This is a genomic window from Methylobacterium sp. Leaf94 (genome assembly GCF_001426045.1).
Lineage (GTDB): Bacteria > Pseudomonadota > Alphaproteobacteria > Rhizobiales > Beijerinckiaceae > Methylobacterium.
Genome location: NZ_LMRM01000045.1, coordinates 1 through 54,712 on the forward strand (window position 1 = coordinate 1; position 54,712 = coordinate 54,712).

Genomic DNA, 54,712 nt, shown 5'->3' on the forward strand with positions numbered 1-54,712 from the left:
GAGCCGGAGGCACACGCTGCGTCGCCGCGCTTCCGCCCGGTCGCAGGAAAGAGACGATGGCCAAAGAGAAATTCGCGCGTACGAAGCCGCACTGCAACATTGGCACGATCGGTCACGTGGATCACGGCAAGACGTCGTTGACGGCGGCGATCACGAAGGTTCTGGCCGAGACGGGCGGAGCGACGTTCACGGCCTACGACCAGATCGACAAGGCGCCGGAGGAGAAGGCGCGCGGGATCACGATCTCGACGGCGCACGTGGAGTACGAGACCACGAACCGGCACTACGCGCACGTGGATTGCCCCGGTCACGCCGACTACGTGAAGAACATGATCACGGGCGCGGCGCAGATGGACGGCGCGATCCTGGTGGTGTCGGCGGCCGACGGCCCGATGCCGCAGACGCGCGAGCACATCCTTCTGGCCCGCCAGGTCGGCGTTCCGGCGCTGGTGGTGTTCCTGAACAAGGTCGACCTCGTCGACGACGCCGAGCTCCTCGAGCTCGTCGAGATGGAGGTGCGCGAGCTCCTCTCCAAGTACGACTTCCCCGGCGACGACATCCCGATCACCAAGGGTTCGGCCAAGGTGGCGCTGGACAACGGCGACAAGGCGATCGGCCACGACGCCGTGCTGGCGCTGATGGCGAGCGTGGACGCCTACATCCCGCAGCCGGAGCGTCCGATCGACAAGCCGTTCCTGATGCCCATCGAGGACGTGTTCTCGATCTCGGGCCGCGGCACGGTGGTGACGGGTCGCGTGGAGCGCGGCATCGTCAAGGTCGGCGAGACGGTGGAGATCGTGGGCATCCGCGACACCCAGACCACGACGGTCACGGGCGTCGAGATGTTCCGCAAGCTGCTCGACCAGGGCCAGGCGGGCGACAACGTCGGCGTGCTGCTGCGCGGCACCAAGCGCGAGGACGTGGAGCGCGGCCAGGTCGTGTGCAAGCCCGGCTCGGTCAAGCCCCACACCAAGTTCAAGGCCGAGGCCTACATCCTCACCAAGGAGGAGGGCGGCCGCCACACGCCGTTCTTCACCAACTACCGCCCGCAGTTCTACTTCCGCACCACGGACGTGACCGGCGTGTGCGTGCTGCCCGAGGGCACCGAGATGGTGATGCCCGGCGACAGCGTGACCATGGACGTCACCCTGATCGTGCCGGTGGCCATGGAAGAGAAGCTGCGCTTCGCCATCCGTGAAGGCGGACGCACCGTCGGCGCAGGCGTCGTCGCCGCCATCAACGAGTANGAGGACCGCTTCCAGATCCATCTGCGGCGAGACCTTGGCACCCTGATCGTGCCGGTGGCCATGGAAGAGAAGCTGCGCTTCGCCATCCGTGAAGGCGGACGCACCGTCGGCGCAGGCGTCGTCGCCGCCATCAACGAGTAATCGTCCGTCCTCACGGTCACGTCTGCAGGGAACGATTGAGGGGCGGGTCCTCGCGCCCGCCCCCCATCGCCCCGCCAAGGTTTCAGGTCATGAACGGTCAGAATATTCGTATCCGCCTCAAGGCGTTCGACCATCGCATCCTCGATGCGTCGACCCGCGAGATCGTCTCGACGGCCAAGCGCACCGGCGCCACGATCCGTGGCCCCATCCCGCTTCCGACGCATATCGAGAAGTTCACCGTCAACCGCTCGCCCCACATCGACAAGAAGTCGCGCGAGCAGTTCGAGATGCGCACCCACAAGCGCGTCCTCGATATCGTCGATCCGACGCCCCAGACCGTGGACGCGCTGATGAAGCTCGACCTCGCCGCCGGCGTGGACGTGGAGATCAAGCTCTAAGTCCCGCGGGGATTTAGAGCTTACCGTAGAATCGCGCGAGGGAGACACCTATGCGCTCAGGCGTCATCGCACAGAAGGTCGGCATGACCCGCATCTTTACGGATGCAGGCGAACATGTCCCCGTCACCGTGCTTAAAATCGATCAATGTCAGGTGGTTGCCCACCGTACCGTCGAGAAGAACGGCTACGTCGCCCTTCAGGTCGGCGTCGGCAAGGCCAAGGTGAAGAACGTGTCGGCTGCCGAGCGCGGCCGGTTCGCAGTCGCCAAGGTCGAGCCCAAGCAGAAGCTCGCCGAGTTCCGCGTGTCCGAGGACAAGCTGATCCCGGTCGGCGCGGAGATCACGGCCGATCACTTCATCCCGGGCCAGTTCGTCGACGTGACGGGCACCACCACGGGTAAGGGGTTCGCCGGCGGCATGAAGCGCTGGAACTTCGGCGGTCTGCGCGCCACCCACGGCGTGTCCATCTCGCACCGTTCGATCGGTTCGACCGGTGGCCGCCAGGACCCGGGCAAGACCTTCAAGAACAAGAAGATGCCCGGCCATATGGGCGTCGACCGGGTCACGACCCAGAACCTGCGCGTCGTGCGTACGGATCCTGAGCGCGGCCTCATCCTCGTCGAAGGCGCCGTTCCCGGCGTCGCCGGCGGCTGGATCCAGATCCGCGACGCGGTGAAGCGCAAGCTCCCCGCGGACGTTCCGCAGCCTGGCAAGTTCCGTGAGCAGGGCGCATCCGCTCCCGCCACCGAAGCGCCGGCTCCCGAGGCTCCCGCTTCCGAGGAGAACGCGTGATGAAGCTCGATATCACCACGCTCGATGGCGCCGGTGCCGGTTCCGTCGACCTGGATGAGACCATCTTCGGTCTCGAGCCCCGCGTCGACCTGCTCCAGCGCATGGTTCGCTGGCAGCTCGCCAAGCGCCAGGCCGGCACCCATGCGGTCAAGAACCGCTCGGATGTGAACCGGACGCGCAAGAAGCTGTACAAGCAGAAGGGCACGGGTAACGCTCGCCACGGCGCCGCTTCCGCTCCGCAGTTCCGCGGCGGTGGACGCGCCTTCGGTCCGGTCGTGCGCAGCCATGCCCACGATCTGCCCAAGAAGGTCCGCGCGCTCGCCCTGAAGCACGCATTGTCCGCGAAGGTGAAGGATTCCACCCTCATCATCGTCGACGACGTGAAGCTCGCCGAGGGCAAGACGAAGTCGCTCGTCGAGCGGTTCGAGAAGATGGGCCTGTCCAGCGCCCTGATCATCGCCGGTGCGGAAGTGGACGTGAACTTCGCACGTGCCGCTCGCAACATCCCGCAGATCGACGTGCTGCCGATCCAGGGCATCAACGTGTACGATATCCTGCGTCGCGAGAAGCTCGTGCTGACCCGCGCAGCGATCGATGCGCTGGAGGCGCGTTTCCAATGAGTGCCGATCCGCGCCACTACGACATCATCGTCTCCCCGGTCATCACCGAGAAGGCGACGAACCTCACCGAGCAGAACAAGGTCGTGTTCCGGGTTTCCCCGAAGGCGACCAAGCCGCAGATCAAGGAAGCGGTTGAGAAGCTGTTCGACGTCAAGGTCACGGGCGTGAACACGCTTGTCACCAAGGGCAAGAAGAAGATCTTCCGCGGGCTTCGCGGACAGCGCTCGGACGTGAAGAAAGCGATCGTGACCCTCGCCGAGGGTGAGACGATCGACGTCACGACCGGCCTCTGAGACAAGTCGGGTTAAGGATTACCACCGATGGCCTTGAAGACATTCAAACCGGTCACGCCGAGCCTTCGCCAGCTCGTGCTCGTCGACCGCCGTGAGCTCTACAAGGGCAAGCCGGTCAAGAAGCTCACCGAGGGCAAGTCGTCGTCCGGCGGCCGCAACAACCTCGGCCGCATCACGGTCCGCTTCCGCGGCGGCGGTCACAAGCGTACGCTCCGCAACGTGGACTTCAAGCGTCGCGAGCAGATGGGCGTGTCCGCCACGGTCGAGCGGATCGAGTACGATCCCAACCGCACTGCGTTCATCGCCTTGATCGCCTTCCCCGACGGCACGCAGAGCTACATCCTGGCTCCGCAGCGCCTGTCGCCCGGCGACAAGGTCGTGGCTGCCGAGCAGGTCGACATCAAGCCCGGCAATGCCGGTCCGGTCGGCAACATGCCGGTGGGCACGATCGTTCACAACGTTGAGCTCAAGATCGGCAAGGGCGGCGCGATCGCCCGCTCTGCGGGCAACTACGCCCAGATCGTCGGCCGCGATCAGGGCTACGTGACGCTCCGCCTGAATTCCGGTGAGCAGCGTCTGGTCCACGGCCAGTGCTTCGCCAGCGTCGGCGCGGTGTCGAACCCGGACCACATGAACATCTCGCTCGGCAAGGCCGGCCGCAATCGCTGGCTCGGCAAGCGCCCGCACGTTCGCGGCGTTGCCATGAATCCGGTCGACCACCCGCACGGCGGCGGCGAGGGACGCACTTCGGGCGGCCGTAACCCGGTCACGCCCTGGGGCGTTCCCACGAAGGGGAAGAAGACCCGCTCGAACAAGCGGACCGACGTCTTCATCCTGTCCAGCCGTCATAACCGTAAGAAGTAACGCCCATGGCACGCTCGCTCTGGAAGGGGCCGTTCATCGACGGCTACCTCCTCAAGAAGGCTGAAGCCGCTCGCGGTTCCAGCCGTAACGAAGTCATCAAGATCTGGAGCCGCCGCTCCACGATCCTGCCGCAGTTCGTTGGCCTCACCTTCGGTGTGCACAACGGGCAGAAGCACATCCCGGTCTACGTCTCCGAGGAAATGGTCGGCCACAAGTTCGGCGAGTTCTCGCCGACCCGCACCTTCCACGGTCACGCAGCCGACAAGAAGTCGAAGAGGCGCTGATCATGGGCAAGCCCGCCACTCCCCGCGCGCTCCCCGAGAACGAGGCTCAGGCCGTCGCGCGCATGCTGCGCGTCAGCCCGCAGAAGCTCAATCTCGTCGCGCAGCTCATTCGCGGTAAGAAGGTCGACTCGGCTCTGGCCGATCTCGAATTCTCCCGCAAGCGGATCGCCCGCGAGGTCAAGAAGTGCCTCGAGAGCGCCATCGCCAATGCCGAGAACAACCACAACCTGGACGTCGACGATCTCGTCGTCTCCCAGGCCTTCGTCGGCAAGGCTCTCGTGCTCAAGCGTTTCCACGCTCGTGCCCGTGGCCGCGGCGCCCGTATCCTGAAGCCCTTCGCGAACCTCACCATCGTGGTGCGCGAAGTCCCGACCGCCGAAGCGGCGTGAGGAGGACCTGATGGGCCAGAAAGTCAATCCGATCGGTCTGCGGCTCGGTATCAACCGGACCTGGGACTCCCGCTGGTTCGCCCAGAAGGGTGAATACGCCAAGCTCATGCACGAGGACGTCGCGATCCGCGCCGCCCTCATGAAGCAGCTCAAGCAGGCTGCCGTCTCGAAGATCGTCATCGAGCGTCCGCACCGGAAGTGCCGCGTCACCATCCACTCGGGCCGTCCGGGCGTGGTCATCGGCAAGAAGGGCGCCGACATCGAGAAGCTGCGCAAGCTGGTGGGCACGCTCACCAAGGCCGACGTGACGATCAACATCGTCGAGGTGCGCAAGCCCGAGATCGACGCCACCTTGGTGGCCGACTCGATCGCCCAGCAGCTCGAGCGCCGCGTCGCCTTCCGTCGCGCCATGAAGCGCGCCGTTCAGTCGGCGATGCGTCTCGGTGCCGAGGGCATCCGGATCAACTGCTCGGGCCGGCTCGGCGGCGCCGAGATCGCGCGCCAGGAGTGGTACCGTGAGGGCCGCGTGCCCCTGCATACCCTCCGCGCCGACGTCGATTACGGCGTCGCCACCGCCTTCACGACCTATGGGACGTGCGGCATCAAGGTGTGGGTGTTCAAGGGCGAGATCCTCGAGCACGACCCGATGGCACAGGATAAGAAGGCGCAGGAAGAGGGTGGCCGTTCGGGCGGCCGTCGCGAGCGCGATGGTGAGGGTGGCCGCGAGCGCGGCCGGCGCGAACACGCCTGACGGCGCGTTCGTGACCCCGTCACCCAGAAAGGTGTTGAGAGGCTGCCATGTTGCAACCCAAGAAGACCAGGTTTCGTAAGCAGTTCAAGGGTCGCATCCACGGTGCGGCCAAGGGCGGCTTCGACCTCAACTTCGGGACCTTCGGCCTGAAGGCCGTCGAGCCCGAGCGCATTACCGCGCGCCAGATCGAAGCGGCCCGCCGCGCGATCACCCGTGAGATGAAGCGCCAGGGCCGTGTCTGGATCCGGATCTTTCCGGATGTCCCTGTCACGGCCAAGCCCACCGAAGTCCGCATGGGCTCCGGTAAGGGTGCACCCGAGTTCTGGGCTGCCCGCGTGCATCCCGGACGTATCATGTTCGAAGTCGACGGCGTGGCCGAGGACGTTGCGAAGGAGGCCCTGCGCCTCGGCGCGGCGAAGCTCCCGATCCGCACGCGCGTCGTTCAGCGCATCGCTGATTGAGGGAGGGGATCATGAAGTCGTCGCAGAGACAGTCGGATCTGGCCGCCCTGTCACCCGATCAGCTGACCGATGAGCTGTTGAACCTGAAGAAGGAGCAGTTCAACCTGCGCTTCCAAGGCGCCACCGGCCAGCTTGAGAACGTCGCGCGCGTCCGCGAAGTCCGCCGCGATATCGCCCGCGTTCGTACACTCCAGCGTCAGAAGACGCTGAAGTCGGCGCAGGCCTGAGGAGTACACCATGCCGAAGCGCGTATTGCAGGGCGTCGTCGTCAGCGACAAGGCCGAGAAGACCATCGTCGTGAAGGTGGAGCGTCGCTTCACCCATCCGGTGATGAAGAAGACCGTCCGTCGCTCGAAGAATTACCACGCCCATGACGAAGCCAACGTCGCCAAGGTCGGCCAGACCGTGTCGATCGAGGAGTGCCGTCCGTTCTCGAAGACCAAGACCTGGCAGCTGGTGTCCGGCGCCACGTCGGAGACTCCCGCCGCCGAGGCGTGAACCGACAGCACCGGAACTCTAAATACGGGCGCAGTCTTCTGCGCCCGTTTTTTCGTGCCGTATTGCTCGGGGGAGCGCATGATTGCGGTCCCGTCCGGCATCACCCGCATCGCTTAAGGATAGCGGTGGAAATCCTCGTGGCTCTTTTCGGAGCGGAGCAGCTCGACGGGATCGTCAGCGCGCGCCGGCAATTCGGCATCCCTCTCCGGCCGGACCTGCAGACCGCGATCGTCGCCGAGGTCGCATTGCCAGCCCAGGACTGCTGGGGGTGCACCAGGTCTCCGATCAGCTGCCCCTGACGAATTCCGAGCCACCTTGTTTGGTAGCACGGCCAAGCCTTCTCCATGCTTCCGCTGCAGGGTCGCGACACGGATGTCGGTGAAGCCGAGCTGTTCGCGGCCCTCGACAATGGGCTCCGGCTCGTCAAGGTCGCGGATCGACCCGTGGTGGTGCTGTTTTCGCAATACAGCATCCTTCGAGAGATCGAGCTCTCGCAGGTCGAGATCGTGAACCTGCCTGACGTCGAATCGTTCGAATTTGCGCGGGCTTTCCCTGCGTGATTCGGGCCGCGGGGGCAACCGTCCCGACGAGTTTAAGGACGCCCTCGTGTCGCGTCCGGGGCGCGCAGACAAGGCCATCGAGATCGTAGATCCGGATACGTCTCGCAGGGGCCGGCTCGTCGCACTCTATGGGGTGTCCCTGGAGTGCGAGGAAGGCGCGATCGACGAGGCGCTCGCATTGTCGGGCGGCCGGAGCGCCGCCTTCGTGAAGGAGACGGCCCGGCTCCTGGCCCAGAGTTTCTCCTTTGCGGGGCGGGACGATATGGTGGACCGAGCGACTATCTCGGATGTCCTCGGCGAAGCCGCCGGCAGCGCAAACCGGATCGGCCGCCGGATCACTGGCCCGTCGAATACCTTCAAGCTCACCGAACGCGCCAGAGTGCCTGTCCCGGACGGGTGCGGGGAAGATCTCTGAGCCCCCGGCACGGTTTGGGTCCGCGCGTGTTCGGCCTTGCGTCCTGCAGTTCGCTGGTGTAGTGGGCATGCCTTCGCGACAGTTGAGAAGGGTGTTCGCGCCTTTCGAACGCGGTGACCGCGCCGGTGTCCAAAAACACCGATTGCGCGGTGCTTCATATGAGCCGGGGACATCAGATCCCCCTCAGGCGTCGTCCGCCGGGCAATACCGTCCGCGTGCGGAAACCCGCCTGAAACAAAGAAAGGTCACTGCCCGTGATCCAGATGCAGACGAATCTGGACGTCGCCGACAACTCGGGTGCACGCCGTGTGATGTGCATCAAGGTTCTGGGCGGGTCGAAGCGTAAGTATGCCGGCGTCGGCGACATCATCGTGGTCTCGGTCAAGGAAGCGATTCCACGGGGTCGCGTGAAGAAGGGCGACGTCATGAAGGCGGTCGTCGTGCGCACCGCCAAGGAAGTGAAGCGTGCCGACGGTTCGGTGATCCGCTTCGACAAGAACGCCGCCGTTCTGATCAACAATCAGAAGGAGCCGATCGGGACCCGTATCTTCGGACCGGTGCCCCGCGAGCTGCGCGCCCGCAATCACATGAAGATCATCTCGCTCGCGCCGGAGGTGCTGTGATGGCCGCTAAGGTCAAGAAAGGCGACAAGGTCGTCGTCCTCACCGGTCGCGACAAGGGTCGCTCCGGCGAGGTCATCCAGGTTCTCCCGAAGGAAGATCGCGCGTTCGTACGCGGCATCAACCTCGTGAAGAAGCACCAGAAGCAGACGCAGAACCAGGAAGGCGGCATCGTCTCCAAGGAAGCTGCGATCCAGCTCTCGAATCTCGCGTTGCAGGACGCGAACGGCAAGCCGACTCGCGTGGGTTTCCGCATCCTCGAAGACGGCCGCAAGGTCCGCTTCGCCAAGACCACGGGGGACCAGATCGATGGCTGAGAAGAATGCTGACGGGTACACCCCGCGCCTGCGCAAGCACTACGACGAAGTGGTGCGCCAGAAGCTGATCGAAGAGTTCGGCTATAAGAACCCCATGCAGGTTCCGGTCATCGAGAAGATCGTGATCAACATGGGCGTCGGCGAGTCGACGGCCGATTCGAAGAAGGCGTCCGTCGCCGCCGGCGACCTGGCCCTCATCGCCGGCCAGAAGCCGGTCATCACCAAGGCCCGCAAGGCCATCGCGACCTTCAAGGTGCGCGAGGGCATGCCGATCGGCTGCAAGGTCACGCTACGCAAGCAGCGCATGTACGAGTTCATGGATCGCCTGATCACGATCGCGCTCCCGCGCGTCCGCGATTTCCGCGGCCTGAACCCGCGCTCCTTCGACGGCAACGGCAACTACGCGCTGGGCCTCAAGGAGCACCTCGTGTTCCCGGAGATCTCGTACGACAAGGCCGAGGCCACCTGGGGCATGGACATCGTCATCCAGACGACGGCCCGCACCGATGCTGAGGCGCGCGCGCTCCTCACGCAGTTCCGATTCCCGTTCCGGCAGTGAGCCCCCGTTAGGGTCTCAGACGCGGACACCGGAGAGAGAAATGGCAAAGAAAAGCTCGATCGAGAAGAACAAGCACCGCGAAGCGCTGGTGAAGCTCTACGCCCCCAAGCGCAAGGCGCTGCTTGCCACGGCGAATGACGAGTCCCTCGAGATGGAGGAGCGCTTCGAGGCGCGCCTCAAGCTCGCGGAGCTGCCCCGCAATTCGTCCCCCACCCGCATCCGCAACCGCTGCGGCATGACCGGCCGTCCGCGCGCTTTCTATCGCAAGATGGGCATCTCGCGCATCGCGCTGCGCGAACTCGGCAACCAGGGTCTGATCCCCGGTCTCGTCAAGTCGAGCTGGTAAGGAGCAACCACCATGGTCAACGATCCCGTGGGTGATATGCTCACCCGCATCCGCAATGGTCAGCAGCGCCGCCGCAACGTCGTCCAGACGCCCGGCTCCCGCCTGCGTGCCAGCGTGCTCGACGTCCTCAAATCCGAGGGCTACATCCGCGACTACGCGACCACGGATTACGGCAACGGCCGCACCGAGTTCGCCATCGAGCTGAAGTACTACGACGGCCAGCCCGTCATCCGCTCGATCCAGCGCGTGTCGAAGCCCGGCCGCCGCGTCTACTCGTCGGTCGGCGAGTTGCCGCGCGTCGCCGACGGTCTCGGCGTCACCATCGTGTCCACCCCGCAGGGCGTCATGGCCGACCACGAGGCGCGCGAGCGCAACGTCGGCGGCGAAGTGCTCTGCAAGGTGTTCTGATCTCGGACTTGGAGGAATAAGGCGATGTCTCGCGTAGGCAAGAAGCCCGTTCCCGTCCCGTCCGGTGTGACGGCCACGGTGACCGGTCAAACGGTGAAGATGAAGGGCTCCAAGGGCGAGCTCCAGTACGTCGTTCCTAATGTGGTCGACGTGAAGTTCGAGGACGGCGCCGTCTCGGTGCAGCCTAAGAACCAGACCAAGGAGGCGCGCTCGCTCTGGGGCACCTCCCGCGCTCAGGTGGCGAACCTCGTCGAGGGCGTCTCCAAGGGCTTCGAGAAGAAGCTCGAGATCACCGGCGTGGGTTACCGCGCCGCGATGGCCGGCAAGGCTCTGAAGCTCTCGCTCGGCTACAGCCACGACATCGAGTACGAGATCCCCGCGGGGATCACGATCGCGGTGCCGAAGCCCACCGAGATCGTCATCTCCGGCATCGACCGGCAGGTGGTCGGCCAGGTGGCCGCCGAGATCCGCGACTATCGCGGTCCCGAGCCCTACAAGGGCAAGGGCGTGAAGTACGCGGGCGAGTTCATCTTCCGCAAGGAAGGCAAGAAGAAGTAAGGGCCGCCGAACATGTCACGCAAAATCGATGCACTCGACCGCCGCAAGGCGCGTGTGCGCCGCGCGCTGCGGGCGGCGGCCAATGGACGGCCCCGGCTCTCGGTGTTCCGTTCCTCGAAGCAGATCTACGTCCAGGTGATCGACGACGCCGCGGGTAAGACCCTCGCGTCGGCCTCGAGCCTCGACAAGGATCTCCGCACCGGCCTCAAGACCGGTGCCGACGTCTCGGCCGCCCAGGCCGTTGGTAAGCTCGTCGCCGAGCGCGCCAAGGCTGCGGGCGTCACCCAGGTGATCTTCGATCGCTCGGGTTATCTCTACCACGGGCGCGTCAAAGCTCTTGCCGACGCCGCCCGCGAGGGTGGCCTCGAGTTCTAAGAATGGCGGAGGAGGGCGGCGCCCGCCGCTCTCCGTTCCGGACGATTCAAGCGAGCGGGTCCGCCACCCGCGTCAGTGAGATGGATATTCAGTATGGCACGTGAACGTGAAGGCGGTGGCCGCGGCCGCCGCGATGAGCGCGAGGAGCGCGACAGCGAGTTCGTGGACAAGCTCGTCCACATCAACCGCGTCGCCAAGGTGGTGAAGGGCGGACGTCGCTTCGGCTTCGCCGCGCTCGTCGTCGTGGGCGACCAGAAGGGCCGCGTCGGCTTCGGCCACGGCAAGGCCCGTGAGGTTCCCGAGGCGATCCGCAAGGCGACCGAAGCCGCCAAGCGTGGCCTCGTCCGCGTCGCGCTCCGCGAAGGTCGTACCCTGCACCACGACGTCTACGGTCGTCACGGCGCCGGCAAGGTCATCCTCCGCGCCGCCCCCCAGGGAACCGGCATCATCGCCGGCGGCCCGATGCGCGCCGTCTTCGAGACGCTGGGTATGCAGGACGTGGTGGCCAAGAGCCTCGGCTCCTCGAACCCCTACAACCTCGTGCGCGCCACGTTCGAGGCGCTCAAGAACGAAGACAGCCCGCGCTCCGTCGCGGCCCGTCGCGGACTCAAGGTGTCGGCCCTCCAGGCCCGGCGCCGTGATGCCGATCCGTCCGACATGTCCGAAGCCGCCGTCGCGTAAGGGGAGGGTCCAATGGCACAGAAGACTCTCCGCATCGAGCAGATCGGGTCTCCGATCCGCCGCGAAGGCGACCAGCGCGCGACGCTGATCGGCCTCAAGCTCAACAAGCTGCACCGGGTTTCCGAGCTGGAGGATACCCCCTCCGTGCGCGGCATGATCCGCAAGGTGCAGCACCTCGTGCGCGTCCTTGGCGACGCGGCCTGAGGGAGGGCATCATGAAACTGAACGAACTCCGCGACAACGACGGCGCCACCAAGAACCGGATGCGCGTCGGACGGGGCATCGGCTCCGGCAAGGGCAAGACCGCAGGACGCGGCGTGAAGGGTCAGAAGGCCCGCACCGGCGTTTCCATCAAGGGCTTCGAGGGTGGCCAGATGCCGCTGCATCGTCGCCTTCCGAAGCGCGGCTTCAACAACCTGTACTCCACGGACCTGAACGAGGTGAATCTCGGTCGCGTCCAACAGGCTGTCGATGCCGGCCGGATCGAGGCGGGCGCCACCGTCACCGTCGAGATGCTGATCGCTGCCGGCATCTGCGCCCGTGCCCGTGACGGCGTGAAGCTCCTCGGCGTAGGCGAGCTCACCACCAAGCTGACCTTCGAGGTCACGCGCGCGTCGAAGTCGGCGATCGAGGGTGTCGAGAAGGCTGGCGGGTCGGTCACCGTGACCTACGGCGACGGCGTCTCCACCCGTGGCAAGCCTGCCCGCGTGGTTGCGTAGTCACGCGACTGACTTTAAGTCGAAGCTCTGAGCGGCGGCCCGTGCGACCTCGCGCGCGGCCGCCGTTCCCGTTTTATCAGGGAGCGGCCTCTTCTCGCCGGAGAAGACGACCCGCCCTCATGTGATCCATCTCTAGGAACCGGTGCCATGGCCTCAGCCGCCGAGCAGCTTGCCGCGAACCTCAATTTCGGGGCCATCGCCAAGGCCGACGAGCTCAAGAAGCGCATCTGGTTCACGCTGGGTGCGCTCATCGTGTTCCGCCTCGGGACCTACATCCCGATCCCGGGCATCGACCCGGAACAGTTCGCGCGGAACTTCCAGCAGCAATCGGGCGGCGTGCTCGGGCTGTTCAACATGTTCTCCGGCGGTGCCGTCGAGCGCATGGCGATCTTCGCGCTCAACATCATGCCCTATATCTCGGCCTCCATCATCATCCAGCTTCTGACCTCGGTGATCCCGAGCCTCGAGACGCTGAAGAAGGAGGGTGAGTCGGGCCGCAAGGTCATCAACCAGTACACCCGCTACCTCACGGTGGTGCTGGCGCTGGTGCAGTCCTGGGGCATCGCCTTCGGCCTCCAGGGATCGAGCGCGGCCATCGAGCCCGGTCCGTTCTTCATCCTGTCCACCGTCATCACCCTGACGGGCGGCACGCTGTTCCTGATGTGGATCGGCGAGCAGATCACTTCGCGCGGCATCGGTAACGGCTCCTCGCTGATCATCTTCGCGGGCATCGTCGCCCATCTTCCGGTGGCGATCGTTGGCGCCCTGGAGCTGAGCCGTACCGGTGCGCTTTCCTCGGCCGTCATCCTCGGCATGGGCGTCGCCGCCGTCGCGCTCGTCTACTTCATCGTGTTCATGGAGCGCGCGCAGCGCCGCCTGCTCATCAACTATCCGAAGCGCCAGGTCGGCAATCGGATGTACGAGGGCCAGACCTCGTTCCTGCCGCTGAAGCTTAACACCGCCGGCGTCATCCCGCCGATCTTCGCCTCGTCGCTGCTGCTCCTGCCCGCCACCGTGGCGAGCTTCTCGGCCAATAACGGCGGCACCGGAATCCTGGCCACGATCACGACCTATATCGGTCACGGCCGGCCGCTCTACATGGTGCTCTACGCCGCCCTGATCATCTTCTTCGCGTTCTTTTACACGGCCGTGGTCTTCAATCCTGAGGAAACGGCAGACAACCTGAAGAAGCATGGCGGCTTCATTCCCGGCATCCGCCCGGGTGAGCGGACCGCGGCCTTCATCGACAAGGTCCTGACCCGCATCACCCTGATCGGGGCGCTGTACCTGACATTCGTCTGCCTGGTGCCCGAAATCCTGGCTTCGTATTCCTCGGCCGCCATCGGCTTCGGCGGCACCTCCCTGCTCATCGTGGTCTCCGTGACGATGGATACGGTGGCGCAAATTCACGGGCACCTGATGGCCCATCAGTACGAAGGCCTCGTCAAGAAGGCGAAGCTGCGCGGGGCGACCCGCCGGCGCTGACGGGAACGCGCGGCGGGCTTCAGGGCCGCCGCGGCCCTTGCTAGAGTTCTGAAAGCCGGCGCCGAGCAGGATCGCCGGATATCCAAGCAGACCGGACCTGAGGAAACGACACCATGCGCATCATCCTGCTTGGGCCGCCCGGCGCGGGGAAGGGGACGCAGTCCGAGCGGATCGTGGCACGGTATGGCATTCCTCAGCTCTCCACCGGCGACATGCTGCGTGCGGCCGTCGCCGCCGGCACGCCGGTGGGCCTACAGGCCAAGAGCGTGATGGAATCCGGTGGCCTCGTCTCCGATGCGATCGTGGTCGGGATCGTGGCCGATCGCATCGAGGAAGCGGATGCCAAGCCCGGCTTCATCCTTGACGGTTTCCCCCGCACGGTGGAGCAGGCCAAGGCCCTCGATGCGATGCTGTCCCAGAAGGGCATCGCCCTCGACACCGTCATCGAATTCGCCGTGGACGAGGAGGCGCTGGTAGGCCGAATCGCCAAGCGCGCCGAGGAAACGGCGGCCCGCGGTCAGCCCGTGCGCAAGGACGACACGCCCGAGGTCTTCAAGACCCGCCTCGACGCGTATCGGAAGCAGACCGCGCCCCTGTCCGACTACTATGCCGGCACCGGCCTTCTGCAGACCATCGACGGCATGAAGCCGGTCGATGCCGTCACCCAGGATCTGGTGACGATCCTGGACCGCCACACCGCGTCGGCGGAGTCCTGACCGGACCTTTCCGGCGCGGCCACGGAGCCGGGATCGAGCCGGGCTCGCCGCTTTATCAGGGTTGACACACCCCCCGGCCCGCGCTAGTGGGCCGGTCTTCGTTCAGAGGAAGTGGGTCCGGATCGCCTCTCCAAGAGGCCGATGCGGGCCGATTTGTCGTTTTGGACGGCGCGCAGGGGCCGGTCTCCACCGGACGCGTGTGACACTCGGCCCGGCCTCAGGTCCGGCGCCTCATGGAGAGACACCTTGGCTCGTATCGCTGGCGTTAACATCCCGACCAACAAGCGCGTCGTCATCGCGCTGCAGTACATTCACGGCATCGGCCCTAAGAAGGCCGAGGAAATCACCGGCAAGGTCGGGATCCCGGCCGAGCGTCGCGTCAATCAGTTGACCGACGCCGAGGTGCTGTCGATCCGCGAGACCATCGATCGCGACTACATCGTCGAGGGCGACTTGCGCCGCGAAGTCTCGATGAACATCAAGCGCCTCATGGATCTCGGCTGCTATCGTGGCCTGCGCCACCGCCGCAACCTGCCCGTCCGCGGCCAGCGCACGCACACCAATGCGCGCACCCGCAAGGGCAAGTCCAAGCCGATCGCCGGCAAGAAGAAGTAAGCCTCTCGCTTTGGGAGGTCGTGCCGCGCGCGGCCTCCCGACCATCGCGCCCGGTGAACCGTGCGCGTTAGCCCGCGCCGCGGCCCGGCAATCGAACACCGCGCCCTCCGCATCGCAGAAGACTCCCGAGCGCCTGGAATGACGGGCGCGCCTGAAGGACGAAAGTACACATGGCCAAGGAAACCACCCGCGTCCGTCGCCGCGAACGCAAGAACATCGTCTCGGGCGTCGCGCACGTGAACGCGTCGTTCAACAACACGATGGTCACCATTACCGACGCCCAGGGCAACACCATCTCGTGGTCGTCCGCCGGCGCCATGGGCTTCAAGGGGTCGCGCAAGTCGACCCCGTACGCTGCCCAGGTCGCGGCCGAGGATGCCGCCCGCAAGGCCGCCGAGCACGGCATGCGCACCCTCGAGGTCGAGGTCTCCGGTCCGGGTTCGGGTCGTGAGTCCGCCCTGCGCGCGCTGCAGGCCGCCGGCTTCACCGTCACGTCGATCCGTGACGTGACGTCGATCCCGCACAATGGTTGCCGTCCGCGCAAGCGTCGTCGCGTCTGAGCCGACGCCGTCGCGAACTTTTTGAGGCCTGTTACGGAGACACGCGTGTCGAATGCTCAGAATCCGCTTCCGGGTGTGCTGCGGTGGAGCTTGGGTGATCTGACGATCACGGTGATGAATGACGGCTACCTCCAGGGGTCGCTGGATCTCGTCACCGGGATCGATCGTGCGGAGGCCGGCGCCCTACAGGCCGCCGGCTTTCGCGCGCAGGATCCCCGGATCACGCTCAACGCCTTCCTGATCACGGGTCCCGGGCGCAACCCGCTTCTCATCGACAGCGGGATGGGCCATTTCGGTGGCCCGTCCCTCGGTCGCGTTCCGGCGGCCCTCGCGGCGGCCGGCATCGCGCCGGACAGCATCGAGACCGTGCTGCTGACGCACCTGCATCCCGATCATGCTGGTGGCCTGATCCGGGAAGACGGTACGGCAGCCTATCCGAATGCCGAACTCGTGGTTCATGCCGACGAAGCCGCGCACTGGCTCGACGACGGCGCTTTTTCGCGTGCGCCGGACGAGGCGAAGCCGTACTTCGACATGGCGCGCCAGGCCACCACCCCCTACGGGCAGCGTCTGCGCACGATCACGGGTGGCAACGTGGCACCGGGTGTCGAGGCGATCCCGCTGCCGGGCCATACGCCCGGCCATACCGGCTACCGCATCACGTCGGGCGACGCGTCGCTTTTGATGTGGGCGGACATCGTTCACCTGCCGGCGATCCAGTTCAAGCAGCCGGAAGCCGGTATGGTCTTCGACGTCGACGAGGATCAGGCACGCGCCGTGCGTCGCCGGATGCTCGACGCCGTCTCAAGCGACCGGACCTTCGTGGCGGGCGCCCATCTGGAGTTTCCGGCTCTGGGCTACGTCGCCCGGGACGGGGCCGCCTACAGTTTCGTTCCGGAGCTCTGGGTCGCGGCCCAGTAACGGTCCGCGCCCGACGCGGACGCATCAGTTTCCAGCCCGCCGGGCGCCGATGGCGCGGTGTCGACGGGCAATGCGTGGACCACCCATGTGGCCCGCGCCGATCTTGCGAGAGGTAGCATCGTGGTCATTCAGAAGAACTGGCAAGAGCTCATCAAGCCGAACAAGCTCCAGGTCTCGACCGGGCACGACCCCAAGCGGGTCGCCACCGTCGTCGCCGAGCCCCTCGAGCGCGGCTTCGGCACCACGCTCGGCAACTCGCTGCGCCGCGTGCTGCTGTCCTCGCTCCAGGGCGCGGCCGTGACCTCCGTGCAGATCGACGGCGTGCTGCACGAATTCTCCTCGATCCCCGGCGTGCGCGAGGATGTCACCGACATCGTCCTCAACATCAAGACGATCGCCATCCGCTCGCAGACCGAGGCCCCCAAGCGCCTGACCCTGCGCAAGACCGGCCCTGGCGTCGTCACCGCCGGTGACATCGGCACGGTGGGCGACGTCCAGATCCTGAATCCCGACCTTGTGATCTGCACGCTGGACGACGGCGCGGAGATCCGGATGGAGTTCACCGTCGCCACCGGCAAGGGCTACGTTCCGGCCGAGCGCAACCGTCCCGAGGATGCGCCGATCGGCCTGATCCCGGTCGATGCGCTGTTCTCGCCGGTCACGAAGGTGTCCTATCGCATCGAGACCACCCGCGAGGGCCAGGATCTCGACAAGGACAAGCTGACGATGACGATCGAGACCAACGGCGCCGTGTCGCCCGAGGATGCCCTGGCCTATGCCGCGCGCATCATCCAGGACCAGCTCCAGGTGTTCGTGAACTTCGAGGAGCCCCGCAAGGAGGAGGCCCAGCCGCTCGCGCCGCAGCTTCCTTTCAACCCGGCCCTGCTCAAGAAGGTCGACGAGCTCGAGCTCTCGGTGCGTTCGGCGAACTGCCTGAAGAACGACAACATCGTCTACATCGGCGACCTCATCCAGAAGTCCGAGGGCGAGATGCTGCGCACCCCGAACTTCGGCCGCAAGTCGCTCAACGAGATCAAGGAGGTCCTCGCTGCGATGGGCCTCCACCTCGGCATGGACATCCCCGGCTGGCCGCCGGAGAACATCGAGGATCTCGCCAAGCGCTTCGAAGAGCATTACTGAGGCAAGCCGCCTCGGCCATGACGTGGCGGCGCATCTCGGCGCCGCCGGTTCGGCAGACACCATCGGGGTTCGTTCGACGCGAACTCCGACACGAATCCCGCCGCGGGGTTATGCGGAATGAACAGCCCCGAAGAGTGATTCGGAGGGGCGCTTGGCCGTACCGTGGCACGGCGGCCATCAACCAAGGACAGCCATCATGCGTCATGGATTTCGCGGTCGTCGTTTCAACCGCACCACCGAGCACCGCAAGGCGATGTTCGCCAACATGTCGGCCGCGCTGATCAAGCACGAGCAGATCGTCACCACCCTGCCGAAGGCCAAGGACCTGCGTCCGGTCATCGAGAAGCTGATCACCCTCGGCAAGACCGACAGCCTGCATGCGCGCCGCCTCGCCATGTCGCAGATCCGCGACGAGGCGATGGTCCGCAAGCTCTTCGCCGTGATCGGCCCGCGCTACAACACCCGCCCGGGCGGCTACTGCCGCATCATGAAGGCCGGCTTCCGCTACGGCGACAACGCCCCCCTGGCGGTCATCGAGTTCGTCGACCGTGACGTCGACGCGCGCGGCAAGGATTCCGGCCCGGTGCTGGTGGACGACGCGGCGTAAGCCACGCCTCTTTTCGATGACGACCAAGGCGGCCTCCGGGCCGCCTTTTTCGTTGCCCGGACGACGCCGCGTCTCAGGCGTCCCGGTCGAGGAGACGCGAGACCTCCGCCGCGAGATCGGCGGATTCGAAGGGCTTGCGCAGCACCGGCAGGTCTGCCGGGATCGGGATCGCCTCGGCATGGCCGGTCACGATCAGCACGGGCACGTCGGACCAGCGTGCGCGCACGATCTCGGCGAACTCCACCCCTGTCATGCCCGGCATCGCCAGGTCGGCGACCACGAGGTCGAAGGCTCCCTGTTCCATCAGCGAAAGGGCAGACGACCCGTCGCTGGCCTCGCGCTCGGTGTAGCCGAAGCTCGACAGGAACGAGGCCGTCACGTGACGGACCTCCGGGTCGTCGTCGACGACGAGGATGCGCGCCGCCCGGGCGGCCGGCGTCGCGGTCCCCGGTACCGCCACCTCGTCGGGACCCGCCGATTCGACCCGGGGCAGGATGATCTGGACGCGGGTACCTTCCCCCGGGGCACTCTCGATGCGCAAGCGCCCGTGGGATTGCTGGGCGAGGCCGAAAACCATGGCGAGGCCGAGGCCCGTACCCTGGCCCACTGCCTTCGTGGTGAAGAACGGCTCGCAGACCCGCGCGAGGATCTCCGGGGCGATGCCGCTGCCCGAATCGGCGATCTCGACGGACAGGTAGGCGCCGGCCGGCAGGTCCGGATCGTCGTCCAGCACGAGGCTGCGGGTGGCGACGGCGATTCGCCCGCCTTCGGGCATGGCGTCGCGGGCATTGATACAGAGGTTCAGGATCGCGAGTTCGAGCTGGTCCGGATCGACGCAGGCGGCCGGCGCCTCCGGGGCGAGGATCGTCTCGACGGTGACGAGGCCCCCGAGACTGCCGGCGAGCAGATCGTGCATCCCGGTAATAAGCTCGTTCACGTCGACGGCGCGCGGGCGCAAGTCGCGGGAGCGGCTGAAGCTGAGGAGGCGCTTGGTCAGGGAGGCGCCCCGCTGAGCCGCCTGCATGGCGTTGCCGACGAGGCGCTGGACCCGCGGCTGGTCGGCGACCTTCGGCGCCACGAGTTCGAGGCTGCCGAGGATCGCCATCAGCAGGTTGTTAAAGTCGTGGGCGATGCCGCCGGCCAGGGTTCCCAGCGCCTGCATCTTGTCCGACTGCCGGAGGCGCGCCTCCAGGGATTTCTGGTCGGTGACGTCGCGTTCGATGGTGGCGAGATGGGTGATCTCTCCGCCCGCGTCGCGGATCGGCACGCGGGTGACGTGGCGCCAGCGCTCGGCCCCGGTCGCCCCCTCGGCGACCAGGCTGTCACTCGGCTCGCCGGCCGCGAACGCGGCGGCATCCGCGCTACGGATCGCTGCGCCGTCGCCCAGGATCGCCTCCTCGGTGCGTCCGATGCACCCGGCGACGTCGCCGCCGAGCCCCGCGGCCTTGCGGGCGTTGAGGCGCACGAAGCGCCCCTCCGCATCCTTGAAGGAGATCGCATCCTCGGCATTGTCGAGGAGCCCGCGCAGGAGCGCCCGTTCCGTCGCGAGGTCCCGCCCGAGCTGATGCCGCTCGAAGGCCTGGCGCACGGTGTTGCGCAGGAGGTTCGCGTCCCAGGGCTTGGTGGCGTAGCCGGTGATGCCGCCCTGGTTCAGGGCCGCCACCACCGCGCTCATATCAGCGTAGCCCGTGAGCAGGATGGCCTGGGCGTCGTGGACTTTGCGCGCCTCGGCCAACATGGCGTCGCCTGTCATGCCCGGCATGCGCTGATCCGAGAGGATCACGGCGATGTCCGGGTTGATGGCCAGCATCCGCAGCGCCTCGGCCGGCTTCGTCGTGGTGAGGACGCGGTACTGGTCCTCGAACAGGTCCTCGAGGGCGATGAGGATGTCCGGTTCGTCGTCGACGGCGAGGATCGTGCCCTGTGACATGCTCAACCCGTCTGTCGTGGGATGCCGATGACGAAACAGGCCCCACCTCCGGGAGCGGCCTCGACGCTGAGCGTGCCGCTATGCGCCTGCACGACACTGTAGGCAATCGCGAGGCCGAGACCTGTGCCGGACCCGACGGGTTTCGTGGTGAAGAACGGCTCGAAGATCTTCTCGCGCAGCGTCTCCGGGATGCCGGACCCGGTGTCGTTGATCCGGATGATGTCGGTGTCGGGGAGACTGCGCGTCTCGATGGTGATGGTGCCGGAATCGGGCATCGCGTCCGCGGCGTTGCCGAGGATGTTCATGACGACCTGGTTGAGGAGGGCCGGCGTGCAGTGGATCTCCGGCCGGCCCGCGAAATCCCGCACGACCGCGATCCGGTCGCCGAGCTTGTGCTGGATCAGGGCAAGCACGGTCTCGATCGCCTCGGGCACGTGCACCAGGGTGCGCTCGCCCTCGTCGAGACGGGAGAACTTGCGCAGGTTGAGGACGAGGTCCTGGATGCGGGTCAGGCCCATGCGCATGGCCCCGACCCGGTCGCTGCACTTCCTGAGCCGGCGCGGGCTGTCGGGCGAATCCGGTTCCGCGACGACCTCGCCGAGGATGCGCTCCACCGTTCCCTGGTGGGCGAGGATGAAGGCGAGGGGATTGTTGATCTCGTGGGCGATGCCCGCCACCAGCTCACCGAGAGAGGCCATCTTGGCCGCCTGGACGAGCTTGGCCTGCGCGTCGGTGAGCTTGCGGTTGGCGGTGGCGAGATCCGCGTTGGCCTGCTCCAGGGCCCCGGCCAGGGCTGCGCGCGCCTCCGCCGCCTCGGCCTCGGCCCGGGCCCGCTCCAGGGCCCGCTCACGGGCGCCGAACTCGCCCGCGATGCGACGGTTGTCCTCCTCCAGGAGCTTCCGGCGCACGAGGCTGCGCACCCGCATCACCAAGATCTCGCCGTCGGATTTCGAGACCACGTCGTCGGCGCCCGCGGCGAAGGCCTCCACGAGGAAGTCCTTGGCCGGGCTGGATCCGGCGATGCCAACCACCTGGAAGGTCGGGGCGCCGGCCTCCCGGCCCGCGAGGCCGGCATTGCGGTGGTCGCTGATCGCCCGGCAGAGGGCGAGGCCGTCATAGGTCGTGGCGAGGAGGTCGATCGTCACGCAGTCGAAGGCGGCGCCCGCCGCCTCCAGGGCCGCGATGGCGGCGGCGTGGCTGTCCGCGGTGGTAACCTCCTGCCCCTCATGGGCGAGGAGGCCGGCGAGGAAGGTCCGGTAAGTGGCGCTGGCATCGACCACGAGGACGCGCCCCCGGCGGAAGGCGGAGACGCCGGGCCCGTCGCTGCCGCCCATGCGCTCGCGTAGGAGGGCGCGGATACGGAGCACGAGGAGGTCGCGATCGGCGGATTTCGCCACGTAGGCATCGGCGCCGCTCTCCAGTCCCTGGCGCTCGCCGTCGCGGGCGCCGGTGAGCATCAGGAGGGGCAGGGCGCGGGTGCGGAGGGAGAGCCGGAGCTGGCGGGCGAATTCGTCGCCGTTCATGCCGGGGAGATGATGGTCCGCCACCACGAGGTCGGGCAGGCGGGTGTTGAGTTGGTCGAGGGCCGCCTCGGCCGTAGCGCAGCGCTCCACCGCGAAGCCCTTCGACTCCAGCAGCAGCCGCAGTTCCAGCGCCTGGGTCTCGGAATCCTCGACGAGGAGGAGACGGGGTGGGGTGGCCTCGGTCACGGCGCGGCCTCTGCCACGCGAGCGAGATGGGCTGCGATCCGGTCCAGGGGCAGCACAGTGCCGGCAGCCGAGAGGCGGATCGCGGCGGCCGGCATGCCGAACACCACCGCGGTGCTCTCGTCCTCGGCGACGGTGAGCCCCCCGGCCCGACGCATGTCGAGGAGGCCGAGAGCCCCGTCCTCGCCCATCCCGGTCAGCAGCACGCCGATGCCCCGCGCACCGGCATGCCGGGCGACGGAGCGGAACAGGGCCGTGGCGGCCGGGCGCTGGCCGCCTACCGGGGCGGCATCGCTGATCCGCAGATGGCCGCCGCCGCCGAGCTCCAGGTGCCGGTCCCCCGGTGCCACGTAGACGCGGCCGGCCTCGGCCCGTTCGCCCTCACGGGCCAGGGCGACCGGCAGCCCGACGACCCCGTTCAGCCAGCTGGCGAAACCCTCCATGAAGGCCGGACCCATGTGCTGGACGACCAGGACAGGAAGGGAGAAACTTGCCGGCAACGCGCCGATGACCCGGGCGAGGGCGGGCGGCCCGCCGGTCGAAGCGGCGATGGCCAGGACGCTGGCGGCTTCCGGCACCTTGAGGGCGACGGCCAACGGCGGCGGCGCGGCGACGCGACCGGCCCATTCCGAGCCGATCGGCCGGCGCCGGATCACCGGCACGGCGGCCATGATGCGCAGCTGCGTGCAGATCTCGCTCGCGGCGGCGTCGTAGCCGGCATTGGTGGTGGCCACCGGCTTCTCCACCACCGAGAGCGCCCCGGCCCGCAGGGCGTTCATCGAGATGCGCAGGGAGGAATCTTCGATCGCGTCGGCGATGACCACGATCGGGGTCGGGCGCTCGGCCATGATCCGCCGCGTCGTCTCTAGGCCATCGATGCCCGGCAGACGGATATCCATCGAGACGACGTCCGGGCGGACCTGGCCGATCGTCGCCAGGGCCTCCTCGCCGGAGGCCACGGCCGCCACGACCTCCAGGCGCGGATCCCGGCCGACGATGTGGATGAGGAGCTGCCGCACCACGAGGGAATCCTCGACCAGCATCACCCGCACCCGCACGGGCGCTCCCAGCGTCGATCCGTCCCGCGCGTGTCCGGTCACAGCAATTGCCCGATGGTGTCGAGGAGTTTGCGCTGGTCGAAGGTCTGCTTCGTCAGGTAGGCGTCCGCCCCGAGGTCGAGGCCGCGGGCCACGTCCTCCGCATCGCCGCGCGAGGTCATCAGGATGACCGGCAGCTGCGCGAAAGCCTCCTCAGCCCGCAGGGCCTTCAGGAGGCCGAAGCCGTCGAGACGCGGCATCTCCACGTCGGCGACGACGAGATCTACGGGTTCGATGCCCGCCCGCAAGCGGTCGAGCGCATCCTGGCCGTCGACGCAAACGACGACGCGGTATCCCGCCGCTTCCAAGATACCCTTCTCCAAGGTTCGCGTGGTGATCGAATCGTCCACCACGAGGATCGTCGAACGTGGCGCCTGCGCGATCGTTCCGCGACTGCCTGTGGGTTGCGGTGCCGCGGCCGAGCCGGCCTCGCCCGCCCATGCGACCAGCCCCTCGGCATCGAGGACGAGAGCGGGCCGATCCCCCGGCAGAATCACGGTTCCGGTGACCAGCCGCGGATCGGTCCCGATCGGCGGGGCCGGCAACACCCGCAGGGTGGTCACATCGGACAACGCATCGACGGCGAGGACGCAGCGGCGCCCGTTGCCACGGAGCAGGATCGCCGGGCAGGTGGCCCCGGCCTCCTCCGCGCGATCCGGCAGGCCGAGAAGGCTTGCCAGATCCAGCACCGGCACGCTGACGGGGCTGCCGCCGATCTCCACCTGCGCCACGGTGCGGCCCATCACCTGCGCGAGGTCGCTGCGATCCAGGCGCAGCAGGCGCTCGGCCGACGCGCTGGGGATCGCGTAGGTGATCCCGCCGCCCCGGACGAGAAGCATCGCCCGGCGGGCGGCCGAGAGCGGCAGCGCCATGACGAGTTCGGTGCCGAAAGGGCTGCGCGGCAGGAGGCGAACCGTGCCGCCGAGCCGGCGCGCCGCGTCCGCCACCACCGAGAGACCGATGCCGCGCCCCGAGAGGGTGTCGATGGCGGAGGCAGTTGAGAAGCCGGGCTCGAAGACCAGGGCGAGGAGCGCTTCCGGCCCGGGATCGGCGTCGGCTGAGAGCAGGCCCCGGCGCCGGGCGGTGTCGGCGATGGCCGCGAGGTCCGGCCCCCGGCCGTCATCGTGGATCCGGACGACCAGGCGCCCCCCCTGGACCTCGACGTCGAGGCCGATGGCCAGGGCGTCGGGCTTGCCGAGGTGCCGGCGCGTCTCGGGGGGTTCGGCCCCATGGCTCAAGGCGTTGCGCAGGGCGTGCAGGACAGGGTCCTTGAGGACCTGAAGCATCCCGCGATCGACCGGCAGGTCGAGACCGCGCGCGGTCACTGTGATGGCGCGGTCCGCCTCGCGCGCGTGGTCGCGCAGGGCTCGCGCGAATCCCCCGAAGGCGGTCTCGGCCGGGACCAGAGCCAGGCGCTCAGCCTCGCCGGCGACCCGGGCCATGGCGCCCTCGACCGAGGATGCGAGAGCGCTGCGAACCCGTGCCAGGTCGGCGGCATCGCGCGCCAGGGCGAGGAGTCCGGTCTCCAAGGCCCGCGCATCTCCCTCCGGCTCCGATCCGCGGGCGCCGCGCCGGCGCTCGGCGAGACGGGCGAGGTCGGCGGCCCGGCGCCCCAGGCGGGCGATGCCCTCGGCCAGCACGGCCTCGCCCCCGAGGGCACTGGCCAGTTCGTGTGTGGCCCGCGTCAGCGCTTCGACCGCGTCCGCAGGCACCCGCAGGAGGGTCTGGGCGACCTCGGTGGGGGCTTCGGACGGTGCGGATTTCGAAGCCGTGGCGACGGGCGGGGCAGGATCGGTGGCCGGCGCCGCGGTGGGGGCCGTGTCCGGCGCCCGGTCCGTCTCGGGCAATGCGGCGGCCTGCGGATCGAGGGCGCGGTCCAGGGCCGCGAGGGCATCGGCCGGCATGTCCGGGCCCGTCCCGTCGGTCAACCCGGCGACGTAGGCCTCGATCCGGTCGAGGGCGAGGTGCACGGCAGCGGTGGCGGTGCGCGAGAGACCACCCTCTTGCGCCACCACGCGCTCGAACAGGGTCTCCAGGCGATGGGCCACCGCCTCCACCGCCGGCAGGTCGACGGCCCGGGAGGCGCCCTTCAGGCTGTGCGCCCGCCGGAAGACGTCGTTCCAATCGGGCGCGTGCTCGCCGTCCTCGCCTCCGAGGGCGGCACGGATCGCATCGATGTGCTCGCGGTGCTCGACCTCGAACGCCGCGAGTAGAAGCTGGCGAATGTCCATCGGTCGCCTAAAGTCGCCCCAGGGTTGCGGCGGATTCCGCACCTCCGGAATCCGCGCGAAGCCATTCGTTCATCATTCATGCCCCGCGAAACCGGAGGTCTCCCAACCGTGGAAGTCCGCTCAGTGCCGGTAGCGCTCGGCGAGCGTCATCAGGGCCTGGGCGAGTTCGGTGAGGTTGGCGGAGGCCGCCTCGACCTCGCGGGTGCCGGCCGCCGTCTGCTGGCTCGCCTGGCGGATGTTCTGCAGGGCGCCCATCACCTGCTCGATGCCGAGCTGCTGCTGGTTCGTCGAGGCGACGATCTGCTGGAAGGTCTGGACGCTCTCCTCGACCCGGGCGGTGATCTCCTCGATGGTCCGCTGGGTGGTGTCGGAGCGAGCCTTGCCCGCGGCGGCGCGCTTGACCGCCTCCTCGGTGAGCATAACCGAGGTGTTGATGCCGCGCTGGATCTCGCCGAGGATCGTCCGGACCTGCCCGGTGGCCGCCTTGGCCTGGTCGGCCAGGAGCTTCATCTCCGAGGCGACCACCGCGAAGCTGCGCCCGCTCTCGCCGGCCGCCGCCGCCTCGATGGCGGCGTTCAGCGCCAGGAGATGGGTGCGTTCCGAGATGTCGTTGACGGTGGTGATGATGTCGCCGATCGCCTGGGTCTTCTCGGAGAGGGCGACGATGTTGCCGGCCACCGCCTCGGCCTGCTCGCGGATCGAATCCATCGCCCGCGCGGTGTCGGCCACCGCGCGCAGGCCGGCGCGGGAGGTCTGGGCCGTCGACTGGGCCGTGGCGATGACCTCGCCGGCCCGCTTGCCGATCTGCGCGCCGGAATGGGTGATCTCGTCGACCGTGGCGGCGGTCTCCTGCACGGCGGCGAACTGCTCCTCGACGCTGGCCGCCTGCTCCTGGGCGGAGGCGCGGATCTCGGCCGCCGCCGCGTTGAGGTCCGAGGTCGCGGCCCGGTTGGTCCGGGCGAGGTCGGCCAGGCCCGCCACCATGCGGTTCAGGGTGCGGCCGAGACGGCCGATCTCGTCCTTGCCCCGGGCCTCGAGGGTCCCCGAGAGGTCGCCCTCGCCGACGCGCTCGGCGAAGGCCATCACCGCCTCGAGAGGCCGCACCACGGCCCGGCTGATCAGCAGGGTGATGAGGATGCTGAGAACGATGCAGGCGCCCAGCGTGAGCAGGATGGAGAGGCGGCTGCGCTCGTAGAGATCGGCCACGCTGCGCTGGCCGGCGGCGATGCCCTCGTCGAGGGCGCTGCGGGTGCGCTCGATGTCGCTGAGGAACAGCTCCTGGCTTCGGTTCAACGCCTCGTTGCGGGCTTCGACACCGTCCACGTCCTTGGCGGCGATCGCGGCGAATTGCGCCTCGCTCGCACTGCGCAGCTCGCGCAGTTCAGCCACGGCCTCGATGGCGATGCCGTTCACCTTGCGCCAGGCGAGACTGCGCTCTTCGGAAGCCGACCGGGCCCGGTAGCTGTCCGTCGCGCGCACGAGTTCGGCGAGGATCGCCTCGGCCTCGGCGGCGGACCGGCGCCAGGAGGCGGAGCCGTCATCCCGCTCCGGGCCGCCCCGCGCCCGCATCAGCAGCGCGATGATGGCGTTGCGGCGCTGGAGGCCCATGTCGCGGGCCTTGTTGGCGAGATCGTCGAGCTGGCGCGCCACCGTCAGGTCGCGGGTGACGATGCCGTCGGTCGTGTCGCGCACCACGCCGATCTGCCCCAGGGCGTAGAAGCCGAGCGCCACGATGACGATGGTGATGGCGACGAAGCCGAGGAGGATGCGTTTTCCGATCGAGATCGACACGAGGGGCTCCAGGCTCCGGGAATTCGAGCGGGACCGAGGCAGGACGGCCCGGGTCTCGGCAGTACGAAGAAGGCTCACCGCCGGCGCGGCAGCGCGGCAGGGACGGTCACGGCAGGTACCGGCGCAGGAGACGCGGCAGATCGACGACGACGAACCCGGGTTCCCCGTCCGGTCCGGCGCCGGGCGGGGCATACCCCGAAACCGCCTCCGTGCTCAAACCGGCCTCGGCGAGGGCCGGAACATCCGTCGCCTCGGCGATTTCGGCGATACCGAGGACGCGGTCGACGGCGAGCGCCACCGGAACCCCAGCGCCCCGCACGAGGACCACGTGGCCCTCGTCGCTGGCCGCCGCGGCGCCGCGTCCGAGGGCGCGGGCGAGGGCGATCAGGCTGACGACCCGGCCGGAGATGGCGATGAGCCCGAGGACCGCCGCCGGGGCACCGGGGAGGGGGGTCACCGGCCGGGCCGGCAGCACCTGGGCCACCTGGGCGAGGGCGAGGGCGAAGCGGTCGTCGCCGCAGGCGCAGACGAGAACGGCCCGCGTCGGCCCGGCGGCCTCAGCCGTCCCCCGTCCACGCCCGGCGAGCAGGCGGGAGCGCTCGGCGCGCAGGGCCTTCAGGCGGGCGGCGGGGGCTTCGGCCCGGGTCTGCGTCACGGCCCTTCTCCTGTCACGCCGGCACGGGCAAGGGCGGCGCTGCGCGCGATCTCGTGCGGGCCGAGCCCGTCGCCCTCGGCCACCACCGCATCCGGCGCCAGGGATTGGGCCAGACGGATCGCGTTGTCGAGGGCCCGCACCGCGTCCGCCCGCCGGCCGAGGCCGATCATCAGCAAGCCGAGCTGGTAATGCGCCATGACGAAGGTGCGGTCGAGGTAGAGCGCGCCGCGCCAGGCCCGCTCGGCCTCGGCCTCGCGCCCGAGGCTGTGGGCGAGGAGGCCGTCATAGTAGTGCAGGACGGGATCGGTCGGCGCAGCGCGGATCGCCGCCCGGACCGCCCGCCAGGCCTCCGCGGTCTCGCCGGCATCGGCCAGGGCCCGGATGCGGGCCGGATCGTCCGGTCGCACCGAAGGGTCTGGGGGCTCCACCGCATCCGCGCCGGGGGGCCCGGGGAAGTCGAGCAGGGTCGGGTCGGGCAGGTCGGATTTGGACGAGCCGAACTCGGCCGCCTCCGGCTGCCCGATGGCCGGCATGGGCGGGGCGACCGGGGCGGGCTCGGGGACGAACTCCGGGACCCAGGGCGGCGGAGGGAGGACCGGGGCGCCGGCGCCCCGTGGCCGATAGGCGACGGTTCCGGGCAGGTTCACGGGTTCCAGCATCGCCGCGATGGCCGGGTTCGGCTCGGCATGCCCGATCAGGAGCCAGCCCTCGGGGGTCAGGCGCCGGCCGAGGGCGCGCACGATGCCGAGCACGACCTCGGCCTCGAAGTAGATGAGCACGTTGCGGCAGAGGACGAGGTCGAACTCCGCCAGGGGCTGTGCGGTGCGGACGTCGAGGAGGTCCATCAGGTTGCGCCGCTCGAAGCGCACCATGCGGCGGAATTCCGGCCGCAGGGCGTAGGTGCCGTCGCGGCCGGGTCCCGCGACGGCCGGGCCGGGCACGAAGTAGCGCAGGCGCTCGCCGAGGGGCAGGGTCCGCAGCGCCCAGCGGCCGTAGATCCCCGCCCGCGCGGTCTCGAGGGCGGCCGTGCTGATGTCGGTGCCCAGGATCGAGACCCGCCACTCCGGCAGGGCGGTTCCCAGGAGTTCGTGCAGCAGGATGGCGATCGAGTAGGGCTCGGCTCCGGTGGAGCAGCCGGCGCTCCAGACCCGGAGGGTACGCTCGGGGGCGCGGGCGGCGATCAGGGCGGGCAGGATGGTGGTGCGCAGGGCCGCGAACTGTTCGGCGTAGCGGAAGAAGAACGTCTCGCCGATGGTGATCTCGGCCTCCAGCGCGGCCCATTCCGGGCCGCCGGTCAGGCGGTCGTCGAGGCAGGCGGCATAGGCCGTCGCATCCGCGAGCCCGAGCACCCGGAAGCGTTTGCGCAGGCGGTCGAACAGGAGGTCGTCTTTGTCGGCATAGTAGTGATGGCCGGTGCGGGCGATGATCCGGGCCTTGAGGGCCGGAAAGCCCGGATCGACCTCCGGGCCTGAGCGCGGCGGACGCGTCATGGTTGCTGCATACCGGGTGGCGGCCGGGTCAGACGGCCGACAGGGCGGCGAGGCGCTCGGCCGCCGCATCGGTCAGGGCCGACAGGCGGGCCCGCTCCTCCGCCGTGAGGAGGTGGGCCAGGCCGAGCACGTGGACCAGGCCGTCATCCCGGGCGATCTCGGCGACGACGCAGCCGTTGAGGGTCCGCTCCGCCGCGACCGGGCGGAGCGCCGCCGCCTCCACCGTGATCAGGTCCTCGACGCGGTCGACCAGGAAACCGATGCCCCGCGGCGCATCGAGGAGGATGTGCCGGTAGGCCTCTTCGGCGTCGCGGCGCGCGGCGTCCGTGCGCAGGCCGAGGAGCCGGGCGAGGTCGACCACGGGCACCGGGCGGCCTCCGAGATTGAGGAAGCCCGCGAACGGCCCACCCCCGGCCGGCGGCGCGTGCAGGTCCGGCAGCGGCAGCACCTCGCTCACCGACGTGCGCGCGAGCGCGCAGGCGACGCCCGCCACGTCCAGGAGGAGGAAGGCGCTGGTCTCGGACAGGGGCGGGGATCCTTGTGGACGGGCGGGGACCGGACGCGATCCGACATCGGACATCGGCCTTGATAGGACGGCGATGCGGCGGGGAGCAAACACGAATCCGTGGCCTCGGCCGAGGTCGCGCCCTCGCGGCGCCGGCCCTCCGCCCTAATATAGTGAGACCCCGCGCGCCTGCGCCCGCCGGGACCTCTCATCCCAGGAGTCCTCACATGTCCCGACCCGCCCAGACCGTCCGTACCGCCGCCCTGACCCTCGTTCTCCTCGCGGTCGGCGGGATGGCCCGGGCCGAGGTTCCGAGCGCCGATTGGCTCACCCCGGCTCAGGCGAAGCAGGCCCTGAAGAATGCGGGTTACAGCGAGATCACCAAGCTCGAAGCCGATGACGGACACTGGGACGGCGAGGGGATCAAGGACGGACGACGGATGCGGTTCGATGCGGACCCGAAGACCGGCGCCATCCTCGGGGAGGTTCCGGTCGAGTAATCCGGTCCGGATCCGGCGTCCGTTGTCTGGGCCCGTTGCCCGGGAACGTGCGACGCCGGAACCGGCAAGATCGTGCGCCCCGGCGTTGACCGGTGTCGCCGCCTTCGGTAAGACACCCCACACGATTTTCGATTCGCCTTGTCGGGCGGACGAACGAGGCGGACAACGACGCGATGCGTGCCATCCTTATCGTAACGGAAGCGCCACCGACGGGGCGGACCTGACAACAGGGTCCGCGATCCGAATGGTGGCGCATGCAGGGTCCCTCGGGGCCCTTTTTTATTGCCGCGACGCGCCGGACGACACGAACAGCACAGACAGTTTCAAGGAGCAGGACGATGGGCGGCGAGGTCATGACCGGGGCCGAAATGGTCATCCGGGCGTTTCAGGATCAGGGTGTCGACACGCTGTTCGGGTATCCCGGCGGCGCGGTGCTGCCGATCTACGACGCGCTCTTCCACCAGGAGACCCTCAAGCACATCCTGGTGCGCCATGAGCAGGGCGCCGTCCATGCGGCCGAGGGCTATGCGCGCTCGTCCGGCAAGGTCGGCTGCGTCCTGGTCACATCGGGACCCGGCGCCACCAACATCATCACCGGCCTGACCGACGCGCTGCTCGATTCGATTCCGCTCGTCTGCATCACCGGCCAGGTTCCCACGCACCTGATCGGAACGGACGCCTTCCAGGAGTGCGACACGGTCGGCATCACGCGCCACTGCACGAAGCACAACTACCTGGTCAAATCGATCGACGATCTGCCCCGCATCCTGCACGAGGCGTTCTACGTCGCCGCCAACGGCCGGCCCGGCCCGGTCGTCATCGACCTGCCGAAGGACGTGCAGTTCGCGTCGGGCGTCTACGAGCGTCCGACCCAGAACGGCCACAAGACCTACAAGCCGGCCTTCAAGGGCGATGCGGCTCAGATCCGGGCGGCCGTCGAGCTGATGGCCTCCGCCCGCCGGCCGATCCTGTACACCGGCGGCGGCGTCATCAATGCCGGCCCGCACGCCTCGGCCCTGCTGCGCAGGCTCGCCGCCGAGACCGGCTTTCCCGTCACCTCGACCCTGATGGGCCTGGGCGCCTTCCCGGCCTCGGACGACAAGTTCCTCGGCATGCTCGGCATGCACGGGACCTACGAGGCGAACCTGGCGATGCACGAATGCGACGTCATGGTCTGCATCGGCGCGCGCTTCGACGACCGCATCACCGGCCGCCTCGACGCCTTCGCGCCGTTCTCGAAGAAGATCCACGTCGATATCGATGCCTCCTCGATCAACAAGGTCGTCAAGGTCGATGTCGGGATCGTCGGCGATTGCGGCTCGGTGCTGGAAGACATGCTCGCCGCCTGGAAGGCGCTGCCGCGCCAGCCGGACACGGCCCGCCTGGAGGATTGGTGGACCAAGATCCGTACCTGGAAGGCGCGCGACTGCCTCGCCTACTGGCCGTCGGGCACGATCATCAAGCCGCAATACGCCGTCCAGCGCCTCTACGAGGCCTGCAAGGACCGGGAGACCTACGTCACCACCGAGGTCGGCCAGCACCAGATGTGGGCGGCGCAGTACTTCAAGTTCGACGAGCCGAATCGCTGGATGACCTCCGGCGGCCTCGGCACCATGGGCTACGGCCTGCCGGCGGCCATCGGCACGCAGCTCGCCCACCCGGACGGGCTCGTCATCGACATCGCCGGCGAGGCTTCGATCCTGATGAACATGCAGGAGCTGTCCACGGCGGTTCAGTACCGCCTGCCGGTCAAGATCTTCATCCTGAACAACGAGTACATGGGCATGGTGCGCCAGTGGCAGGAGCTGCTGCACGGCTCGCGCTACTCGCAGAGCTACTCCGAGAGCCTGCCGGATTTCGTGAAGCTGGCCGAGGCCTACGGCGCCAAGGGCATCCGCTGCGAGAAGCCGGGCGACCTCGACGCGGCGATCGCCGAGATGCTCGACTATGACGGCCCGGTCGTCTTCGACTGCGTCGTCGACAAGAAGGAGAACTGCTTCCCGATGATCCCGTCGGGCAAGGCGCACAACGAGATGCTGCTGTCCGACTACCTCGGCGAGACCGGGGTCGAAATCGGGGACGTCATCTCCGAAGAGGGCAAGATGCTGGTCTGAGCCTCCGGACCCATCCTGACGCATCCGGATCGGGCGCCGCGCGCCCGGTCCTTTTCCGATCGGCCCCGCCGGGCCACTCACGACACGCCATCGCAGACGAAGATCCGGGGCACGCCATGAATGCCATGAACACGCACTATCCCGATGCCGGCCGGGTCGAGCCGATCAACCGGCACACCCTGGCCGTCATCGTCGACAACGAGCCCGGCGTGCTCGCCCGGATCTCGGGGATGTTCTCGGGACGGGGCTACAACATCGAGAGCCTGACGGTGTCGGAGACCGAGGTGGCGCGCCATCTCTCCCGCATCACCATCGTCACCGCCGGCACCGATGCGGTGATCCAGCAGATCAAGGCGCAGCTCGACCGACTCGTGCCGGTGCACCGGGTCGTCGACCTCACGCTCCAGGGCAAGGCCCTCGAGCGCGAACTCTGCCTCGTCAAGGTGGCGGGCACCGGCGAGCACCGCACCGAATCGCTGACCCTCGCGGCCGCCTTCGGCGCCAAGACCCTGGACGCGACCCTGAACTCCTTCGTGTTCGAGGTCACCGGCACCACCGAGGAGATCGATCGCTTCATCGGCCTGATGACGGTGATCGGCCTCGTGGAGATCTCCCGCACCGGCATCGCCGCGATGGGACGCGGCGCCGAGCCGATGTAGGTCCCAAGGTCTGGCATCGCGGGAGCCGTTCTGGTCGATGGGGTCCGCTCGATCGACGGGAAGGTACGCATCCGCCGGTCCATCGGCTCCGTGCCGAACTCTGTCCTCACCGAAGTTCGCGGGACGCTCGCGACGTTGATCGGCATCACCTGGAACGCTCCAGAGATCACATGACCACGCTCTACTACGCCCCCGGCGCCTGCTCGCTCGCCTCCCATATCGCCCTCGAGGAGACCGGCGCACCCTACGAGACGGTACGGCTCGACCTCGCCAAGGGCGACCAGCGTGCGCCCACCTACCTTGCCGTCAACGAGCGCGGCCGGGTCCCGGCGCTGGCGGAGGGCGATTGGGTGCTCACGGAGAACACCGCGATCCTGCGCCACATCGCGCGCGCGCATCCCGAGGCCGGCCTGTGGCCGCAGGATCCGCGCGACCAGGCCCGGGTCGACGAGTGGCTCGGCTGGCTCTCCACCGGCCACCACATCGCCTACGCGCATATCCGCCGGGCCGAGCGGTACTCGAACGACGAAACGGCCTTCCCGGGCATCCAGGCCAGGGGCGCCGAGACCTGCGGCGACCTGTTCACGATGACCGAGGTCAAGCTCTCCAACGGCGGCTGGGCCGTCGGCGAGGCCTACAGCATCGCCGATCCCTACCTGCTGCTGTTCTGGACCTGGGGCCGGGGTCCGGCGCTCGGCTTCGACATGGCCGAGCGCTTCCCGGCCTGGACGGCCCATGCCCGGGCCATGGCCGCGCGCCCCGCCGTACAGGCGGTCTTCGCCCGCGAAGGCCTCAAACTGCCGGCCTGAGCGCAGCACAGGGGCGGCAAAGGACGGGGCATGCGACAATGCCCCTTCCGTCAAGGGGATCGCCTCGCTAAAAGCTCCGCGATCGCACGGCCGCGCGGATGTCGTTTCAGATGAGGGCGCCGGAGCGCACTCATGCCGATTTCATGCCCAATCGAGAGAAAAGAGAAGGTACCGCCATGCGGGTCTATTACGATCGTGACGCCGACCTCAACCTGATCAAGGGCAAGAAGGTCGTCATCGTCGGCTACGGCAGCCAGGGCCATGCCCACGCGCTCAACCTGCGCGATTCGGGCGTCAAGGACATCGTCATCGCCCTGCGCGAGGGCTCGGCCACCGCCAAGAAGGCGGAGCACGAGGGCTTCACGGTGATGTCGGTGGCCGAGGCCGCCAAGCAGGCCGACGTCGTCATGATGCTGACCCCGGACGAGCTCCAGGGCGACATCTACAAGGAGTCCCTGGAGCCGAACATGAAGCAGGGCGCCGCCCTCCTGTTCGCCCACGGCCTCAACGTGCACTTCAACCTGATCGAGCCCCGCAAGGACCTCGACGTGCTCATGGTCGCCCCGAAGGGCCCCGGCCACACCGTGCGCGGCGAGTACCTGAAGGGCGGCGGCGTGCCGACCCTGATCGCCATCGCGCAGGACGCCTCGGGCAACGCCCACGACCTCGGCCTGTCCTACGCCTCGGCCAACGGCGGCGGCCGCGCCGGCATCATCGAGACCACCTTCAAGGAAGAGTGCGAGACCGACCTGTTCGGCGAGCAGGCCGTGCTCTGCGGCGGCCTCGTCGAGCTGATCAAGGCCGGCTTCGAGACCCTGGTCGAGGGCGGCTACGCCCCCGAGATGGCGTATTTCGAGTGCCTGCACGAGGTGAAGCTCATCGTAGACCTCATCTACGAGGGCGGCATCGCCAACATGAACTACTCGATCTCGAACACCGCCGAGTACGGCGAGTACGTCACGGGCCCCCGCATCGTCACGCCCGAGACCAAGGCCGAGATGAAGCGCGTCCTCAACGACATCCAGTCGGGCAAGTTCACCCGCGACTGGATGCTGGAGAACAAGGTCGGCCAGACCTCGTTCAAGGCCACCCGCGCCAAGCTCGCCGCTCACCCGATCGAGGAGGTCGGCGCCAAGCTGCGCGGCATGATGCCGTGGATCTCCGAGAAGGCCCTGGTCGACAAGGCCAAGAACTGAGGTCGGGATCGGGGAGGCCGGCATCGTCCGGCCTCCCCTGACGGAGAGCGCCGGCGTCGCAAGAGCGGCGCCGGCTTTTTGATGCGCGGTCCCGGGGCCACACCGCGCGCGCTCGGACGCGACGGAGCCGCGTCGCCTGTTGTGCTCCGACGGGTTTCCCGCGATCATCTCGGGCAACGGCGGCCCGGACGAGAGCAGCCGAAACGCGGAGGACCCCCATGGCATCGCTCTACTCTGACGCGCATCGCGCGCTGCAGGAAGAGTTCAAAACCGTCAAGCTCGCCGAGCGCCTGGACACGGGCTGGGTCCAGGACAGGATCGGCGAGACCGAAGCCGCCTTCATCGGCAGCCGGGACATGTTCTTTCTCTCCACCGTCGATCCCGACGGCATGCCGACCGTCTCCTACAAGGGCGGCAACCCCGGCTTCGTGAAGGTGCTCGACGGCAACACGCTGGTGTTCCCGGGCTTCGACGGCAACGGCATGTGGTACTCGATGGGCAACATCGAGGGGCAGTCGAAGGTCGGGCTGCTGTTCATCGACTTCGAGACCCCGCACCGGGTCCGCGTCCAGGGCCATGCCCGGATGCTGCGCGACGATCCCCTGATGGCCGAATACACGGAAGCGAAGTACCTCGTCCGCGTCGAGGTCACGAAGGCCTGGGTCAACTGCCCGCGCTACATCCACAAGTACCAGAAGGTGGCGCAGAACCGGTACGTGCCCACCCCCGACAAGGAGACGCCGCTCGCCCTCTGGAAGCGCCTCGACATGGTCGCCGACGTCATCCCCGAGGAGGATAAGGCCCGCGTCGCGCGGGAAGGCCAGATCGAGTTGCCCGAGTACGAGGCCCGGGTCGCGCGCGGCGAGAGCTGAACCGGCGCGGCGTCAGAGCAATTTCGGTAATCTCTGGATCACCGAAATTGCTCTTATCCATTGTGTGGTCGCATTGTCTTCACGCGAGCCGGAATCCACCTCGCTTGAAAATGCTCTAGCCCGCGCGTCGCGCGACGATGAACACCCGAGGAAATGCGAGCAGTCGCCGTCCGTCACGGCGGGGTGGATACCCCTCCGCGATCGCCGCCGTGTAGGCGGTGAGGAACCCGGCCTCTTCGTCGGGCGTGAGCGGGTCGAGGAAGGGTCGCAAGCCCGTGGCGCGGACCCATTCGACAATGGCGGACGCATCTGCCATCCGGTGGTGATAGGCAGTGCGCCAGACATTCACCTCGGCGGCGTGCGGCGCCAGCAGATCGTAATAACCGGCCGGTTCCAGCATGCGCCCGAGCCGGCCGGCCACGGCCGGGTCGCCGATCGCCGCTGCCCAGGGGCCGGTTTCCGCCACCATGCGCATCAGGCGGTGCGACGGCTCGGCGAGGTTGTCGGGCATCTGTACGGCGAGAACGCCGCCGGGTGCCAGGAGGCCGAAGAGACGGGGTAGCAGCACCGGGTGGTCGGGCAGCCATTGCAGCACGGCATTGGCGTAGATCAGGTCCGGCGCCCGCTCCGGCTGCCAAGTCGCCGCGTCCGCCAGCGCAAAGGAGAGGCCGGGCAGGCGCTCGCGGGCCCGCTCCAGCATGGCCGGGGAGGTGTCGAGGCCGATGACCTCGGCCTCGGGGAAGCGGGCCGCGATCAGCGCTGTGGAATTGCCGGGGCCACAGCCGAGATCGTAGGCGAGGCCCGGCGCCGCGAGCGGAACCTGGGCGAGGAGTTCGGCCGCCGGACGCGTGCGCTCATCCTCGAAGCGAGCGTAGAGGGCGGGGTTCCAGTCGGACATCGTGCACCTCCCGAAGCCGGCCCTGTCGGAGGCCGGATCGCCTCACTTGTCAGGGGACCATCCGCAGGCGCGGCCCGCGGCGGACGAATCCGACGATGTCCTTGACGGCGTCGAGGGTCGGCGCCGCGATGGCCTCGGCGCGCTCGGCGCCGTCGGCGAGCACCGCATCGATCTCGGCCGGGTCGGCCACGAGGCGCTTCATCTCGGTGCCGAGGGGCGCCAGGGTCTCGACCGCGAGCTCGACCAGGGCGCCCTTGAAAACCGAGAACTGGGCGCCGCCGAAGTCGCGCAGGACCTCCTCGCGCGTGACGTCCTTCAGGGCGGCGAAGATACCCACCAGGTTGTCGGCCTCGGGCCGACCGGCCAGGCCCGCCACCTCGGAGGGGAGGGCGTCCGGGTCGGTCTTGGCCTTGCGCACCTTGGCGGCGATCGCGTCGGCATCGTCCGTCAGGTTGATCCGCGAATTGTCGGAGGCGTCCGACTTCGACATCTTCTTGGTGCCGTCGCGCAAGCTCATGACGCGCGCCGCCGGCCCGCCGATCAGGGGCTCGGTGACGGGGAAGAAGCCGGCCCCTTCGTCGTGCCCATGGGCGGCGATCGACTGCGAAAAATCGTTGTTGAACTTCTGGGCGATGTCGCGGGTCAGTTCGAGGTGCTGCTTCTGGTCCTCGCCCACGGGCACGTGGGTGGCGCGATAGGCCAGGATGTCGGCCGCCATCAGTACGGGATAGTCGTAGAGGCCGATCGAGGCGTTCTCCCGGTCCTTGCCGGCCTTGTCCTTGAACTGGGTCATGCGGTTGAGCCAACCGAGCCGTGCGACGCAGTTGAAGATCCAGGCGAGTTCGGCGTGCTGGGGCACCTGGCTCTGGTTGAAGACGATCGAGCGCGTCGGGTCGATACCGGCGGCGAGGAACGCGGCGGTGACCTCGCGGATCTGGCCCTTCAGCGCGGCCGGGTCCTGCCACAGGGTGATCGCGTGCAGGTCGACGACGCAGTAGAGGCACTGCGCATCGCGCGCCTGCATCTCGACGAAGCGCTTGATGGCGCCGAGATAGTTGCCGAGATGCAGGTTCCCGGTCGGCTGTACGCCCGAGAACACCAGTTCCTTGAACGCGGTCATCGCGGCGGGGTCCTCGTGCGGATTGCGGGAGAGCGGCCGCGGACGTCGATCCCGTGCAGCCGAGCGCCGGTTTCTGGACGCCGAGCCGGAACCGGTCAAGGCTTCGCGAAACCCCCCGACGATCGCACGGGAGCGTCGGCACGGGACGACCGGGGTCGTTAGGGCTCGCGGATCGCGCCCCCGGTCCCCGTCCGACCCTGACCTTCGGGACAGAGGTCGAGGAGCAAGCAGCGGGTGCAGGCGGGATTGCGGTGGTGACAGACCTTCTGCCCGTGCAGCATCAGCACCTCGTGGTTGTCGTAGAGGGTCTGCGCGCTCCAGTCGGCGGGCAGCTGTGCCCGCAGGATCGGGTGGGACGGCCCGACATCGACGCGGGGACCGATCAGCCCGATGCGCTGGGCGACCCGGTGGTGGTGGCTGTCCACCGGCAGGGCGGGCATCCGCAGGATGCTGAAGGAGAGCACCGCCGCACTCGTCTTCGGCCCGACCCCGGGAATCGCCTCGAGCCAGGCCCGGGCCTCCTCCACCGCCATGTCCTTCAGAAAGTCGAGGGTGAGCGCGCCGTGGCGCGCCTGCACGGCGGAGAGGATCGCCTGCAGTCGCGGCGCCTTCAGCTCGGGCCAGGTCACCCCGGCGATGGTCGCCTCGATCTCGGAGACGGGGGCAGCCAGCATCCGGTCCCAGTCGGGGTAGCGCGCCCGCAGGGCCTTGAAGGCGCGGCCGGACTCCGCGTTGCGGGTTCGGTGGGAGAGGAGCGAGGAGACGAGTTCGCTCAATGGGTCAAGGCTGTGGAAGTAGGGGATCGGGCAGCCGTAGACCGGGCAGAGGCGAGCATGGATCGCCAACGCCTTGTCCGTCAGGGCAGGATCGATCGCGGCCGGTACAGACTTCGAAGAGCGGGTCCGGCGGGGGCGGGGGCCGGCGAGGTCGTGCCCTGATGCGATCGGCATGCTGGAGGAATCGAGCCCGAGTCGTCGCGGTTCCCGAAGTCGACGCCAGGCCATGCCCGGACTGACGGATCGGACAAAGCGTAACGCGCCGGCCGGGCAGGGCGCCTTGCCTGACGCAGTGCAATGTGAAACCCTGACCGAGTCATCAAGGACGATACGGGAGAGCCCAGGTCGAGCGTTTCACAGAGCGAAGCCTTCGAACCATGGCGCCGACGGAGCAACCACCCCCGGAAACTCTCAGGCACAATCACCGTACCGTAGGACAATCTGGAGAGAGGCGCCTGATGGCGCCCACCGAAGGAGAAATCCCGGACCGCAGCCGCGGTCGGGGAGAAGCTCTCAGGTAACCGCGACAGATGGGGGCAGCCGGACACGCTCAGTCGAGCTTCCGGAGGCTGTTCGTCGTGGAGTGATCCGATGTCCCCTGATGTTGCCCGCACACCCCTGCATGCCCTGCACCTGCGTCATGGCGGCCGCATGGTCCCCTTCGCAGGCTACGCCATGCCGGTGCAGTACCCGGCCGGCCTCCTCAAGGAGCACCTGCACACGCGGGCCCAGGCCGGCCTGTTCGACGTGTCGCATATGGGCCAGATCCGGCTCACCCCGCACTCGGGCGATGTGGGCGACGCGGCGCGCGCCCTGGAAACCCTCCTGCCCATCGATGTCCTGGGCCTGAAGCCGGGCCGCCAGCGCTACGGGCTCCTCCTCGATGCGTCGGGCGGCATCCGCGACGACCTCATGGTCGCCCATTGCGGCGACAGCCTCTTCCTCGTGGTCAACGCCGCCAACAAGGTCGACGACGCGGCCTATCTCCGCGCGAATCTCTCCGACACCTGCACGGTGACCGTGCTGGCCCGCGCCCTCGTCGCCCTGCAGGGGCCGGGCGCGGAGGCGGCCCTGGCGCGCCTCGCACCGGAGGTGGCCGGGATGCGCTTCATGGACGTGCGGATGCTCGAGCTGCTGGGCGCCTCCGCCATCGTCACACGCTCCGGCTATACCGGCGAGGACGGCTTCGAGATCTCGATACCGGAGGACAGGGCGGAGGCCCTGGCCGAGGCGCTGCTCGCCGATCCGGACGTGCTGCCGGTCGGGCTCGGCGCCCGCGATTCCCTGCGCCTCGAGGCCGGGCTGTGCCTGCACGGCAACGACATCCACCCCGGCATCGACCCGGTGGAGGCCGGCCTGTCCTGGGCCATTCCGAACGTGCGCCGCCGTGGCGGGCCCCGGGCCGGCGGCTTTCCCGGCGCGGGGCGCATCCTTGACGCCCTGGAGGCCGGCCCGGCGCGCAAGCGCGTCGGCCTGCGCCCCGAGGGGCCCACCCCCGTGCGGGCCGGCGCGCCGCTCTTCGCAGACGAGACCGGCGCGGCGGTCGGCCAAGTGACGTCCGGCGGTTTCGGGCCGAGCCTGCAGGCCCCCATCGCCATGGGCTACCTGCCGGCCGCCCTCGCCGCCCCCGGCACCCGCGTCTTCGCCGAGGTGCGCGGTAAGCGCCTCGCCGTCGCGGTCTCGGCTCTTCCCTTCGTTCCGGCAGGCTTCAAGCGCGCCTGATCGGGCCCGTTCCGTCCCCCCCCTTTGCCAACAACCAGGAGAAAGCGATGCGGAAGTTCACGGACGAGCACGAGTGGCTGGATTGCACCGGCGACGTCGCCACGGTGGGCATCACCACCCACGCCGCCGAACAGCTCGGCGACCTCGTCTTCATTGAGTTGCCGAAGGTCGGCGCGAAGCTGGCCAAGGGCGAAGCCGCGGCGGTGGTCGAGTCCGTCAAGGCGGCCTCGGACGTCTATGCGCCGGTCTCCGGCGAGGTCACCGAGGTCAACGAAGCGGCGGTGGCCGACCCGTCCAGCGTGGGCACCGACCCGCAGGGCGCCGGGTGGCTCTACCGCATCCGCCTCGACGATCCGGCCAGCCTCGAGGGGCTGATGGACGCGGCCGCCTACGCCGAGTTCGCGAAGTAGCGCCGCCGCTTACCCTCCCCCCTCAGCGGGGGAGGGTGCCCACGGAGTGGGCGGGAGAGGGAGCAACCTCTCCGGATACGGCGCTTCCCTCATCCGACCCGCTGCGCGGGCCACCTTCTCCCGCTGAGGGGAGAAGGGATGCGACGGCACAGTCCAGATCATTCACAATCCGAGGTCCCCCATGACCACCGACCGCTACGACCCCTACGACTTCGCCAACCGCCGCCACATCGGCCCGACGACGCAGGAAATCGAGGCGATGCTCGGCGTCGTCGGCGCCGAGAGCCTGCATGCCCTAATGGACGAGACCCTGCCGGCCGACATCTGGCAGGAGGAGCGCCTCGATTTCGGGGTCGCCATGACCGAGCGCCGGGTGATCGAGCACATGCGGGGCATCGCCGACAAGAACCGGCTCCTCGTCTCGCTGATCGGGCAAGGCTACCACGGCACCACCATGCCGCCGGTGATCCAGCGCAACATCTTCGAGAACCCGGCCTGGTACACCGCCTACTCGCCCTACCAGCCTGAGATCAGCCAGGGCCGGCTCGAGGCGCTCCTGAACTTCCAGACCCTGGTCTGCGACCTGACCGGCCTCGACATCGCCAACGCCTCGCTGCTCGACGAGGCCACCGCCGCGGCGGAAGCCATGGGCATGGCGCAGCGCATCGCCGGCTCGGGCCGGACCGCGTTCTTCGTCGATGCCGAGTGCCTGCCCCAGACCATCGCAGTGCTGCGCACCCGCGCCGCGCCGCTGGGCTGGACCGTCGTGGTCGGCGATCCGGCCAAGGACCTCGACCCCGCCCAGGTCTTCGGGGCGATCTTCCAGTATCCCGGCGTCTGCGGCGGCATCCGCGACCTGACCCGGCCCATCGCCGACCTGCACGCGGCCGGCGCGGTCGCGGTGGTGGCGGCCGACCCCCTGGCACTGACGCTGCTCACATCGCCGGGCGAGATGGGCGCGGACATCGCCGTCGGCTCAATGCAGCGCTACGGCGTGCCGATGGGCTATGGCGGGCCGCACGCCGCCTACATGGCGACCCGGGACGCGCACAAGCGCACCCTGCCGGGCCGCCTCGTCGGGGTCTCGGTGGATGCCCGCGGCAACCGCGCCTACCGCCTCGCGCTCCAGACGCGCGAGCAGCACATCCGCCGCGAGAAGGCGACCTCGAACATCTGCACCGCGCAGGTGCTGCTCGCGGTCATCGCCGGCATGTACGCGGTCTTCCACGGCCCGCGCGGGCTGAAGGCGATCGCGGCTCGGGTCCATCGCGACGCCGTGCGCCTCGCCGACGGGCTGGAGGCCCTCGGCTTCACGGTGGAGCCGGAGCACTTCTTCGACACGATCACCGTGCGGGTCGGCGCCTTCCAGGGCCTGATCCTCGGACAGGCGGTGGCCAACGGCGTCAACCTGCGGACGGTGGGCGACGACCGCATCGGCATCACGGTGGACGAGCGCACCCGGCCCGACATCCTCCAGGCCGTCTGGCGCGCCTTCGGGGCGAAGGACCCGGCCTATGACGAGGCCTGGCCGGAGCACCGCCTGCCCGCCGCGCTGGTGCGGACCTCCCCCTACCTGACGCACCCGATCTTCCACATGAACCGGGCCGAGAGCGAGATGACGCGCTACATGCGCCGCCTCGCCGACCGGGACCTGGCGCTGGACCGGGCGATGATCCCGCTGGGCTCCTGCACGATGAAGCTCAACGCCACCGCCGAGATGCTCCCCGTCTCCTGGCCGGAATTCGCCGAGATCCACCCCTTCGTCCCGGCGGACCAGGCGCTGGGCTACCGGGCGCTCATCGACGACCTGTCCGAGAAGCTCTGCGCCATCACCGGCTACGACGCGATCTCGATGCAGCCGAATTCCGGGGCTCAGGGCGAGTATGCCGGGCTCCTGGCCATCCGGGCCTATCACCGCGCGCGGGGCGACGCGCACCGGACCGTCTGCCTGATCCCGTCCTCGGCCCACGGCACCAACCCGGCCTCGGCGCAGATGTGCGGTATGAGCGTCGTGGTGGTGGGCGCCGACGCGCAGGGCAACGTCGACCTCGACGATTTCCGCCGGAAGGCCGAGTTGCATTCCGAGACGCTCGCCGCCTGCATGATCACCTATCCGTCGACCCACGGGGTGTTCGAGGTGCAGGTGCGCGCGATCTGCGACATCGTCCACGGCCACGGCGGACAGGTCTACCTCGACGGGGCCAACCTGAACGCCCTGGTGGGCCTCGCCCGCCCCGGCGATATCGGGGCCGACGTCAGCCATCTCAACCTGCACAAGACGTTCTGCATCCCCCATGGCGGGGGCGGCCCCGGCATGGGACCGATCGGCGTCAAGGCGCACCTGATCCCGTTCCTGCCCTCCGACCCGCGCACCGGAGAGGCGGGTGCGGTCTCGGCGGCGCCCTACGGCTCGGCCTCGATCCTGCCGATCTCCTGGAGCTACTGCCTGCTCATGGGCGGGCGCGGCCTGACCCAGGCGACCCGCATCGCCATCCTGAACGCCAACTACATCGCGGCCCGGCTGAAGGGCGCCTACCCGGTGCTGTATTCAGGCGCCCAGGGCCGGGTGGCGCACGAGTGCATCATCGACGTGCGGCCGTTCCAGAAGAGCGCGGGTGTCAGCGTCGAGGACATCGCCAAGCGCCTGATCGATTGCGGCTTCCACCCGCCGACCATGTCCTGGCCGGTGGCCGGCACCCTGATGATCGAGCCCACCGAATCCGAGACCAAGGGCGAGATCGACCGCTTCTGCGAGGCCATGCTGGCGATCCGCGAGGAAATCCGCGCCATCGAGGACGGGCGGATGGACAGGGCCAACAATCCCCTGAAGCACGCGCCCCACACGGTGCGGGACCTCGTGGGAGCCTGGGAACGCCCCTATTCCCGCGAGGCGGCCTGTTTCCCGAGCGGAAGCCTGGGGATGGACAAATACTGGCCCCCGATCAACCGGGTCGACAACGCCTACGGCGACCGCAACCTCGTCTGCGCCTGCCCGCCGGTGGACTCCTACAGCGAGGCGGCAGAGTAGGGACCGCCCATCGCGCTTCCGGCCCACCCGGGACGGGCGCGCCCCTTCCGCGTGACGTCCGCTCGACAGAGCCCTCAGCCTATCGACAGTCGGGCAGCGTGATCGTCACCATCTTCCCAGTCAGAGGGTCAAAGATCGTCACTGTCATGCCAGCCTCCACTGAAACAGCCGGAGACCTAGCCTTCTCCAGGATTGTGGCTGGAACTTGACTTTACAAAGATCAACAGACAGCGATGCTGTTGATTTCCGTGGAATACATCCCAGTGCCCCATCGCGGCCCGCTTCCGCCACACGCCGCCGGTCTGAACCAGCCGGGCGGGACGCCGGCGGCCGAACGCGTTCAGGCGCAGCGGTCGCCCCCCCCCGGAACAGCATGTTTTGACGCCAATCCCATAAACGTCTAAGATCAACGCTATACCAATACGGCAGGAAGAAATATCTATATCAATTGTCATCCGTATTGATCGCCCCGGCGTCGCCGCACGAACTGATATTCGGGTTCGAAGAGGGCGTAATCCGTGGGCGAAGACGCTGGAGGACGCGCCCGTGACCCCTTCCCCCTTCATCCATCTCGACCTGGTACGCCTGCCCGATGGCCGCGTGGGAGCCGTCGTGGGCGTCTGGAACCTGGGCGAAGCCTACGAGATCGACGTGGGCAACATCCGTGAGACCTGGTCCGCGGACGATCTGGCCCCCACCGACTAAGACGCCGGCCACGGGGCGCCCGATCCCGAGACCCGAAGGGGCCCGGCGCGCGCACGCCCTGACGCATCACCATCCGAGATCTCGGAAAAACCCCAGGGAGGCACGGCGATGCCCAAGACGGCCATGTATGTCCTGCAAGGCGTCGATCCGGCGGTGATCGCGGCTGCTCCGTTCGACGTGAAGGTGGTCGAGGCCTACACCGATGACGGGCGGATGTTCACGCCGGCCGAGGTGCAGCAGATGGGCGGGGGCCCGGGCCAGGCCCTGCTCCTCGGCTATTTCAGCCTCGGGGAGGCCGAGGCCTACCGGGACTACTTCGCCACGATCCCGAGCGAAGCCCTCGGACCCGAGGACCCGAACTGGGCGGGCGATTTCGAAGTCGCCTACTGGACGCCGGAGTGGAAGGCCGTCGCCGAAGCCGCCATCGATCGGATGATTCAGGCGGGCTATGACGGCATCTACTTCGACGTGGTCGATGCGTTCGAATTGCCCTGGAGCCAGGCGCATGCCCCCGGGGGCGACGCCGCCGGTGCGATGCGGACGCTGGTCCAGGCGTTGAGCGCCTATGCCAAGGCCCAGGCCCCAACCTTCAAGGTCTGGATCAACGGAGCGGAGGACCTGCTGACGGACCAAGCCTACGTCGACAGCATCGACGGGTTGTTCAAGGAGAACCTGTTCTACAACGATGACGGCTCCGCGAAGCGGCCCGCCGCCGAGACGCAGGCGAGCCTCGACCAGTTGAAGATCGCCCAGGATGCCGGCAAGGACGTCGTCGCGATCGAGTACGTGACCGGGGCGCAGAAGGTCGCCGATGTCCACGCCAAGGCCGAGGCGGCCGGGATGGGAAGCTACGTCGCCAAGCTCGATCTCATCGGCGTCGACACCGAGGGCGTTCTGCCCGGCCAGGTCATGCACGATGACGGCATCCTGCGCGATGACGGCCCCGGCGACGCGGCGGTCTTGCCCGAGCCGACACCGCCCATGCCACCCTCCGCCACGCCTCCCTCCGCCACGCCGCCGCCCGTCACGATGACGCCCCCCGGTGAGGACGGCACCGCCACGCCGGTCGGACCCAACCACCACGCCGGTGGGCAGCAGGGGCACGGGGACCCCGCGGGCAGTGATGCCCACCGCTCGCTCGCGAGCGAAGCCGGCACTGACAGCTTCGTGTTCGTAGAGGGGGGCCAGGGACCGCGGGATCCGGCCGCCGACCTGCGCGTCGAGGCCACGGCCATGATGGCCGGCGCCCCGGCGCCTCGACTGCACGAGACCGGCGATCCCGCGGACGGGACCGATCCCGGCGCGGGCATCGACGTCGCCCCGCATCAGGCCCCGCACGCGGGGCTGGCGCATCACGACATCCCGCTGTTCTGAGCGGGACGCCGCGCCTCAGCCCGCGTGGCCGGGAATCCGTGCCGGAAGCGGGGATACCGGCGGGGTGGTGCGCTTGGCCTTGGCCACCGCGATCGTGCCGCCGTCGAGGGTGACGAAGCGGATGCCTCCGCCCCGCAGGGTGTCGACCACGAGGCGGTAGCTGCGCCGGGCGACGTCCTGCGGTTCCAGCTCGATGCGCTTGATCGTCGAGATCGAGAGGCCGCTCTCCAGGGCGAGATCGGACATCGACCAGTTGAGCAGGGCTCGCGCAGCCCGGAGATGATCGGGCGTCAGGCTCCCGGTCGCGGCGATGTCACGCTCCACCGACAGCAGGGCCGACCTGCCGAGCTCCTCGCAGAGGGTCGAGAACACGATCTGGCCGAGACGCCTCTGCAATTCGTCCTCAAGGCCCGTCGGATCGGCGATGGCGATCGACGCGGGCGGCGCGTCCCCTGTGCCCGGATCGGCTCCCTCGGGGAAGACTCGCGGCGCAACGGTCCGGTCCCGATTCAAGTTTTCCAGCCAGGCAAGCGTGGGTTCAGTACAGGGCATCTGGCGACACGTGCGATGGCAACATCAGGAAAGGCTTGCAAAAGATGAGCGGAACTATCGGCACTGTGCTGCAGCAGCAGATACGACCGCGATCGCAGCTCCAGATCGATCAATTTCGCGCAAGACATTCGAAGTCTACCCCGCAGCTCCATCGCATTTTCGGCGTTCTCTTGCAGGCGAAACGACGCTGACTGAAATTCTATCAAATGACTGAAACTGTCAAATTTTCGCAAACATGATACGGTCGCGCGCGATCCCGATAGAGACGCCTGATCGCCGCTCCGATGGATGGCGAAGGCCGATCCGCAGCCGGCACCGGCGCCAAGCCGTTCCGGACGCCTCAGAGGGCGCGGCCGGTGCGGCGGGTTACCGTCGGCGTGCGGCCGTGCTGGCGGCGATAGCGCTGGCCGAAGTCGCCCATATGCACGAACCCCCAGGAGCGGGCGATGTCGGCGACGGACAGGGACGCCTTGGCGGGCGACATCAGGTCCTGATGGACCTGCGCCAGGCGCCGCTCGAGGATGACCTGGACCGGCGTGCGCCCCAGGTCCCGGCGGAACCGGTCCTGAAGCGAACGCACGCTGATCCCCGCCACCGCCGCGATGTCGGCCAGGGTCAGGGCCCGCGAGAGATTCGCCTCGATGTAGTCGAGCGCCCGGCCGAGGCTGCGGGAGGGGATATCCTGCGCCTGGGACGGCGCGGGAGCGTCGCGTCGGGGCCAGGCCGACAGCAACTGGTAGCTCAGGACCTCCTTGAGGAGCTGAAAGGTCACGTCGTCGTGGCACTCGATTGCCTGGATCTGCTCCTGAACCCGCCGCAGGGTGAGAAACAAGGCCATCATGGCGGGGGTCGCCACGGAGGCCGTGGGCGCGAGATCCGGCAGGGTGCCATCGCTGCGGCCCGTCAGGGCCGCATGGGCAGCCATCAGCACATCAACACTGAACGTTCCGCTGACCGCGCTGAACGCGCCGTAGGCCTGGACCTCCCGCAGGTCGTTGAAATTGACGAGGGTCGCATGGGTCGGAACGCCGTCGACGTCTCCGGATCGGCGCCGATAGATGATGTGGCCGCTCGTCACGAAGCGGATCGTGATCAGCTGTGCGTTGAACTTCGGTTTCGTCACGAAGCCGCTGGACGAGCGAGTCTCCCACAGGCTGAAGGCCTCGGTCTGACTGCCGGCGATGGCGATGTCGGGGATGGTCGAACGCAGGACGTCGAAACCGATCGCGAGTCCACCGCGATCGTTGCACAGCTGAAGTTGTCGCATCGAGGCGATGCTGGCAACGAACCGTCCCTGGGAGCGCCAGGTGACCGGCTCGGGACGCGTATGACCCGTCATGGCAACTTGCCCGATGCCCCCACCGTCCGACACGTCCTTCGGCGCGCTCTTGTCGGGATGCGTGCCAGGATGCGACCCCTGTTAGGCGAGGTACTTCCGCCTAAGCAAATAATTTGCGCGAAATCCACCCGAACGGTAAATCGCGCAGATCGTCCAACTCCGCCAAAACCAGTATCAACGCCAAAACCAAGAGTTGATGAATTGAAATTTTGAGTTGCAGATCGCCGGCATGACTGGCCCAAACGCGCCACGCGACGCTCCGCATCTGCCCGACGCACGGGTCCGGTCGCCCGACGACCAGTCCCAATCAATCTTGAGCGCAAAATGCGTGACCTCTGGAAATCCGACCCGAAAGAGAGCGAAGGTCAGGTCCCTCGCCGACGAGCCGCGCCATGCCCGCAACGCGCTTCACGATCCTGCCGACCCCCATCGGTCCGCTGGTCCTCGCCGGACCGGACGAACGCCTCGCCTGCATCGGCCTTCCCCGCGGCAAGGGCGCGGTGATGCCGGGTCCGGACTGGCACCGGGACGACACCGCCTTCGCCCCGGCGCGCGCTCAGCTCGAAGCCTACTTCGACGGGCGCCTCATCCGCTTCGACCTCGCCCTCGCACCGCGCGGCACGCCCTTCCAGCACGCGGTCTGGCAGGCGCTTACCGAGATCCCGCCGGGGGAGACGATCAGCTACGGCGAACTCGCCCGCAGCATCGGCCGGCCGGGTGCCAGCCGCGCCGTGGGGGCAGCCAACGGCGCCAATCCCCTGCCCATCGTCGTGCCGTGCCACCGGGTCATCGGGGCCGGCGGCACCCTGACGGGCTTCGCCGGCGGCCTCGACATCAAGCGCTTCCTGCTGGCGCTGGAACGGGTCCCGGGCGCCGCGCCGGGCGGGCAGGCCAGCCTGTTCTGAGCCGGCCGCGACCGGACGGTCTCACGCCGACGGCGCGCGGGAACGGCCCCATTCCTGCCACGTCCCCGAATCGGCTCGCAGCGCCTGCAACCCTGCGCTCGCCTTCGAGGCCTGCGCCAGGATGCGGTGCGGCTCCCGCATCCGATCTGGCCGCCCGTGGCGCTTTCCTCGACGGTCGGGGCTCTCAGCGAGCTGGCGGCCGCGACGTCGGCGCGGCGGAGCGCGTGATCCAGCGGAACGACGGCCGGCGCGGCGAGGCCGAACCGGCCGCGGTCCGGGCCTGACCGCCCGCTACTTCGGCAGGGCGTAGATGTTCACGTCGAGCTTCTCGTCGGCCTTGTCGTTCAAGTCCGTGACGTATTCCTCGATGAACTTGTCCTGCACGACGATGTCCTTGGCATCCAGGTAGGCGGTCAGGGTCTCGTAGGTGCCGTCGATCTCGTCGTAGGAGCCCTTGTGCGGGAAGCGCAGGGCGCGGCCGCTCGGCGTGGTGCCGAAGCGCAGGCCGTCGGCCTCGGCAGGCTTGGGGTCCGGCATCGCGGCGATCGGGATCATCGCGTCGTACTGGAAACCGTCGTCGTCGGTCTTGGCGAAGACCGCGATCGGCCGGCCCACGGCCTGGATGCCGGCCTTGGCGAGGTCGCCCTCGATGCGCTGGAACGCGGCCTTGAGGCTCGGCACCGCCTCCTCCCACTTCGTCCGCCCGGCGAGGATCGCTGCGGGCTTCGCGGGTAGCGAGACCTCGTCGACGTCGTTGGCGTCGCCGGGGGTGGCCACCAGGGTCTGCCGAGGTCCGGCCGTCGGCGTGGCGGAGGGCGCCGTTCCAGCCTGGGCCGGTACCGGGATGTCCGCCGTCCCGGGCGTCTTCGGATCGGGGTTGGTGGTGGTCGGCAGCGGGTTGGCCGCGGCCGGCGGCGTGACCGCCTGGGCCAGGACCGGTTTCGCGGCGCAGACGGTCGACAGCGCGACGCACCCGGCGAGCACCGTGGCGAGCGGCTTGAGGCTGGAGCGGGTCAAGAAGCGGGGACGGGTCAAGGCGGTGGCTCCGGATCGGCGCGGGGCGCATCGAATCGCACACCCCTGGGCCCGTGCGGAGAAACTAGGCGCGATGCCCGCGGCCGGCGAGACGTCCCGGGTGCCGCGCCGCACGAAGCCGGCAAGGCGCGGCGCTTCTGCAACGCAGCCGCGGCGCCGGGCCCCGTGCGTGCGCGGTCGCTTTGGCCTATAGCCCCACCAGGGCCGGTCGCCCTCGTGGGGGTCCGTCGACCCGCGCGATCTCGAGCCCCCCGGACGCACGACACAAAGACAAGGCGGCATGAGCGAGCTTGCCCATCGACGGTTCCTGAAGATGCACGGAGCCGGAAACCAGATCGTGGTGCTGGACCTGCGCGGCACGCAGACGCAGGTCACGGCCGGGGAGGCGCGTGCCATCGCGGCCTATCCCCGGGCGCAGTTCGACCAGCTCATGGTGATCCACGATGCCCGTACGCCCGGCACCGACGCGTCCCTGAGGATCTACAACACCGACGGTTCGGAAGCCGGCGCCTGCGGCAACGGCACCCGCTGCGTCGCCTACGCGATGCTCGACGACCCCGCCATGGCCCGGCCGGCCGAGAGCGGGCGACTCCTCCTGGAGACCCGCGGCGGCCTGGTGGGCGTCAAGCGCGTCGCCGAGCGCTCCTTCACCGTCGACATGGGCCGCCCGAAGCTGGCCTGGGCCGAGATCCCGCTGGCCGAGCCGTTCCAGGACACCCGCCGGATCGAGCTGCAGATCGGTCCGATCGACGATCCGGTTTTGCATTCGCCCGGGGTCGTGAACATGGGCAACCCGCACGCGGTGTTCTTCGTGGATCGCGATCCCGACACCTACGACCTCGCCCGGATGGGCCCGATGCTGGAGAACCACCCGATCTTCCCGGACCGCGCCAACATCTCGGTCGCCCAGGTCCTAGGTCCGGACCGGATCAAGCTCCGGGTCTGGGAACGCGGCGCCGGATTGACGCTGGCCTGCGGCACCGCCGCCTGCGCCACGGTGGTGGCCGCTTCGCGCCTGCGCATGATCGGCCGGAGCGCCACGGTGAGCCTGCCCGGCGGCGACCTCGTCATCGAGTGGCGCGCCGACGACCACGTCCTGATGACCGGTCCGGTGGCGCTGGAATGGGACGGCAGCTTCCCGCCGGAGATCTTCTCCGCCGAAGACGCCGCCTGAGATGGCGGTCGAGACCCTGACCTTCGGCTGCCGCCTCAACACCGTCGAGTCCGAGGTCATGCGCGGGCACGCGGCGGCGGGGGCGGCCTCCGCGGACCTCGTCATCGTCAACACCTGCGCGGTGACCGCCGAGGCCGGGCGCCAGGCCCGCAAGGCCATCCGCAAGCTCGCCCGCGAACGCCCCGGCGCCGAGATCGTGGTCACCGGCTGCGGCGCCCAGGTCGAGACCGGCGCCTATGCGGCCATGCCGGAGGTGGCGCGCCTCGTCGGCAACGTCGCCAAGGGCCGGGCCGAGACCTGGTCCCGTCCTGTCCGGCCGGAGGCGCGCAATGCCGTCGACGACATCATGACGGTGCGCCGCGCCACGCCGACCCGGATCGCCGGCATCGCCGGGCAGACCCGGGCCTTCGTGCCCGTCCAGAACGGCTGCGATCACCGTTGCACCTTCTGCATCATCCCCTTCGGGCGCGGAAACTCGCGCTCCCTGCCCGTTTCGGATGTGGTCGATCAGGTCGCCCGCATCGTCGAGGCCGGCGGGCACGAGGTGGTGCTCACCGGGGTCGACCTGACCGCTTATGGCCGCGACCTCGACGCGACCCCGAGCTTGGGATACCTGATACAGACCATCCTCGCGCAGGTGCCCGGCCTCGCTCGGCTGCGCCTCTCCTCCATCGATTCCATCGAGGCCGATGTGGCGCTGATGGGGGCGATCGCCGGCGAGGCGCGGCTGATGCCGCATTTCCATCTCTCCCTCCAGGCCGGCGACGACCTCATCCTGAAGCGGATGAAGCGGCGTCACGCCCGCGCGGACGCGATCCGATTCTGCAACACGGTCAGAGCCTTGCGCCCCGGCGCCGTCTTCGGGGCCGACCTGATCGCGGGCTTCCCCACCGAGACCGAGGCGCAGTTCGCCCGTTCCCTCGACCTCGTGGCCGAGTGCGGCCTGACGCATCTCCACGTCTTCCCGTACTCCGCCCGGCCCGGCACCCCGGCGGCCCGGATGCCACCGGTGCCCGGCGACGTCATCCGGGATCGCGCCGCACGCCTGCGAGCCGCCGGCGACGCCGCTCTCGCGGCCCATCTCGCCGGCGAGGTGGGCCGGACCCGCCGGGTGCTCACGGAGCGGGGCGGTCTCGGCCGCACGGACGCCTTCACGCCGGTCCGGCTCCCATCCGGGACACCGCCCGGGATCTTCGAAGACGTGACGATCGTCGGGCACGACGGCCGGGTTCTCATCGCCGCCGAAACGGATCGCAGCCGACCGGTCGACTAAGCGAGGTCCGGTCCCCGGAACCCGCACACGGCCAACCCCGCCTGCATGTGCCCCGGAGCCGGCGCTTCGACCCGGATCGGGGCCTTCTTCGGATAGAGCGGGAGCGTGAGCGCGCGGGCATGCAGCTGGAGGCCCGGGCCACCGCTGCGCGGGGCGGTGCCGTAGATCGGGTCGCCGAGGATGGGAAAGCCCATCGCGGCGCAGTGGACGCGCAGCTGATGCGTCCGCCCGGTGACCGGCGAGAGGGCGAGCCAGGTCAGGCCGCCGCCGCGCCCGAGGACCGCGAAGCGGGTGAGGGCGGCATCGCCCGCCGGGTCGACCTTCATCCACCAGGAGCGGGGATCGTCGGAGCGCCGCGCCAGGGACAGGGCGATCTCACCGGCCTCAGTCTCGGGCCCGCCCTCGACCAGGGCCCAGTAGGTCTTCTCGACCGTGCCGCTTGCGGCGAAGAGCCTGTTCAGGCGGGCAAGGGCCTTGGCGTGGCGTCCGAGAGCGAGGCAGCCCGAAGTATCGCGATCCAGGCGATGGGCTGCCTCCGGCCGGCGGGGCAGACCGAAGCGCAGGGCGTCGAGATGGTCGGTGAGAGTGGCGCCGCCTTTCGGGCCGGGATGGACCGGCAAACCCGCCGGCTTGTCGATGACGAGCACAAGGGCATCGCGGTAGAGGAGGCGCGCGCCTATGTCTGTTACGAGGGCATCGGCTGGGGGCATGGCCCTGCGCTAACCATGCCGGGTCCGGGGAGCAAGCGGGAATGAGCGAAGACAAGAGGCCGGGCTGGCTGCTGCGCAAGATGTTCGGCACCAAGGAGGAGGAGCGGCCCGCTCCGGTGCCGGTTCAACCGCCGGATCCCAAACCGGCCCCAAAGTCCGTCGTCGAGCCGGTGGTCGAACCGGCTGCGCTGCCCGTCGACTCCCCCGCCTCGCTGTCCGAGGGCCAACCGGACTTCGCCACGGCCGCGACGGACGTCTCCCACGTCCCGCCACCACCCGGCGAGCCGGGTGAGGGGACACCGGACAAGAACGCGATCCCGGACGAACTCGAGGGCGCCGACCTCCAGCCCGTGGAAGGCGCCAAGGAGCGCCCGCCCGCCGGTACGGCCGGGGACGATCCCGCTCGGGGGGCCGAGCCCGCCGACACGACGAGCCAAGCCTTCGCGCCCGAGCCGGCACAGGCAGTTCCACGAGCGCCACTGCCCGAACCTGAGCCCGAGCCCGAAGTCTCGACTCAGATTTTCATGCCGGAGCCCGACGGGGCTTCCGAAGAGCCCAAGCGCGGCTGGTGGAGCCGCCTGACGGGGGGCATGAAGCGGACCTCGTCGGCCCTGACCGAGCGCGTCACCGGTCTGTTCACCAAGCGCAAGCTCGACGCCGACACCCTGGAGGAGCTCGAAGACGCCCTGATCCAGGCCGATTTCGGCATCGAAACCGCGACTCGGATTTCGGAGGCCGTAGGCAAAGGCCGCTACGAGAAGGGTATCTCTCCGGATGCCGTCCGCGAGATTCTGGCGGCGGAGGTGGAGCGCGCGCTCACCCCCGTGGCGATTCCCTTTCGCATCGATGCCTCGAAGAAGCCTTTCGTCATCTTGATGATCGGGGTCAACGGCGCGGGCAAGACCACCACCATCGGCAAGCTCGCGCTGAAGCTCAAGGCAGAAGGGCACTCCCTGATGCTGGCCGCCGGCGACACCTTCCGGGCTGCCGCGATCGAGCAACTCAAGGTCTGGGGCCAGCGCACGCAGACGCCGGTCATCGCCCGGGCGCAGGGCGCGGACGCGGCGGGCCTCGCCTTCGATGCCTACGAGGCGGCCAAGGCGCAGGGAACCGATGTGCTCCTCATCGACACGGCGGGCCGGCTGCAGAACAAGGCGGGCCTGATGGCGGAGCTGGAAAAGATCCTCCGGGTGATCCGCAAGATCGACCCGCAAGCGCCCCATGCGGTACTTCTCGTTCTCGACGCCACCGTGGGCCAGAACGCACTGAGCCAAGTCGAGCTGTTCTCGAAGGCCGCGAACGTAACCGGCCTCGTCATGACCAAGCTCGACGGCACGGCCCGCGGCGGCATCCTGGTGGCACTCGCCGCGAAGTTCGGCCTGCCGGTGCACTTCATCGGCGTCGGCGAGGGCGTCGAGGACCTAGAGCCTTTCGCGGCTCGAGATTTCGCCCGGGCTATTGCGGGCCTGGACGCCGGGTGACGCGGCGCTCGCCCTGAAGCGCCGTGTCGCGGTAAGCCGCCACCCGGAACCCTATATGACGGATACCATGCAGATCGAAGCCATCCCCCCGCGTCGCCATCTCCCTCCGCTCCTGAAGCTCGCCCTCGAGCTCGGGCCTTTGATGGTCTTCTTCTTCGGTAACGCCTACGCCGAACGCCTCGGCGTTCACCCGGATCAGAAGCTGTTCGTGGCGACGGGCGCCTTCATCGCCGCCACCCTGGCGGCCCTGGCGGTCCATTATGCGCTGATGCGGCGCCTGCCCATCATGCCCCTGGTTTCGGGCGTGGTGGTGGTC

At 68.7% G+C, this 54,712-nt stretch carries 63 protein-coding genes and 1 riboswitch (1 of these 64 cut by a window edge); of the genes, 48 read left to right on the top strand and 15 right to left on the bottom strand.

Annotation, left to right across the window (positions count from 1 at the left end; genetic code table 11):
• Positions 1-56: 56 nt before the first annotated feature.
• From tuf to rplQ, 32 genes are all read left to right on the top strand, one after another.
• Positions 57-1,246: elongation factor Tu (gene tuf, locus ASG63_RS18440; RefSeq protein WP_055949261.1), on the top strand; the 1,190-nt coding region annotated here is incomplete at its 3' end.
• Between the two features lie 43 nt (positions 1,247-1,289).
• Entirely contained in the window at positions 1,290-1,388 is a 99-nt protein-coding gene (locus ASG63_RS27115; protein ID WP_443189818.1) for a hypothetical protein, read from the top strand.
• A gap of 89 nt (positions 1,389-1,477) precedes the next feature.
• Positions 1,478-1,786: a 30S ribosomal protein S10 gene (gene rpsJ, locus ASG63_RS18445; protein WP_018044230.1), complete on the top strand. Its 309-nt coding sequence runs from the start codon at positions 1,478-1,480 to the stop codon at positions 1,784-1,786.
• 50 nt (positions 1,787-1,836) lie between these two features.
• Positions 1,837-2,577 carry a 50S ribosomal protein L3 gene (rplC, locus tag ASG63_RS18450; RefSeq protein WP_055949264.1) on the top strand — a complete coding sequence of 247 codons (741 nt, stop codon included), beginning with the start codon at positions 1,837-1,839 and terminating at the stop codon, positions 2,575-2,577.
• A complete protein-coding gene (gene rplD, locus ASG63_RS18455; RefSeq protein ID WP_056219863.1) occupies positions 2,577-3,197 on the top strand; it encodes a 50S ribosomal protein L4 in 621 nt (206 codons plus the stop codon). The genes rplC and rplD overlap by 1 nt, the downstream gene beginning before the upstream one ends.
• The gene (locus ASG63_RS18460; RefSeq protein ID WP_018044227.1) at positions 3,194-3,490 is read left to right on the top strand and encodes a 50S ribosomal protein L23; all 297 of its coding nucleotides are present in this window, start codon (positions 3,194-3,196) and stop codon (positions 3,488-3,490) included. The genes rplD and ASG63_RS18460 overlap by 4 nt, the downstream gene beginning before the upstream one ends.
• 27 nt (positions 3,491-3,517) lie before the next feature.
• Positions 3,518-4,354: a 50S ribosomal protein L2 gene (gene rplB / locus ASG63_RS18465; RefSeq protein WP_056219866.1), complete on the top strand. Its 837-nt coding sequence runs from the start codon at positions 3,518-3,520 to the stop codon at positions 4,352-4,354.
• A gap of 5 nt (positions 4,355-4,359) precedes the next feature.
• The gene (gene rpsS / locus ASG63_RS18470; RefSeq protein ID WP_055949278.1) at positions 4,360-4,638 is read left to right on the top strand and encodes a 30S ribosomal protein S19; all 279 of its coding nucleotides are present in this window, start codon (positions 4,360-4,362) and stop codon (positions 4,636-4,638) included.
• Positions 4,639-4,640: 2 nt separating this feature from the next.
• A complete protein-coding gene (gene rplV / locus ASG63_RS18475) occupies positions 4,641-5,027 on the top strand; it encodes a 50S ribosomal protein L22 (RefSeq protein ID WP_055949281.1) in 387 nt (128 codons plus the stop codon).
• Between the two features lie 10 nt (positions 5,028-5,037).
• The gene (gene rpsC / locus ASG63_RS18480; protein ID WP_055949284.1) at positions 5,038-5,778 is read left to right on the top strand and encodes a 30S ribosomal protein S3; all 741 of its coding nucleotides are present in this window, start codon (positions 5,038-5,040) and stop codon (positions 5,776-5,778) included.
• 47 nt (positions 5,779-5,825) lie between these two features.
• The gene (gene rplP / locus ASG63_RS18485) at positions 5,826-6,239 is read left to right on the top strand and encodes a 50S ribosomal protein L16 (protein ID WP_055949287.1); all 414 of its coding nucleotides are present in this window, start codon (positions 5,826-5,828) and stop codon (positions 6,237-6,239) included.
• Positions 6,240-6,250: 11 nt separating this feature from the next.
• On the top strand, positions 6,251-6,466 hold the full coding sequence (rpmC, locus tag ASG63_RS18490; RefSeq protein WP_056219869.1) for a 50S ribosomal protein L29: 216 nt from the start codon (positions 6,251-6,253) through the stop codon (positions 6,464-6,466).
• A gap of 10 nt (positions 6,467-6,476) precedes the next feature.
• Positions 6,477-6,737 (top strand): 30S ribosomal protein S17, encoded by a 261-nt coding sequence (gene rpsQ / locus ASG63_RS18495; protein ID WP_056219872.1) that lies wholly within the window; start codon positions 6,477-6,479, stop codon positions 6,735-6,737.
• A gap of 344 nt (positions 6,738-7,081) precedes the next feature.
• The gene (locus ASG63_RS25520; protein WP_056219875.1) at positions 7,082-7,297 is read left to right on the top strand and encodes a hypothetical protein; all 216 of its coding nucleotides are present in this window, start codon (positions 7,082-7,084) and stop codon (positions 7,295-7,297) included.
• The gene (locus ASG63_RS25525) at positions 7,275-7,712 is read left to right on the top strand and encodes a hypothetical protein (RefSeq protein ID WP_056219880.1); all 438 of its coding nucleotides are present in this window, start codon (positions 7,275-7,277) and stop codon (positions 7,710-7,712) included. The genes ASG63_RS25520 and ASG63_RS25525 overlap by 23 nt, the downstream gene beginning before the upstream one ends.
• Before the next feature lie 254 nt (positions 7,713-7,966).
• Positions 7,967-8,335 (top strand): 50S ribosomal protein L14, encoded by a 369-nt coding sequence (rplN, locus tag ASG63_RS18510; RefSeq protein WP_018044219.1) that lies wholly within the window; start codon positions 7,967-7,969, stop codon positions 8,333-8,335.
• The gene (gene rplX / locus ASG63_RS18515; protein ID WP_056219883.1) at positions 8,335-8,649 is read left to right on the top strand and encodes a 50S ribosomal protein L24; all 315 of its coding nucleotides are present in this window, start codon (positions 8,335-8,337) and stop codon (positions 8,647-8,649) included. Before rplN ends, rplX begins: the two co-directional genes overlap by 1 nt.
• Positions 8,642-9,208: a 50S ribosomal protein L5 gene (rplE, locus tag ASG63_RS18520; RefSeq protein ID WP_056219886.1), complete on the top strand. Its 567-nt coding sequence runs from the start codon at positions 8,642-8,644 to the stop codon at positions 9,206-9,208. The genes rplX and rplE overlap by 8 nt, the downstream gene beginning before the upstream one ends.
• 40 nt (positions 9,209-9,248) lie before the next feature.
• Entirely contained in the window at positions 9,249-9,554 is a 306-nt protein-coding gene (rpsN, locus tag ASG63_RS18525) for a 30S ribosomal protein S14 (RefSeq protein ID WP_056183527.1), read from the top strand.
• Between the two features lie 12 nt (positions 9,555-9,566).
• Positions 9,567-9,962 (top strand): 30S ribosomal protein S8, encoded by a 396-nt coding sequence (gene rpsH / locus ASG63_RS18530; protein ID WP_055881679.1) that lies wholly within the window; start codon positions 9,567-9,569, stop codon positions 9,960-9,962.
• 24 nt (positions 9,963-9,986) lie between these two features.
• Complete coding sequence (gene rplF, locus ASG63_RS18535; RefSeq protein WP_055949306.1) at positions 9,987-10,520, top strand: 50S ribosomal protein L6; 534 nt, start codon at positions 9,987-9,989, stop codon at positions 10,518-10,520.
• Between the two features lie 12 nt (positions 10,521-10,532).
• Positions 10,533-10,895 carry a 50S ribosomal protein L18 gene (gene rplR / locus ASG63_RS18540; RefSeq protein WP_056219889.1) on the top strand — a complete coding sequence of 121 codons (363 nt, stop codon included), beginning with the start codon at positions 10,533-10,535 and terminating at the stop codon, positions 10,893-10,895.
• 93 nt (positions 10,896-10,988) lie between these two features.
• Positions 10,989-11,576, top strand: a complete 588-nt coding sequence (gene rpsE / locus ASG63_RS18545) for a 30S ribosomal protein S5 (protein ID WP_055949312.1) — start codon at positions 10,989-10,991, stop codon at positions 11,574-11,576.
• Positions 11,577-11,588: 12 nt separating this feature from the next.
• Complete coding sequence (gene rpmD / locus ASG63_RS18550; RefSeq protein WP_055949314.1) at positions 11,589-11,780, top strand: 50S ribosomal protein L30; 192 nt, start codon at positions 11,589-11,591, stop codon at positions 11,778-11,780.
• Positions 11,781-11,791: 11 nt separating this feature from the next.
• Entirely contained in the window at positions 11,792-12,295 is a 504-nt protein-coding gene (gene rplO / locus ASG63_RS18555; protein WP_056219892.1) for a 50S ribosomal protein L15, read from the top strand.
• 147 nt (positions 12,296-12,442) lie between these two features.
• Positions 12,443-13,780, top strand: coding sequence for a preprotein translocase subunit SecY (gene secY, locus ASG63_RS18560; protein WP_056219895.1), 1,338 nt, complete (start codon positions 12,443-12,445; stop codon positions 13,778-13,780).
• A gap of 113 nt (positions 13,781-13,893) precedes the next feature.
• Positions 13,894-14,496: an adenylate kinase gene (locus ASG63_RS18565; RefSeq protein WP_056219898.1), complete on the top strand. Its 603-nt coding sequence runs from the start codon at positions 13,894-13,896 to the stop codon at positions 14,494-14,496.
• A gap of 246 nt (positions 14,497-14,742) precedes the next feature.
• Positions 14,743-15,111, top strand: a complete 369-nt coding sequence (gene rpsM / locus ASG63_RS18570; RefSeq protein ID WP_019904471.1) for a 30S ribosomal protein S13 — start codon at positions 14,743-14,745, stop codon at positions 15,109-15,111.
• 170 nt (positions 15,112-15,281) lie between these two features.
• Positions 15,282-15,671 (top strand): 30S ribosomal protein S11, encoded by a 390-nt coding sequence (gene rpsK, locus ASG63_RS18575; protein ID WP_055949325.1) that lies wholly within the window; start codon positions 15,282-15,284, stop codon positions 15,669-15,671.
• A 45-nt stretch (positions 15,672-15,716) separates the two neighbouring features.
• Entirely contained in the window at positions 15,717-16,592 is an 876-nt protein-coding gene (locus ASG63_RS18580; protein ID WP_056219901.1) for an MBL fold metallo-hydrolase, read from the top strand.
• A gap of 120 nt (positions 16,593-16,712) precedes the next feature.
• The gene (locus ASG63_RS18585) at positions 16,713-17,732 is read left to right on the top strand and encodes a DNA-directed RNA polymerase subunit alpha (RefSeq protein WP_055949333.1); all 1,020 of its coding nucleotides are present in this window, start codon (positions 16,713-16,715) and stop codon (positions 17,730-17,732) included.
• Positions 17,733-17,928: 196 nt separating this feature from the next.
• Positions 17,929-18,339 (top strand): 50S ribosomal protein L17, encoded by a 411-nt coding sequence (gene rplQ / locus ASG63_RS18590; RefSeq protein ID WP_055949338.1) that lies wholly within the window; start codon positions 17,929-17,931, stop codon positions 18,337-18,339.
• A gap of 73 nt (positions 18,340-18,412) precedes the next feature.
• On the opposite strand, the gene ASG63_RS18595 is transcribed toward rplQ, so the two are convergent.
• The 8 genes from ASG63_RS18595 to ASG63_RS18630 form a co-directional block, all read right to left on the bottom strand.
• On the bottom strand, positions 18,413-20,269 hold the full coding sequence (locus ASG63_RS18595) for a response regulator (protein ID WP_056219903.1): 1,857 nt from the start codon (positions 20,267-20,269) through the stop codon (positions 18,413-18,415).
• Between the two features lie 2 nt (positions 20,270-20,271).
• Positions 20,272-21,978: a response regulator gene (locus ASG63_RS18600; RefSeq protein ID WP_056219906.1), complete on the bottom strand. Its 1,707-nt coding sequence runs from the start codon at positions 21,976-21,978 to the stop codon at positions 20,272-20,274.
• On the bottom strand, positions 21,975-23,018 hold the full coding sequence (gene cheB / locus ASG63_RS18605; protein WP_056219910.1) for a chemotaxis-specific protein-glutamate methyltransferase CheB: 1,044 nt from the start codon (positions 23,016-23,018) through the stop codon (positions 21,975-21,977). Before cheB ends, ASG63_RS18600 begins: the two co-directional genes overlap by 4 nt.
• Before the next feature lie 53 nt (positions 23,019-23,071).
• Positions 23,072-25,303: a hybrid sensor histidine kinase/response regulator gene (locus tag ASG63_RS18610; RefSeq protein WP_056219913.1), complete on the bottom strand. Its 2,232-nt coding sequence runs from the start codon at positions 25,301-25,303 to the stop codon at positions 23,072-23,074.
• Positions 25,304-25,423: 120 nt separating this feature from the next.
• Positions 25,424-27,094 carry a methyl-accepting chemotaxis protein gene (locus tag ASG63_RS18615; RefSeq protein ID WP_056219916.1) on the bottom strand — a complete coding sequence of 557 codons (1,671 nt, stop codon included), beginning with the start codon at positions 27,092-27,094 and terminating at the stop codon, positions 25,424-25,426.
• A gap of 106 nt (positions 27,095-27,200) precedes the next feature.
• Positions 27,201-27,749, bottom strand: coding sequence for a chemotaxis protein CheW (locus tag ASG63_RS18620; RefSeq protein WP_056219920.1), 549 nt, complete (start codon positions 27,747-27,749; stop codon positions 27,201-27,203).
• Positions 27,746-29,239, bottom strand: coding sequence for a CheR family methyltransferase (locus ASG63_RS18625; RefSeq protein WP_056219923.1), 1,494 nt, complete (start codon positions 29,237-29,239; stop codon positions 27,746-27,748). The genes ASG63_RS18620 and ASG63_RS18625 overlap by 4 nt, the downstream gene beginning before the upstream one ends.
• A gap of 28 nt (positions 29,240-29,267) precedes the next feature.
• Positions 29,268-29,819: a chemotaxis protein CheW gene (locus ASG63_RS18630; protein ID WP_082514138.1), complete on the bottom strand. Its 552-nt coding sequence runs from the start codon at positions 29,817-29,819 to the stop codon at positions 29,268-29,270.
• A 152-nt stretch (positions 29,820-29,971) separates the two neighbouring features.
• On the opposite strand from ASG63_RS18630, the gene ASG63_RS18635 reads away from it, so the two are divergent.
• The 6 genes from ASG63_RS18635 (at position 29,972) to ASG63_RS18660 (ending at position 35,894) form a co-directional block, all read left to right on the top strand.
• The gene (locus ASG63_RS18635) at positions 29,972-30,244 is read left to right on the top strand and encodes a PepSY domain-containing protein (RefSeq protein ID WP_056219927.1); all 273 of its coding nucleotides are present in this window, start codon (positions 29,972-29,974) and stop codon (positions 30,242-30,244) included.
• A 338-nt stretch (positions 30,245-30,582) separates the two neighbouring features.
• On the top strand, positions 30,583-32,358 hold the full coding sequence (locus tag ASG63_RS18640; RefSeq protein WP_056219930.1) for an acetolactate synthase 3 large subunit: 1,776 nt from the start codon (positions 30,583-30,585) through the stop codon (positions 32,356-32,358).
• Between the two features lie 116 nt (positions 32,359-32,474).
• Positions 32,475-33,017, top strand: coding sequence for an acetolactate synthase small subunit (ilvN, locus tag ASG63_RS18645; protein ID WP_056183565.1), 543 nt, complete (start codon positions 32,475-32,477; stop codon positions 33,015-33,017).
• Positions 33,018-33,187: 170 nt separating this feature from the next.
• On the top strand, positions 33,188-33,826 hold the full coding sequence (locus tag ASG63_RS18650; protein ID WP_056219933.1) for a glutathione S-transferase family protein: 639 nt from the start codon (positions 33,188-33,190) through the stop codon (positions 33,824-33,826).
• Between the two features lie 176 nt (positions 33,827-34,002).
• A complete protein-coding gene (gene ilvC, locus ASG63_RS18655; RefSeq protein WP_056219936.1) occupies positions 34,003-35,022 on the top strand; it encodes a ketol-acid reductoisomerase in 1,020 nt (339 codons plus the stop codon).
• A 218-nt stretch (positions 35,023-35,240) separates the two neighbouring features.
• Positions 35,241-35,894 carry a pyridoxamine 5'-phosphate oxidase family protein gene (locus ASG63_RS18660; protein WP_056219939.1) on the top strand — a complete coding sequence of 218 codons (654 nt, stop codon included), beginning with the start codon at positions 35,241-35,243 and terminating at the stop codon, positions 35,892-35,894.
• Between the two features lie 115 nt (positions 35,895-36,009).
• On the opposite strand, the gene tam is transcribed toward ASG63_RS18660, so the two are convergent.
• From tam to ASG63_RS18675, 3 genes are all read right to left on the bottom strand, one after another.
• Positions 36,010-36,792 (bottom strand): trans-aconitate 2-methyltransferase, encoded by a 783-nt coding sequence (tam, locus tag ASG63_RS18665; RefSeq protein WP_056219942.1) that lies wholly within the window; start codon positions 36,790-36,792, stop codon positions 36,010-36,012.
• A 49-nt stretch (positions 36,793-36,841) separates the two neighbouring features.
• On the bottom strand, positions 36,842-37,912 hold the full coding sequence (gene trpS, locus ASG63_RS18670) for a tryptophan--tRNA ligase (protein ID WP_056219945.1): 1,071 nt from the start codon (positions 37,910-37,912) through the stop codon (positions 36,842-36,844).
• A gap of 158 nt (positions 37,913-38,070) precedes the next feature.
• Complete coding sequence (locus tag ASG63_RS18675) at positions 38,071-38,862, bottom strand: endonuclease III domain-containing protein (RefSeq protein WP_082559392.1); 792 nt, start codon at positions 38,860-38,862, stop codon at positions 38,071-38,073.
• A 257-nt stretch (positions 38,863-39,119) separates the two neighbouring features.
• A riboswitch (glycine riboswitch) is annotated at positions 39,120-39,228 on the top strand.
• A 51-nt stretch (positions 39,229-39,279) separates the two neighbouring features.
• Here ASG63_RS18675 and gcvT point away from each other — a divergent pair.
• From gcvT to ASG63_RS26035, 5 genes are all read left to right on the top strand, one after another.
• A complete protein-coding gene (gene gcvT, locus ASG63_RS18680; protein WP_056219949.1) occupies positions 39,280-40,410 on the top strand; it encodes a glycine cleavage system aminomethyltransferase GcvT in 1,131 nt (376 codons plus the stop codon).
• A 47-nt stretch (positions 40,411-40,457) separates the two neighbouring features.
• Positions 40,458-40,820 carry a glycine cleavage system protein GcvH gene (gcvH, locus tag ASG63_RS18685; RefSeq protein ID WP_056219952.1) on the top strand — a complete coding sequence of 121 codons (363 nt, stop codon included), beginning with the start codon at positions 40,458-40,460 and terminating at the stop codon, positions 40,818-40,820.
• Positions 40,821-41,001: 181 nt separating this feature from the next.
• Entirely contained in the window at positions 41,002-43,848 is a 2,847-nt protein-coding gene (gene gcvP, locus ASG63_RS18690; protein ID WP_056219955.1) for an aminomethyl-transferring glycine dehydrogenase, read from the top strand.
• A gap of 546 nt (positions 43,849-44,394) precedes the next feature.
• Positions 44,395-44,553 (top strand): hypothetical protein, encoded by a 159-nt coding sequence (locus ASG63_RS25530; protein WP_156375565.1) that lies wholly within the window; start codon positions 44,395-44,397, stop codon positions 44,551-44,553.
• Between the two features lie 108 nt (positions 44,554-44,661).
• Positions 44,662-45,927 carry an endo alpha-1,4 polygalactosaminidase gene (locus ASG63_RS26035; protein WP_056219958.1) on the top strand — a complete coding sequence of 422 codons (1,266 nt, stop codon included), beginning with the start codon at positions 44,662-44,664 and terminating at the stop codon, positions 45,925-45,927.
• A 15-nt stretch (positions 45,928-45,942) separates the two neighbouring features.
• On the opposite strand, the gene ASG63_RS18700 is transcribed toward ASG63_RS26035, so the two are convergent.
• Together ASG63_RS18700 and ASG63_RS18705 are read right to left on the bottom strand one after the other, a co-directional pair.
• Positions 45,943-46,323, bottom strand: a complete 381-nt coding sequence (locus ASG63_RS18700; protein ID WP_156394251.1) for a helix-turn-helix domain-containing protein — start codon at positions 46,321-46,323, stop codon at positions 45,943-45,945.
• A 496-nt stretch (positions 46,324-46,819) separates the two neighbouring features.
• Complete coding sequence (locus ASG63_RS18705) at positions 46,820-47,818, bottom strand: helix-turn-helix domain-containing protein (RefSeq protein ID WP_056219964.1); 999 nt, start codon at positions 47,816-47,818, stop codon at positions 46,820-46,822.
• Between the two features lie 392 nt (positions 47,819-48,210).
• Here ASG63_RS18705 and ASG63_RS18710 point away from each other — a divergent pair, with 392 nt between their 5' ends.
• A complete protein-coding gene (locus ASG63_RS18710; protein ID WP_056219967.1) occupies positions 48,211-48,723 on the top strand; it encodes a methylated-DNA--[protein]-cysteine S-methyltransferase in 513 nt (170 codons plus the stop codon).
• Positions 48,724-49,014: 291 nt separating this feature from the next.
• On the opposite strand, the gene ASG63_RS18715 is transcribed toward ASG63_RS18710, so the two are convergent.
• The gene (locus tag ASG63_RS18715; protein WP_443189813.1) at positions 49,015-49,758 is read right to left on the bottom strand and encodes a GyrI-like domain-containing protein; all 744 of its coding nucleotides are present in this window, start codon (positions 49,756-49,758) and stop codon (positions 49,015-49,017) included.
• 280 nt (positions 49,759-50,038) lie between these two features.
• Here ASG63_RS18715 and dapF point away from each other — a divergent pair, with 280 nt between their 5' ends.
• Together dapF and mtaB are read left to right on the top strand one after the other, a co-directional pair.
• Complete coding sequence (gene dapF, locus ASG63_RS18720) at positions 50,039-50,932, top strand: diaminopimelate epimerase (RefSeq protein WP_056219971.1); 894 nt, start codon at positions 50,039-50,041, stop codon at positions 50,930-50,932.
• 1 nt (position 50,933) lies between these two features.
• Complete coding sequence (mtaB, locus tag ASG63_RS18725) at positions 50,934-52,205, top strand: tRNA (N(6)-L-threonylcarbamoyladenosine(37)-C(2))-methylthiotransferase MtaB (protein ID WP_056219974.1); 1,272 nt, start codon at positions 50,934-50,936, stop codon at positions 52,203-52,205.
• On the opposite strand, the gene ASG63_RS18730 is transcribed toward mtaB, so the two are convergent.
• Complete coding sequence (locus ASG63_RS18730; RefSeq protein WP_056219977.1) at positions 52,202-52,915, bottom strand: RluA family pseudouridine synthase; 714 nt, start codon at positions 52,913-52,915, stop codon at positions 52,202-52,204. The genes mtaB and ASG63_RS18730 overlap by 4 nt on opposite strands.
• Positions 52,916-52,956: 41 nt before the next feature.
• On the opposite strand from ASG63_RS18730, the gene ftsY reads away from it, so the two are divergent.
• Positions 52,957-54,396: a signal recognition particle-docking protein FtsY gene (ftsY, locus tag ASG63_RS18735; RefSeq protein ID WP_056219981.1), complete on the top strand. Its 1,440-nt coding sequence runs from the start codon at positions 52,957-52,959 to the stop codon at positions 54,394-54,396.
• Positions 54,397-54,463: 67 nt separating this feature from the next.
• Positions 54,464-54,712, top strand: partial view of a septation protein A gene (locus tag ASG63_RS18740; RefSeq protein ID WP_056220417.1) — the beginning only. It continues 369 nt past the right edge of the window; 249 of the gene's 618 nt are visible here — the first part of the coding sequence; its start codon is at positions 54,464-54,466; its stop codon lies beyond the right edge, outside the window.

Coding starts and splice junctions, on each gene's coding strand:
- rplP (WP_055949287.1), top strand. CDS start 5,826: ATGTTGCAACCCAAGAAGACCAGGTTTCGTAAGCAGTTCAAGGGTCGC.
- ilvN (WP_056183565.1), top strand. CDS start 32,475: ATGAATGCCATGAACACGCACTATCCCGATGCCGGCCGGGTCGAGCCG.
- ASG63_RS18705 (WP_056219964.1), bottom strand. CDS start 47,818: ATGACGGGTCATACGCGTCCCGAGCCGGTCACCTGGCGCTCCCAGGGA.
- ASG63_RS18565 (WP_056219898.1), top strand. CDS start 13,894: ATGCGCATCATCCTGCTTGGGCCGCCCGGCGCGGGGAAGGGGACGCAG.
- ASG63_RS18625 (WP_056219923.1), bottom strand. CDS start 29,239: ATGACGCGTCCGCCGCGCTCAGGCCCGGAGGTCGATCCGGGCTTTCCG.
- cheB (WP_056219910.1), bottom strand. CDS start 23,018: ATGCTGGTCGAGGATTCCCTCGTGGTGCGGCAGCTCCTCATCCACATC.
- ASG63_RS18710 (WP_056219967.1), top strand. CDS start 48,211: ATGCCCGCAACGCGCTTCACGATCCTGCCGACCCCCATCGGTCCGCTG.
- ASG63_RS18635 (WP_056219927.1), top strand. CDS start 29,972: ATGTCCCGACCCGCCCAGACCGTCCGTACCGCCGCCCTGACCCTCGTT.
- ASG63_RS26035 (WP_056219958.1), top strand. CDS start 44,662: ATGCCCAAGACGGCCATGTATGTCCTGCAAGGCGTCGATCCGGCGGTG.
- ASG63_RS18650 (WP_056219933.1), top strand. CDS start 33,188: ATGACCACGCTCTACTACGCCCCCGGCGCCTGCTCGCTCGCCTCCCAT.
- rpsC (WP_055949284.1), top strand. CDS start 5,038: ATGGGCCAGAAAGTCAATCCGATCGGTCTGCGGCTCGGTATCAACCGG.
- rplF (WP_055949306.1), top strand. CDS start 9,987: ATGTCTCGCGTAGGCAAGAAGCCCGTTCCCGTCCCGTCCGGTGTGACG.
- ASG63_RS18730 (WP_056219977.1), bottom strand. CDS start 52,915: ATGCCCCCAGCCGATGCCCTCGTAACAGACATAGGCGCGCGCCTCCTC.
- ASG63_RS18630 (WP_082514138.1), bottom strand. CDS start 29,819: ATGTCCGATGTCGGATCGCGTCCGGTCCCCGCCCGTCCACAAGGATCC.
- rplR (WP_056219889.1), top strand. CDS start 10,533: ATGTCACGCAAAATCGATGCACTCGACCGCCGCAAGGCGCGTGTGCGC.
- ftsY (WP_056219981.1), top strand. CDS start 52,957: ATGAGCGAAGACAAGAGGCCGGGCTGGCTGCTGCGCAAGATGTTCGGC.
- rpsE (WP_055949312.1), top strand. CDS start 10,989: ATGGCACGTGAACGTGAAGGCGGTGGCCGCGGCCGCCGCGATGAGCGC.
- trpS (WP_056219945.1), bottom strand. CDS start 37,912: ATGACCGCGTTCAAGGAACTGGTGTTCTCGGGCGTACAGCCGACCGGG.
- gcvP (WP_056219955.1), top strand. CDS start 41,002: ATGACCACCGACCGCTACGACCCCTACGACTTCGCCAACCGCCGCCAC.
- rpsH (WP_055881679.1), top strand. CDS start 9,567: ATGGTCAACGATCCCGTGGGTGATATGCTCACCCGCATCCGCAATGGT.
- secY (WP_056219895.1), top strand. CDS start 12,443: ATGGCCTCAGCCGCCGAGCAGCTTGCCGCGAACCTCAATTTCGGGGCC.
- rplC (WP_055949264.1), top strand. CDS start 1,837: ATGCGCTCAGGCGTCATCGCACAGAAGGTCGGCATGACCCGCATCTTT.
- rplQ (WP_055949338.1), top strand. CDS start 17,929: ATGCGTCATGGATTTCGCGGTCGTCGTTTCAACCGCACCACCGAGCAC.
- rpsJ (WP_018044230.1), top strand. CDS start 1,478: ATGAACGGTCAGAATATTCGTATCCGCCTCAAGGCGTTCGACCATCGC.
- mtaB (WP_056219974.1), top strand. CDS start 50,934: ATGGCGGTCGAGACCCTGACCTTCGGCTGCCGCCTCAACACCGTCGAG.
- rpsN (WP_056183527.1), top strand. CDS start 9,249: ATGGCAAAGAAAAGCTCGATCGAGAAGAACAAGCACCGCGAAGCGCTG.
- rplB (WP_056219866.1), top strand. CDS start 3,518: ATGGCCTTGAAGACATTCAAACCGGTCACGCCGAGCCTTCGCCAGCTC.
- ASG63_RS18460 (WP_018044227.1), top strand. CDS start 3,194: ATGAGTGCCGATCCGCGCCACTACGACATCATCGTCTCCCCGGTCATC.
- rplO (WP_056219892.1), top strand. CDS start 11,792: ATGAAACTGAACGAACTCCGCGACAACGACGGCGCCACCAAGAACCGG.
- ASG63_RS18610 (WP_056219913.1), bottom strand. CDS start 25,303: ATGGACATTCGCCAGCTTCTACTCGCGGCGTTCGAGGTCGAGCACCGC.
- ASG63_RS18675 (WP_082559392.1), bottom strand. CDS start 38,862: ATGCCGATCGCATCAGGGCACGACCTCGCCGGCCCCCGCCCCCGCCGG.
- rpsK (WP_055949325.1), top strand. CDS start 15,282: ATGGCCAAGGAAACCACCCGCGTCCGTCGCCGCGAACGCAAGAACATC.
- dapF (WP_056219971.1), top strand. CDS start 50,039: ATGAGCGAGCTTGCCCATCGACGGTTCCTGAAGATGCACGGAGCCGGA.
- rpsS (WP_055949278.1), top strand. CDS start 4,360: ATGGCACGCTCGCTCTGGAAGGGGCCGTTCATCGACGGCTACCTCCTC.
- gcvH (WP_056219952.1), top strand. CDS start 40,458: ATGCGGAAGTTCACGGACGAGCACGAGTGGCTGGATTGCACCGGCGAC.
- tam (WP_056219942.1), bottom strand. CDS start 36,792: ATGTCCGACTGGAACCCCGCCCTCTACGCTCGCTTCGAGGATGAGCGC.
- rpsQ (WP_056219872.1), top strand. CDS start 6,477: ATGCCGAAGCGCGTATTGCAGGGCGTCGTCGTCAGCGACAAGGCCGAG.
- rplE (WP_056219886.1), top strand. CDS start 8,642: ATGGCTGAGAAGAATGCTGACGGGTACACCCCGCGCCTGCGCAAGCAC.
- gcvT (WP_056219949.1), top strand. CDS start 39,280: ATGTCCCCTGATGTTGCCCGCACACCCCTGCATGCCCTGCACCTGCGT.
- ASG63_RS18660 (WP_056219939.1), top strand. CDS start 35,241: ATGGCATCGCTCTACTCTGACGCGCATCGCGCGCTGCAGGAAGAGTTC.
- ASG63_RS18640 (WP_056219930.1), top strand. CDS start 30,583: ATGGGCGGCGAGGTCATGACCGGGGCCGAAATGGTCATCCGGGCGTTT.
- ASG63_RS25520 (WP_056219875.1), top strand. CDS start 7,082: ATGCTTCCGCTGCAGGGTCGCGACACGGATGTCGGTGAAGCCGAGCTG.
- rplX (WP_056219883.1), top strand. CDS start 8,335: ATGGCCGCTAAGGTCAAGAAAGGCGACAAGGTCGTCGTCCTCACCGGT.
- rpmC (WP_056219869.1), top strand. CDS start 6,251: ATGAAGTCGTCGCAGAGACAGTCGGATCTGGCCGCCCTGTCACCCGAT.
- rplD (WP_056219863.1), top strand. CDS start 2,577: ATGAAGCTCGATATCACCACGCTCGATGGCGCCGGTGCCGGTTCCGTC.
- ASG63_RS18595 (WP_056219903.1), bottom strand. CDS start 20,269: ATGTCACAGGGCACGATCCTCGCCGTCGACGACGAACCGGACATCCTC.
- ilvC (WP_056219936.1), top strand. CDS start 34,003: ATGCGGGTCTATTACGATCGTGACGCCGACCTCAACCTGATCAAGGGC.
- rpmD (WP_055949314.1), top strand. CDS start 11,589: ATGGCACAGAAGACTCTCCGCATCGAGCAGATCGGGTCTCCGATCCGC.
- rplV (WP_055949281.1), top strand. CDS start 4,641: ATGGGCAAGCCCGCCACTCCCCGCGCGCTCCCCGAGAACGAGGCTCAG.